Below are 56426 nucleotides of genomic sequence, written 5' to 3'. Positions count from 1 at the left end.
TCTCTGTCGACCGTCAATCAGCATCTGACCCGCGCCCTGTGCGAAGCACTTGAGATCAAAACGCCGCTTCTGGTGGACGTCGACCTCATCGCGCGCGCAAGCCTCGATACTGCCGATTCGACCCAGCGACTGATCGACCTGGCGAAGGCGGCGGGGGGGACATCCTACCTCTCCGGGCCGTCCGCACACAGCTATCTCGACGAAAGGCGATTTCAGGATGCCGGTCTTAAGGTCGAATGGATGGACTATGCCAACAGTCTGATCCCGTACCGGCAACTCTGGGGGGATTTCGTGCCGGCTGTGTCCATCATCGATCCACTGCTGAATCTGGGCTTTGAAGCGACGCGGGCCACATTGCGGGATCGAAGCTATGCCGCATGATCCGGTAAGGCCCAATGGAACGTCAGGCGCGGATGCGACTGAATCCATCCACCGTGTCGTGGCTGCTTATTACGATGCGGCGCTCGCCCAGCACGGCACGACCGCGCGCGGAGTCGACTGGAAGGACGATGCCTCCCACCGGACCCGCCACGTCCAGTTTCTGAGGTTGATCGAGCATGATCCCGATGCTTCGATCCTTGATCTGGGCTGCGGCTATGGCGATTTCCTCACCGTCCTGCGACAAGCTGGCCATCGTGGGCGCTATGTTGGGTGTGATATCGCGCCCGGTATGATCGAAGCCGCCCGTCAGATGCATGGCGAAGGGGACGATCGATGCTGGCACCTCGGTGCCGCCCCGCCGGAGGCATGCGATTACGCCATCGCCAGCGGCATCCTGAATGTGCGGCGCGGCACTGACCCGGCCGGCTGGGCCGGCTACGTCGACGAGACGATCGATCAACTTGCGATCAACAGCACGAAGGGATTCGGTTTCAACATGCTGACGCTGTCATCCGATCCCGACAAACGTCAGCCGCATCTGTTCTATGCCGATCCCGTGACCATGCTGGCCAATTGCCTGAGCCGCTATGGGCGGCACGTCGCATTGCTCCAGGATTACGGGTTGTGGGAGTTTACTGTGCTGGTACGGCTCGCGTCGAAGAGTTAGAGCATTGTCTTCACGCGAGCCGGTGCCACTTCGCTCGAAAATGCTCTAATTGCCTTTTTGGGCAAAGATGACGTGCCCATGCGTTTCGATTTTATAGCCAATGTTCGATAGAAAAGAAACGACATCAGGGCCAGTTAATTCCGTTGTGCCGGGTTTATTGTGAATATCTGTGGAAATGAATACATTGGGATTCTCCGTAAGAAGCTTGATTGCTCCTTTTAGGACCTCAACTTCGTAGCCTTCGACGTCGATCTTGATGACGATTCTGGAGTGGGTGGCGAAATTGAGCTTTTCGGCTAGTCCGTCGAGTGTAATAACGTCGACCGAATACGCTTCGGCTCCGCTTAGGAATGCATCGTCGCGCTGTCCAAGTCGTGATGATTCCGGCAGGAATGGCACTTCCCCCGTCGGATCTTCAGGTTGTTCAAAAAACTCCGCCTCGCCTTGCACATCCGAGACCGCAGCAGCGACTAGATTCACGCGCGAAGAGCCGCCATTTCGTGCGAGGGTTGCTTGCAGGTGCCGCATAGCTCGTCGGGAGGGCTCGAAGGCGACTATAGTTGCGCCTTCGGGAACAGTCATCGAATAGGGAACGGTCATAGCGCCTGTTGCCGCTCCGACGTCCAGGAACAGGGTACCTGGTTCGATCAGTGCACGCATGCGTTGCCAGTGATCGGTCTCTACGAAGAGGCGTAGATGACCGGCGTGATCGACATGCAGGCAGTGCCTCATCGTCATGAGCGTATAGCGCGGCAGCACTACGGGCACGCCGTTCAATTCGACACGGAACCACGCCTCATCGGACGCCTCGATTGCCGACACCGCGCCGAAGGCTATCGCACGCCACCCCAATTCCTGAGCGACTGCCGTCCGCTGCTCACGGGTTGCGGTGTCGCCAGGTTGAAGCGCCGGTTTCAAGAAGCGGAAAACTGAAATGAACGCACTGCCACTCTCGTCAGGAAGCCGATTCTCCAAATCAGGGCGCTCGGCCAGCAATTCACGCTGTTCCCTCAGCAGCTGATCGCGCTGCAGTTTGATCCGGCGCAGCGGCGGGATGGCCATGGCGACCACGTGCTTCAGTTTTCCGAGCATTTCTTGACGCGGGCCCCTAATCCACCACGACGAGTCTTCCGAGGACACTCACCATGAACACTTGCGACGTGCAAGCGGCACTGCTTTCGCTTGGTCACCCGCTAGCGCAATTCGGCGCCGATGGCGAGACGCGCGCCGCCATGCTGACGTTCAAGCGCAAGCGCAGTCCGGCGGTCACCGACAAAGCTCGCGGCCACGACGACAGCCGCGCCCCGTCGGGCCAGGATCCAGCCACCGCCAATGTCCGCTTCTTGAGCGCGCCGCGGTAGAGCGATGTGGCGCTACCTGCTGCGCGATGCCGACCGCTCGTCCCGAGAATTTCCTCCAATCCGACGGCTGGGAAACGGCCTAGCTCAGCAGCATCATGCTGGATGGAACGTTCATGCCGACCTTTCCGATTGTTTTCGCCGCTCACGCCTCCGCCTCCGGCGCCGGGCCACTGTCCAAAGACGATCCGTTCGGCGCCGGCCGAGAGATCGTTTGGAGCGGGCCGCAGGACCTGGCGGTGGGGCTCGTCACGTTTTCCGGCATCCTCGACAGCGCGGCCTTCCCGCACACGGAGGTGATCGTCGTCCGGTCGGGGCGTCTCGATCTGACGCTCGCGGACGGCGGCAGGCGCACGCTCCAGGCCGGCGAGAGCATCGTGATCGCGCGCGGCACGGCCCTGCGCGTCGAGGCGGCGCCCGGCACGAGCTGGGTCTTCTGTGCCGGCACCGGAGCAGCTTCCGCAGCGCCCGGCGTGACGGAGCTGCCGGCCGATGCGCCGCTTTCGCCGTCGTCGCCGCCTCCAGCCAATCTTCTCGAAGGGCCGGTGCCGCAGTGCCGGAGCTTCAACGCCTTCACCGACGAGGTGTCGGGCCTGCGGGCCGGTATCTGGGATTCGACGCCGTATCGGCGCGTCCTGCGTCCGCAGCCGGTCAATGAGCTGATGCACATCCTCGTCGGCAGCGTCACCCTCACCGGGACGGATGGGCGTCCGGTCCGGATCGCGGCGGGCGAGAGCGTGTTCGTGGCCCAGGGCACGCCATGCGCCTGGGACAGCGATGAGCATGTCGCCAAGGTCTACGTCGTCCAGGAGGTCGGCGCGTGAGCGCCATGGCGTCCGTTGCCGGGACGGGCATGACCGGGATCGCGGCTCCGGAAGCGCTGACACTGCGGGCAATCCGTACGGACGACGCGGCGTCCTGCGCAGAGCTGTCGCGCCGCGTCAGCTGGCCGCACCGTCGCGAGGACTGGGAGTTCGTGATCGGCCTCGGCCACGGTGTCGTCGGGGAGCGGAACGGCAAGCTCGTGGCCACCGGCCTGTGGTGGCCCTATGGCGAGAGCCATGCGACGGTCGGGATGATCATCGTCGCGCCCGAGGAGCAGGGGGCGGGGATCGGCAAGCGCCTGATGCAGACCCTGCTCGCTGAGGCCGGGGAGCGCTCGCTGATGCTCAACGCCACCGTTGCCGGTGCGCCGCTCTATGTCCGCCTCGGCTTCCGGAACTGGGGCGGTGGCGTGAGACAGTATCACGGTCATGTAGGCGCCGTCGCAGCGCCTGAGGTGGGTGCGGGCAAGCGGCTGCGTCCGGGCAGCCCGGCGGATCTCACCAGGCTCGAACGGCTCGATCGAGAGGCGACCGGCCTGGAACGAGGGTCGGTTCTGGCGGCGCTCCTGCAATGCGGCGAATGCCTGGTGCTGGAACGAGCGGGGCAGCCCGTCGGCTTCAGCATCCTGCGCGCCTTTGGCCGCGGCCAGGTGATCGGCCCGGTCGTGGCTGCCGACGAGACGGATGCACGTACTTTGATCGCCTGCTGGCTGCACGGCCGGGCCGGTCAGTTCATCCGGGTCGATCTGCCGCTCGGCTCCGGGCTGGGCGAATGGCTGGTACAGCACGGTCTTGCGCCGGCCGGCGATGTCACCGCAATGGTGCGCGGCGATCTGCCGGCCGCATCCGGACCGGCGCGCCTCCACGCTCTGGTGACCCAGGCGCTTGGCTGATATCCGCGAGGTCGACACGATGACGCTGCTGCTCAAGTCGGATGCCGCCCGCGCCGAGGAATGGACGCGGCTGCTTGCGGATAAGGCGCCCGAGCTGCCGTTCCGGATCTGGCCGGATATCGGCGATCCCGCCGATATTCGCTATCTCGCCGCCTGGCTCCCGCCGGACGACCTGCTCGGCCAGTTCCCCAATCTCGAACTGCTGGTCTCGGTCGGCGCTGGCGTCGACCAGTTGAACCTGGCCGACATCCCGCCGCATTTGCCGATCGTGCGGATGATCGAGCCCGGCCTCGTCGACAGCATGGTCGAATACGTCACCATGTCGGTGCTGGCCCTACACCGCGACCTCATCCCCTACATCGCCGCCCAGCGGCAACAGGCCTGGACGGCGCTACGGATCAGGCCCTCGAGCGAGCGCCGCGTCGGTGTCCTCGGTCTCGGCATGCTCGGCAAGGCCTGCGCGCTGAAGCTCGCCGAATTCGGCTTCGGCGTTGCCGGCTGGAGCCGCTCGCGGCACGAGGCCCCGGGCGTCGAAACCTTCGCCGGGACCATCGAATTGCCGGCCTTTCTCGCCCGCACCGACATCCTGGTCTGTCTGCTGCCATTGACCGATGCGACGCGCGGCCTGCTCGGCGCCGAGTTGTTCGCTCGATTGCCGCAGGGCGCGATGATCGTCAACGCCGGCCGGGGCGGCCATCTCGATCAGGATGCCCTGCTGGCGGCGCTGGACAGCGACCACCTTGCGGGCGCGGTGCTGGATGTCTGCGAGCCGGAGCCGCTGCCGGAAGGGCACCCGCTCTGGAACCACCCCAAGGTCCTGCTTACGCCGCATATCGCCAGCCGCTCGCGCTCGGAAGCCTCGCTCGACATCGTTCTCGAGAACCTGCGGCGCCACCAGGCGGGCGAACCCCTGATCGGCCTGATCGACCGCGATCGCGGCTATTGAATGAGGCTTGCCATGTCGATTGTCGCTCTCGAAGACCGCAGTCTTCTCGTCGGCCGCGCCCTGATCGGCGGCGAATGGGTCGGCGCCGCCTCCGGCGAGGAACTGCCGGTGCGCGATCCGGCGACCGGCATCGAGATCGGCACGATTCCGGCTTGCGGCCAGGCGGAAACCAATGCTGCGATCGCGGCGGCGCAGGCCGCGTTTCCGGCCTGGAAGGCGCGGCCGGCGGCCGAGCGGGCCGCCCTGCTCGAGCGCTGGCACGATCTCCTGCTGGAACACCGCAAGGATCTCGCCCGCATCATGACGGCCGAGCAGGGCAAGCCGCTGGCAGAGGCCGAAGGCGAGGTGCTCTACGGCGCCGGCTTCATCAAATGGTTCGCCGAGGAGGCGCGCCGCGTCTATGGCAGCACGGTGCCGGCCCCGACTGCCGACCGGCGCATCCTCGTGCTGAAGGAGCCGGTCGGCGTCTCCGCCGCGATCACGCCCTGGAACTTCCCCAATGCGATGATCACCCGCAAATGCGCGCCGGCGCTCGCGGCTGGCTGCCCGATCGTGGTGAAGCCCTCGGAGCTGACGCCCTTTTCGGCGCTGGCGCTCGGCGTGCTGGCTGAGCGCGCCGGCTTCCCGCCCGGCGTGATCAACATCGTCACCGGCCTGCCGCAGGGTGTCGGTGCGGCCCTGACGCAGAACCCTGTCGTCCGCAAGCTCTCCTTCACCGGCTCGACCCGGGTCGGCGCGCTGCTGATGCGGCAATGCTCGGATACGCTGAAGCGATTGAGCCTCGAGCTCGGCGGCAATGCGCCCTTCATCGTCTTCGATGACGCCGACCTCGACGCAGCCGTCGCCGGGGCCATCGCCAGCAAGTTCCGCAATGCCGGCCAGACCTGCGTCTGTGCCAACCGCATCCTGGTGCAGGACGGCATCCACGATGCCTTCGCCGATCGCCTTGCCAAGGCCGTGGCGGCGATGCGGGTCGGCGACGGGCGGCAGGACGGTGTCACCATCGGCCCGCTGATCAATGCGGCGGCGGTCGAGAAGGTCCATGCGCATCTCGACGATGCGCTCTCGCTCGGTGCGACGCGCTTCGCCGCGGCTCAGGGCGAGGTCGACGGCTCCCGCTTCGTCGTGCCGACCGTGCTGACCGGTGCGACCACGCGGATGCGCCTCGCCAATGAGGAGACCTTCGGCCCGGTCGCGCCGCTGTTCCGTTTCAGGCACGAGGACGAGGCGATCGAAATCGCCAACGGCACGCCCTTCGGGCTCGCGGCCTATTTCTATACCGAGAACCTCAACCGCTCCTGGCGCATCGGCGAGCGGCTTGAATTCGGCATGGTCGGCCTCAACACCGGCTCGGTCTCGATGGAGGTGGCGCCCTTCGGCGGCATCAAGCAGTCCGGCATCGGCCGCGAGGGTGGTGCGACCGGCATCGAGGAATATCTGGAGCTGAAGAGCTTCCATATCGGCGGGCTCAAGTCCGCCTGATCGGCAAGGCCGAAGCACGATCTGCCGATCCTGCCACCGAATAGGGCAGGGGATACCAAAGCGGCGCGCCAAAGCCGCCGCACAGTCCAGCCGACCGATCCTAGCCTTCCTGATAGCGCCAGAGCCCGTTCCGATCAGCTTGCGTCGCAAGCCGATCGGCAAAACGGCCTCTGACTCAAAGCGCGAGACGGATTCACCGATCAGGTCGAGTCGACCTGATCGGATCCGGCTCGAACGCGTTCAGCGGAGGACGATGCGGTCCATGCTCCAGTCTGTTTCAAGCCCTGTTGCCCGCGCGGTGGAGTCGGCGAGCCCCGGTATCCGGCGGGCGCTGAGCCATATCGAGCGGCATTTCACCGAGGCTCTCTATCTCGACGACCTCGCATCGCTGGCCGGCCTCAGCGTCTGCCGCTTCGTGACCGTTTTCCGGCGCCAGGTCGGGCTGACGCCGCACCGCTTCGTTTGCCGTGAGCGCGTGCGCTATGCGCGGGCGCTGCTCGCTGACGGTGTCCCGGCCGCGCAGGCGGCGCTGGATGCCGGCTTCTTCGACCAGAGCCATCTCTCGCGCCATTTCAAGAGCGTCTACGGCGTGACGCCCGGCCGCTATCTGCGCGATGAGGTGCAGTCTCCGCCGCCGCGGGCCGGCCGGCTCGGCTATGCGGCGCGCGCCGCCTTTTCTCCCGTTTCGTCTTCCCGTCCTGCCTGAGGTTCCGCCATGAGCGTCAACTCCCTCGAAGCCCTTGACCGCCGCCACTGGGTCCATCCGGTCGCCAACTGGGCCGGCCATGAGAAGCGCGGCGTCACCGTGATGAAATCGGCGAAGGGCGCCTTCATCACCGATAGCGACGGCCATGAGCTGATCGACGGCTTCGCCGGGCTGTGGTGCGTCAATGTCGGCTATGGCCATGAAAGCATCGTCGAGGCGGCCGCCCGCCAGATGCGCGAACTGCCCTATGCAACCGGCTATTTCAGCTTCGGCAGCGAACCGACCATCCGCCTTGCCGCCAAGCTCGCCGAGCTGACCCCCGGCGATCTCGACCACATCTATTTCTCGCTGGGCGGCTCGGATGCGGTCGACAGCGCGCTCCGGCTGATCCAGTTCTACTACAACGTCACCGGCCAGCCGACGAAGAAGGCGATCCTCTCGCTTGAGCGCGGTTACCACGGCTCAAGCTCGACCGGCGCTGGCGTCACGGCGCTGCCGGCCTTCCACGCCAATTTCGACTTTCCGGCGCATGTGCATCACTACGTCGCTCCGCCCTATGCCTATCGCAACCCGACCGGCTCGAGCGACGCGACGGTGATCGCGGCCAGCGTCGCCTCGCTGCGCGCCAAGGTCGCGGAGCTCGGCGCCGAGAACGTCGCGGCCTTCTTCTGCGAGCCTGTGATCGGTTCGGGCGGCGTCATCGTGCCGCCGAAGGGCTGGCTCAAGGCGATGCGTCAGACGGCGGCTGAGCTCGACATCCTCTTCGTTGCCGACGAGGTCATCACCGGCTTCGGCCGCACCGGCCCGATGTTCGCCTGCGAGGCCGAAGGCGTCGTGCCGGATATGATGACCATGGCCAAGGGGCTGACCTCGGGCTACGCGCCGCTCGGTGCGCTCGCCATCGGCGAGAAAGTCTATCGCGCCATCGCCGACAATGCCCCGGCCAGCGGCCCGATCGGCCATGGCTACACCTATTCCGGCCATCCGGTCAGCGCAGCGGTCGCGCTCGAAGTGCTGCGCCTCTATGAGGAGGGCGGGATCCTCGCCAACGGCCAGCGCGTCGGCACCTATTTCGAGGAGCGCCTGGCGACGCTCGCCGACCACCCGCTCGTCGGCGAGGTCAGGGCGCGCGGCTTGCTGGCCGGCGTCGAGCTGGTCGCCGACAAGGCGACGAAAGAGAAGCTGCCGCGCGAAGCGAAGCTGCCCGACCATCTCTTCGCCCGCGGCTACGCCAATGGTGTCATCTTCCGCGCCTTCGCCGACGACATCATCGGCCTGGCGCCGCCGCTCTGCTGCAGCGAGGCGGAGATCGACCTGATCGTCACCAGGCTGCGCAAGACACTCGACGAGGTCCTGGCATTGCCGGAGGTGGCGGCGGCGTTGAAAACCGCGAAAGCGGCGTGATCCTTGCTTGGCCCGGACCGCATCAAACGACCAGATCACGATGATTTTGGATCAAATCGATCCAAGATCATAAAACGTGATCGATTCTAAAAGCTTAGAGCAGGATTTCAGCGAAAAACCGGTTCCCACTTTTTCGCATCCTGCTCTAGTCTGATACCGGTTCGGGCTCGCTCTGCAGGTCCGGTTCCGCAAGAGGCATCCAGGACAAGAGGCCTTCGTCGTGACACCGGGCGTGCGGCTCGACCGCATCGACATGAAGATCCTGATCGAGCTGCAGAACAACGGCAGGATCACGAACGTCAATCTGGCCGATGCGGTGGGCCTGTCGCCCAGCCCCTGCCTGCTGCGGGTCAAGCGGCTGGAGCAGGCCGGCTTCATCTCCGGCTACGGCGCGACCATCAACCTGCAGAAGCTCGGCGAGACGATCACCGTCTTCACCGAGATCACCCTGACCGACCACACCAAGGAATACTTCATCCGCTTCGAGACGGCGCTTCGGCGCGTCGACGAAGTCGTCGAATGCCACCTCGTCAGCGGGGGGTACGACTACCTCGTCAAGTTCGTCACGCGCGGTCTCACGCACTACCAATCGCTGATCGAGACGCTGCTCGACCGCAATATCGGTATCTCCAAATACTTCAGCTACATCGTGATCAAGTCGCCGATCCAGAAGCCCGGCTATCCGCTGCCGACGCTGTTCGATATCTGACCGGCGTCAGCCAAGCGCCTGGGTGACGAGCCCGAAGGTCCGGGCTTCGCCGCGCGGCCCGTGATTGTGCCCCCTGACCATCGTGGTCACGGTGTCGTAGACGGTCATGCCGCATTCTTCGAGGAAGCCGCCGAACCTGCCCTGTTCCTGGGCGGTGTCGACGCGCAGGAACTGGCCGTCATGGGCGATCACATGCGGCCGCAGCAGCGCGATCGCCGCCTCGTCGCTCTCGGCCACGATCGGGCCGACGACATGGCCACGGCCGAAGCGGCGGCAGAGCGCAAAGCCGACGACGGTGCCGTCGCGCTCGATCACCGTCCCGGTCGCCAGCTTCATCAGCGCGGCGATGACGCGCGAGCGATCGGCTCCATAGGCGTCGGCGTCGAGCTGGGCGATCGCGTCGCCATCGGCTGCTGTCGCGGGCCGGACGGTGAATTCGTCGGGCGCTGCGCCGGCCGGCGCCTGGGCGCGGCCCTGATGCTGGAAGATGCGGCCGATCGGCTGGAAATCGAGCGACCGGTAGAGCCGGTAGCCGGCCCGCGTCGCGTTGAGCCTGAGGTCGCGCGGGCCCGCCTCTTCGAAGATCGTGTCCATCAGCCGCCGCCCGGCGCCCTGCATCTGCAGGCGCGGCGAGGTGATGACCATGCCGATCGTGGCGAAGTGCGGCCCGTAGGGCCACCACATCGCCGAGGCTAGGGCCCTGTCGATCGCATCGCAGGCGACGAAGCCGTGCCCGACCTCCAGCACGAAGCGCCAGTCCTCCGGCCGATGCGGCCAGCTGACACCGACGGAGAGTTGGTGCGCCTGGGAGATATCCGCTTCTGTCATCGGCCTGATGGCGAGCTCGTAGTCGAGCCGGCGCCGAGCCGTTCCGTGAGCCACAGTTGCAGGCCTCGTTCGTCGAAATACGGGGCGACTATAGGCAGGCGCCGGGCTAGGGAGAACTGCAAAATTGTCCAAGAACCTGCGCAGCAAGGCGGTATTCTCGACGGTCGGAGCCGGCCTGCCCGGCGAGGGGCGGCCCGTGTCGCCCTGTCCGGAACGCTGAGACGATAACCCCATGAAGCTCGAACCCTACTGGCTCGCGACGGCGCCGGGATTCGCCGCCGGCTCCTCGGCTCCGATCGCCGGCAAGGTCGATGTCGCCATCGTCGGTGGTGGTTTCACCGGCCTGTCGGCCGCGCTTGCTCTGGCAAAGTCGGGGGCGAGCGTTGCCGTGCTGGAGGCCGGGCGCGTGATCGGCGAGGCCTCCGGACGCAATGGCGGGCATTGCAATAACGGCCTCGCGCATGATCTCGGCAGCCTTGCCGCCAGCCTCGGCGAGGAGAAGGCGGTCGCGCTCTATCGCGCCTTCGACAGTGCGGTCGACACCGTCGAGGCGCTGGTCGCGCGCGAGGCGATCGACTGCGATTTCATCCGCACCGGCAAGATCAAGCTTGCGGCCAAGCCGGAGCATTTCGCCAAGCTGGAGAAGAGCGCCGCGCTGCTGCGGCGCACGGTCGAGCCGGACCTGACCGTGGTGCCGCCGTCCGAGATTCGCCGCGAGATCGGCACGGACGGCTTCTTCGGCGGGCTGGTCTATCCGCGCAGCGCCCATATGCATATGGGCCGCTTCGGCGTCGGGCTTGCCGAGGCGGCGGCGCGAAATGGCGCGGCGATCCACGAGAACGCGGCAGTGACCGGGCTGCAGCGGCTGAATGGCCAGGCTCACCGCGTCGTCACCAGCCGTGGCACGCTGGAGGCGGGGCAGGTGCTGCTCGCGACCGGCGCCTCGCGCCGGGGACCCTTCGCCTGGCTCCGGCGGCGCATCGTGCCGGTCGGCAGCTTCATCATCGCGACCGAACCGCTCACGCCCGAGTGCGCCGCGGCAATCATGCCGACACGGCGGACGGCGACGACAACCAGGAACATCGGCAACTATTTCCGGCTCACGCCCGACAACCGGCTGATCTTCGGGGGGCGGGCGCGCTTTGCGCTGTCGAGCCCGGCCTCTGACGCCAAGAGCGGCGCGATCCTGAGGGCTCGCATGCTGGAGCTCTTCCCGGAGCTCGCGAGCACGCGCATCGACTATTGCTGGGGTGGGCTCGTCGACATGACCGCCGACCGGCTGCCGCGCGCCGGCGAACGCGACGGCGTCTTCCACGCGCTCGGCTATAGCGGCCACGGCACCCAGATGTCGGTGCATATGGGGCAGGCGATGGCCAGGGTGATGGGCGGGGACGCCAAGGCGAACCCCTTCGCCGGGCTCGACTGGCCGGCAGTGCCCGGCCATTTCGGCCCGCCATGGTTCCTGCCTTTCGTCGGGATGTATTACCGCTACCAGGACTGGCGCCACTGAGAGCGCTCCGGAACGCTACTCCAGCGGCCGCCTGACGCGGCCGTCTGCGCTTCCGGTGCTCACGGACGAAAAGTCCGCTCCGCTCCGGTTCTCGACGGCCACGCCAGTCGACTCACCGGAGCGCGTTCCACAGCGCCCTCAGACGCGGCCTGCGCTACGCCTCCTTCTTCTGTCCGCTCATGGCGAGCAGGACGAGCAGGAAGGAGGCCGCCGTCAGCAGGGTCGAGATCGAGGCGATGGTCGGGTCGATCTCGTCGCGCAGCGCCGTGAACATGCGCTTGGTCAGGGTCTGGTACTGACCGCCCGAGACGAACAGTGCGATGATCGTTTCGTCGATCGCCGAGATGAAGGCGAAGACGGCGCCGGCGAAGACGCTGGCCTTGATCTGCGGCAGGGTCACGGTGAGGAAGGCGCGCAGGCGGTTCATGCCGAGGCTGCGCGCCACCATCTCCTGCGTCTTGTCGAAGCTCTGCAGGCCGGCGACGACCGAGGTGATGACATAGGGCAGGCCGAGCATGACATTGGCCAGTACCAGCCCGGTCAGCGTCTGGATCAGGCCGAGCTTGGCGTAGACGAAGAAGATGCCGATCGCGACGATGATGATCGGCACGATCAATGGCAGCATCAGCACCATGTGCAGCGAGCGCATCAGCCGGTTCTGGGCGTTGCTGATCGCATAGGCCGCCGCGGTGCCGAGCGGCGTCGCGATCAGCACGGTCAGCACGCCGAGCATCAGGCTCATGCGCGTGCCCTGCATCCAGTTCGGATTGCCGAAATACTCGGCGTACCAGCGTAGCGAGAGCGCCGGCGGCGGGAAGGTCAGGAAGCGCGTGCTCGAGAACGACATCGGCACGATGATCAGCACCGGCAGCATCAGGTAGATCAGGACGAGCCCGACGACGAGGCCGAAGGCGAGGCGCGGCAGCAGCGAGGTTTTCATTTCTGCCCCAGCATCTTGTCGAGCGGGATGATGCGGCCCACCGCGGCGAAGATCATGAGCACGCAGGCGAGCAGCACGACGCCGACCGCGCTGGCCGCGCCCCATTGCGCGTAGAGCTCGACATTGCGGCTCACCACCATCGAGATCATCACGGTGCGCCCGCCGCCGAGCAGCTCGGGCGTGATGTAGAAGCCGAGCGTCAGCACGAAGACGAGGGTGAGCCCGGCGATGACGCCCGGCAGCGACAGCGGCAGGAAGATGCGCAGGAAGCTGTAGAACGGGCCGCCGCCGAGGCTGGCGCCGGCGAGCATCAGCTCGCGCGGGATCTTCTGCATGGTTGAATAGAGCGGCAGCACCATGAAAGGCAGGAGGATGTGCACGGTCGCGATCACCGTGCCGAGCTCGTTGTGGACCATCGCGAGCGGCTCGGTGATCAGGCCGAAGCGTTCGAGCAATTGGTTGGCGACGCCGGTGCGCTGCAGCAGCACGAGCCAGGCATAGGCGCGCACCAGCACGCTGGTCCAGAACGGCAGCATCACGCAGGCCAGGATCAGCACGTTCCAGGGCCGCTTGGCGTGAGCCGCCGCATAGGCAACCGGATAGCCGAGCAGCAAGGTGAGGAGCGTCACCATCAGGGCAATGCGGAAGGTCAGCGCGAAGCTGCGCCAGTAGACCTCCTCGGTGAAGATGCGGCGGTAATGCTCCAGCGTGAAGCCGTTGTCGTAGATCGACTGGGCCGCCAGCCAGCCGACCGGGATCACCACCAGCGCGACGATCACCAGCACGGCCGGCGCCGCGAGCAGGGTCATCAGCGCCTGCTCGCGGCGCTGATGACGGAGGGATGGATCGATCGCGCTGGTGCTCATCTCGTCACCTTGGTCATGCCCGGGCTCACAGGCCCGTCATGCTCGGGCTTGACCCGAGCATCTCCTGCAAGAGATTCTCGGGTCTGCGCTGCGCTTCGCCCGAGAATGACGACGGATCTCACTTCTGCATGAACTGCAGCCAGCGCTTCTCAGCCGCTTCGCCGGCCGGCGAGGTCCACCAGGCATAGGACATCAGCGCCTGCACCTTGGCGTTCTCCGGCGCGCTCGGCAGTTCCTTGACCCGCGCCTCGGATATCACCTTGGTGTCGTAGGCCTTCGGGTTGGCCGGGCCGTAGTCGATATGCAGCGGCAGGTTGGCCTGGTGCACCGGATCGACCGCCTCGTTCAGGAACTTGATCGCGGTCGGCAGGTTCGGCGCGCCCTTCAGCACGCAGAGAGAAGTGCTCTGCAAGATGCCCTGATTGTAGGTGTAGGCGACCTTGGCGCCTTCTTTCGTCAGCGCGCTGATGCGGCCGTTCCAGGCCATCACCATGTCGACCTCGCCATCGTTGAGGAGCTGGGCCGACTGGGCGCCTGAGGTCCACCACACCGTGATGTTCGGCTTGATCTCCTCGAGCTTCTTGAAGGCGCGCTCGACATCGAGCGGATAGAGCTTGTCGGGGGCGACGCCGTCGGCCATCAGCGCCGCTTCCAGCGTCGCGAGCGGGTGGTTGCGCAACGAGCGGCGGCCCGGGAACTTCTTCACGTCCCAGAAATCGGCCCAGCTCTTGGGCGCCGAGGCCGCGTCCGGGAATTTCTTCTGATTGTAGCCGAGCACGCTCGAATAGAACTCATAGGCGACGGACCAGTCGCTGCGGTACTCGGCCGGCATCGCCGCCGCGTTCGGGATCTTGCTGAAGTCGAGCTTCTCGACGATGCCCTGCTCGCCGCCGCGCAGGCAGAAATTGGTGGCGACGTCGACGACGTCCCAGGTCGGCTTACCGGTGGCGACCTGGGAGCGCATGATCGGCCAGGCGTCGGGCACGCTGTCCTGGTTGATGGTGATGCCGAGCTTCTTGGCACTCGGGTCGAGGATCGCGATGGTCTGCGCCTTCTGATAGGCGCCGCCCTGCGAGACGAACATGATCTGCTCGGCCGCATTGGCAGAGCCGAGTGCTGCGAGGGAAAGCCCCGCGACGGCGCAGGCAGTCCGGAAGTTCAAGCTCTTGGCCATGTCCTGTTCCCCTGTTGTTTTGGATCGGAGCTTCGAGGCCTACCGTCCGATCGCATCCAGAAACTGGTACCAGCCGGCGACCAGACGGACCGCCGGTTCTCGAAGCGCGTAAAAGGGCACGGGCCGCATGCGGCCGACGTCGAGCAGCCCGACATCGGGGCGCTCGCCGCGCGCAAAGGCGGCAAGGTAGCGCCCCATCAGGCTCGACATGGCGACACCGGCGCCATTGTAGCCCATGGCGACCATGACCCGGTCGTCGATGCGGCCGACATGCGGCACGGAATCGAGCGTCATCGCGACGAGGCCGGACCAGGAAAAGGCCAGCGGCACGTCGGCGACCTGCGGGAAGATGCCGACCATCGCCTTGTGCAGGGCGGCGGAATCCGCCTTGCCGAAGGCGCCACGGCCGCCGAAGACGATCCGGTCATCGACCATGCGGAACCAGCGCATCATCCGCTTGGTCTCGGTATAAGTCCGGCCGGTAGGCATCACGCTGGCGGCGAGGTTCGGCGAGAGCTTCTCGGTCGCGATGATCGCGCTGCGGAACGGGATCAGCGTGCGCTGGTAGTCGCTGGTCGCAGGCGTCAGGTCGGAATAGCTGTTGGTGGCGATGATCGCCTGCTTCGCGCGCACTGTCCCACGCGGCGTCTCGACCAGCACGCCGTCTGCCTCGCGCCGGAGGTTGAGCGCTGGCGTCTGGCTGTAGACGGGAATGCCTTGCGCGGTCACGCCGCGGGCGAGGCCGCGCAGATAGTTGAGCGGGTGGATGCCGCCCGAGCCGGCATTGAGCACGCCGCCGACGAAGCCGGCGGAGCCCGTCTCCTCATGCACCTGTCCGACATCAAGCACGGTCATCGTGGTGTCGCCGAGTTCCGCGCGCAGCCACTGCGCTTCCTTCACCGCATAGGCCAGCGTCTCGTGGTTGTGCGCGGCCTTGACCTGGCCGGCGCGGGTCAATCCGGCATCCCGGATGCCGCAGGCGTCGACCAGCTCGGCGACGATATCGGTCGCCTCATGGGCGATATCGTACATGCGTTTCGCCATGCCCCGGCCATGGCCGGCGGCGATGGCCGGGAAGGACAGGCGGAACTTGGCGGTGATGACGCCGCCATTGCGCCCGCTCGCGCCCCAGCCGGGCTCGTTCGCTTCGAGCACGACAGGCGCAAGGCCGCTGGCGGCAAGATGATGGGCAGCCGAGAGCCCGGTATAGCCGGCGCCGATGATCACGACGTCGGCCTGCGCATCGCCGGCGAGCGGCGGCAGCGCCTGCAGCGGCGATGCTGTCGCCCGCCAGAGCGAGGGCGCGGCGTCGAGGGCCTGCCAGGATGTAGGCGCGGCCGTCACGGGGTCAGGCCCGTTCCGCCTCGACCGCATCGGCAAGCGCCTTCAGCGTCGTGAAGTGATAATCGGGCTTGGTGATCTCGGGCACCGCCGGCGTGCCGCCGAAGCCCTTCTGGCCCTGACGCCGCTCGATCCAGCAGGTGGCATAGCCGAGCGATTTGGCGACGCGGATGTCGTGGTACTGGCTCTGCGCGACGTGGAGGATCTCCTCCTGCTTGTAGCCGAAGGCCGATTGCCGGCCGCGATTATAGGCGAAGAACAGCGGATCGGGCTTGGGGTGGATCGCCTCGTCGGCTGTGACGCTGTCGTGGAAGGGGTTGCCGAGGGTGTGGGCGTAGCAGGCGAAGCTCGGCCGGTCGGCGTTGGTCATGGCGACCAGCCGGTAATGCTTGCGCAGCCGCGCCAGCGCAGCAGCCGAATCCGGGAAGGCGGGATGGCGCAGGATCGCGAGCTGGAAGGCGTCGGCCGTGGCATCGTCATGCGGCAGGCCGAGCTCCTTGGCGAGGTGGATGTAGACCAGCTTCATCACCTCGCTGGAGCGCTCGTAATGCAGCTCGCGGCCCTTGAGATAGGGCGCGAAGATCTCGTCGTCGCTGAGCTTGGCGGCCGCCGGGCCGCCGAGGCGCCGGACTGCGCCGAGGACGCCGGCCTCGAAGTCGATCAGCGTGCCGACGACGTCGAATGTGAGAACCTTGAAATCGCTGAGGGCCATGGTCTTGCGTCTCTGCTTCGGGAAGGGGGATCAGGCGCCGATTTTCGGCACGATGATCGTGTCCTGCGGGTGGAGGCTGACGGCGAGGCGTTCGCCGACCGGCGGGATCCGGCGGGCGGCCTCGTAATGACTGGGCTGGCGCAGGCTGAGCGCGGTGCCGTCGTCGAGCGCGAGGAAGACGCGCAGGCTCTCGCCCTGGAAGACGATATCGGTGACGCGGGCTTCGAGACGGTTGCGGTCCGGGCTGCCGGAGCCGTCCTCGACCAGCAGCTTCTCGGTCTGGATCGCCAATACGAGCTCGCCGTTGGGCGCGATCGGCCGAGCGCTCTTCAGCACGGTCCCGGCCAGCGAGACGCTGTCAGAGCTGGCGCGCTGGACCGGCAGCAGCGTCGCCTCGCCGATGAAGCTGGCAACGAAGGCGTTGGCGGGATGGTCGTGCAGGCGCTCGGGCCTGTCGATCTGGACCAGCTTGCCGTCCTTCAGGATGGCAACGCGGTCGCTCATCGTCAGCGCCTCGCGCTGGTCGTGCGTGACGTAGATGATCGTCGCGCCCAGCCGCTTGTGAAGCTGGCGCAGCTCGATCTGCATGTTCTCGCGTAGCTGCTTGTCGAGCGCCGAGAGCGGCTCGTCCATCAGGATCAGGCGCGGCTCGAAGATCATGGCGCGGGCGAGTGCGACGCGCTGGCGTTGGCCGCCGGAGAGCTGGCCGATGCCGCGCTCCTCGTAGCCGGCAAGGTCGACCATGGCGAGCGCGCCACGGACCTTCTCGGCATAGGTCGATTTGGGCAGGCGCCGCGCTCTTAAGGGGAAGGCGACGTTCTCGCCGACGCTCATATGCGGAAACAGCGCGTAGTTCTGGAAGACGATGCCGATGTCGCGCTTATGCGGCGGGGTATAGGTGACGTCGCGCCCACCGAGATGGACCGAGCCGCCGGAAGGCTGGATGAAGCCGCCGAGGATGCCGAGCAAGGTGGTTTTGCCAGAGCCGGACGGGCCGAGCAGCGAGACGAATTCCTGCGGGGCAATGTCGAGCGAGACGTCGTCGAGCGCGCGCACCGAGCCGTAATGCTTGCTCGCGGATCGGATCTCGACGCGTTCGCCGCCTATGTTGGCCATGGCACTCTCCCGTTCGGATACAGCGACATCGCGGCACTGCGCAGGCAAAGACCGTTTTCGGGACGGGCCATAAGGTGATCTTATGGCGATCCGTGCCGGCGCTGGTGCTGTTCGACGGTGCGAGCCTCTGCCGGGCCGTCACCGCAAGCTGCATTCGATCAGCTCATGAAACGGGATTTCAGCCCCTTGTCGCAATTGCCAAATAATCAGGGAGAACATAACCTCATGTAATGTCAGAGCTGCGTCGCATGGTCTCGTCGAGCAATGCGCTCTTCGTCTTCGAGGCGGCGGCGCGCAGCGGCAGCTTCACCCGCGCGGCGGAGGAATTGAACGTCACCCAGCCGGCGGTCAGCCGCATGCTGTCGCGCTTCGAGAACCATCTCGGCCTGCGCCTGTTCGAGCGCGGCGGGAGGGGCGCGATCCTGACGCCGGAGGGCGAAGTGCTCTATCGCCGCGTCGCCGACGGCTTCCGCAGCATCGAAGCGGGCCTGCGCGAGGTCGAGCAGCTGCGCGGCGGCAAGGAGACGGTGACGATCTCGGTCTCCTCCGCCTTCACCACGCATTGGCTGATGCCGCGCATGGATCATTTCCAGCGCCGTTTTCCCGCGGTCGACCTGCGCTTCCAGATGATCGCCGGCTCGCTGCGCGGTCCGGTCGACAATGTCGATCTCGGCATGCGCTTCCTCGATGGCGACGAAGCGGTGCCGGCCGAGGCGATGGTGGTGCGCGAGGTGATGCTGCCGATCTGCAGCCCCGGCTATCGGCAAGACGAGCGGGAGGCCGAGGCGACGGGCGAGGGCAACACGATCATCAACCTGACCGATTCGGCGCTCGACTGGGCCGAGCGCTATCCGCCCTTCGCCACCGGCCGGCCGGGGCCGGCCAAGACGCTGAGCTTCTCGGACTATGCCGTGGTGGTGCAGGCGGCGCTGCTCGGCCAGGGCGTCGCCTTCGGCTGGATCACAGTCGTCTCGCATGCGCTGAGGTCGGGCGCGCTGGTGCCGGCCAGCGACCGGCTGACGCGCGGCGAGCGCAACTGCGTGCTGCTGACACCGCGCAACCGCCCGCCGAGCCCGGTCGTCGGCGAGATCCGGGACTGGATCGGGGCGGAGCTGAAGGCCGAGATCGAGGCGATCGACGCGCTTCATCCCGGCCTCGGTCTGAGGCAGGCCTGCTATGGCTGACGGCTCTGCGCGGCGCATTCAGCCCGCGATGTCGATCAGCACCGTCTTGTGCCGCAGGTTCTGCTCGACCGCTTGCCGGCCGAGATCCTTGCCGATGCCGGAGCTCTTGTAGCCGCCGGTCGGCAGGATGAAGTCGAGCGTGCGGCTGTAGCGGTTGACCCAGACGGTGCCGGCCTGCAGTCGGCGCACGGCACGCAGGCCGCGGCCGAGATCGCGGGTGTAGACGCCGGCGGCGAGGCCGTATTCGGGATGATCGGCGAGGGCGAAGCCTTCGTCCTCATCGGAGAAGCTCTGGATGGTGAGGACCGGGCCGAAAATCTCCTCGCGCACCGCCGCATTGTCGGCGGTCACGTTGGCGATGATCGTCGGCTGGTAGTAGGCGCCGCCATAGCCGGCGATCAAGCTTCCGCCAAGCAGCACCTCGCCGCCTTGCTCCCGGCTGGCGGTAACGATGCGGTCGATGCGGCGGGCCTGCGCCTCGGACACGATCGGGCCGAAATCGGTCGCAACCTTCCAGGTATGCCCGGGCGTGATCCCGGGGAGCTTGACCTTCAACAGGTCGATCAGGGCCTCGGCGATCGGGCGCTGCACGATCACGCGCGAGCCGGCGACGCAGCCCTGTCCGGAATTGGCCAGGATCGAGCTGGCGATGCAGGTCGCCGCTTTCTCCAGATCGGCATCGGCGAAGACGAGCTGCGGGCTCTTGCCGCCGAGCTCGAGCGTCACCGGCTTGATGCCGCTCTCGGCCGCGGCCTTCATGATCGCGGCGCCGGTCCGGGTCGATCCGGTGAACGAGATCTTGCCGATACCCGGATGGCGCGCCAGCGCATCGCCTGTGACGCCGGTGCCCTGGACGATATTGAAGATGCCGGCCGGCATGCCCGCCTCGATCGCGAGCTGCGCCAGCCTGACGGCAGAAAAGGGCGTCAGCTCCGACGGCTTCAGCACGATGGCATTGCCTGCCGCCAGCGCCGGGCCAAGCTTCCAGGAGGCGGTGCTGAGCGGCACGTTCCAGGGCGCGATCGCGCCGACGACGCCATAGGGCTCCGAGACGATCAGGCCGAGATTGTCGCTGCGCGTCGCCGCGACCTCGCCCCCGAGCTTGTCGGCCCATTCGGCGAAGAAGCGGATGCCGTCGGCGGTAGCTGCGACGTCGCCGGTCACGGCCTGGGAGATCGGCCGTGTCGATCCGACGGCTTCGATCCGGCCGAGTTCCTCGGTATTTGCTTCGATGAGCTCGGCCCAGCGTCTCAGGATGCGGGCCCGCTCGCGAGGCGGCCGCGTCGCCCAGCCGCTGGCCGCGACCGCTGCATGGGCGCTGCCGACGGCCCGGTCGACCATGGCCGCGTCGGCGATCGGGATCTCGGCATAGTCGACGAGATCGGATGGACGAGCGACCGGGATCGCCTCGCCACCGCTGATCGCCTCGCCAGCGATGAAGTGCCCGGTCGTGACCCGGATCGTGGCCGGGTCGAAATCACCCGGCATGATCAGAGCCCGACCAGTGCCGGCAGGCCGCCGATGTCCTTGATCTCGTGGGTGCTGTAATAGGGGTTCGCCGGCTCATGGCCGCGATTGACGAAGACGCGGCGGGCGATCTTCATGTCGTAGGCGGTCATCTGGTCGTAGCGGAAGCTCGACGAGCAGTGCATCACATCCTGCGGGCCGCAGCCGAGCATGTCGAACATGTACTCGAAGGCGCGCATGCGGGGCTTGTAGGCCTGCGCCTCCTGCGCGGTATAGGCGGCGTGGAAGGGCGCCCCCAGCTTGGCGACCGAATGCGGGATCAGGTCGGTCATCGAGTTCGAGAGGATGACGAGCGGGATCTCCCTGGCGACTTTGGCGAGGCCTGCCGGCACGTCGGGATGCGGACCCCAGCTCGGGATCTCGTCGATGATGGCCTGGGCATCGGCCGGATCGTAGGGGATGCCGAGGAGCTTGCAGCTGCGCTCCACCGCATTGCGGACGACGTCCTGATAGGGCTTCCACGGGCCGAGGACCTCGTCGAGGCGATAGTTCGAGAACGCGTCGCAGAACGCGTCCATCTGCTCGGGCGACAGGCGGTCGGCATAGGCGCGCCGGGCGGCCGGAGCCATCTCGAAATAGATCAGCGTGCCATAGCAGTCGAAGGTGATGAATTTCGGCCGGAAGCTGCTCATCGTCTCGCTCTTGCTCGTTGCGACGGCTCTCTGCCGTTGGGAAGAGGCTAGAGCGCGAGCGCGGGGAGGGAGGCGGAATTCGAACGCCATGACCGAATATTCTGCCGATGAATCGGGTTGCTTCGGCATGGATTGCTGCGGCTGTCGGGGCAGGATGGACAGGCCAGAGCAGGATGCGAAAAAGTGGGAACCGGTTTTTCGCAGGAATCCTGCTCTAAACTTTTAGAATCGATCACGTTTTATGATTTTGGACCGATTCGGTCCAAAATCATCGTGATCTAAGCCGCCTCGCCGAAGTTCGGCTGAACCAACTCTCAAGCGAATCCCCATGACCGTCGAAACTGTTCTCGCCGATCTCGTCGGCTTTCCCTCCGTCTGTCGCACCCCGAACGGGGCGATCATCGAGCACGTCCGCGCCTATCTCGCCGGCCACGGCGTCGACAGCGTGATCGTGCCGGGGCCGGAGGGCGACCGCGCCAACCTGTTCGCGACGATCGGGCCGAAAGTCGAAGGCGGCGTCATCCTCTCGGCCCATCTCGATGTGGTTCCGGCGGCGCCGGAAGGCTGGGTCGGCGATCCCTTCAAGCTGCGGCGCGACGGCGAGCGCCTGATCGGGCGCGGCGCGGTCGACATGAAAGGCTTTGCGGCCTGCGTGCTGGCGAGCGTTCCCGCCCTCGTCGGCAAGAAGCTGGCGCGGCCGGTGCACATCGCGCTGTCCTATGACGAGGAGGTCGGCTGCGTCGGCGTGCGCCATCTGATCGCGCGACTGCCGGAGCTATGTCCGCCTGTGCTCGGCTGCATCGTCGGTGAACCCAGTGGCTTGCGGCCGGTACTGGCCCATAAGGGCAAGATCGCCCAGCGCGTCACGGTCGACGGCAAGGCCGGGCATTCCTCGCGCACCGATCTCGGCGACAACGCGATTCACTACGCCGCCGGCCTCATCGCGGCGATCCATGAGGAGGCGCTCCGCCATGCCGCGCAGGGGCCTTTCGCCGAAGCTTTTGCTCCGCCCTATTCGACGATCCAGGTCGGCGTGATCAGGGGCGGCACCGGGATCAACATCGTGCCGGCGCAATGCGTGTTCGAGGTCGAGGCCCGCGCCATCGCCGGGCAGGAGCCCGCCGCGCTGCTCGGCTTCCTGCCCGGTGTCGCCGAGCGGATTGCGCGCGAGGCTGCCGCGACCGGGCACAAGGTCGCGTTCAGCTTCGAGACCATGAGCGACTATCCGCCGCTCGCCCTCGACGAGAACGATCCGCTGGTCGCCTTCACCGAGGCGGCTTCGGGCCAGAGGCGCCAGGCTGCCGTCAGCTATGGCACCGAGGCCGGGTTGTTCCAGCGCGCCGGCATCGCCGCGATCGTCTGCGGGCCAGGCGATGTCGACCGCGCCCACAAGCCGGAAGAGTACATAACCGATGCCGAGCTCGCCGGAGCGATGGCGATGATCGCTGGTGTCGCCGAGCGGCTCTCCTGAACCTCAGAACTCGCCGATCGCGCCGCGGGAGCCATCGACGAGGCGCGAATGCCTGAATGGGCCGGGGTCGACGATCGGCGTGTCGCCTGTCGCAAGGTCTGCGGCGAGATGGCCGGCGGCGGGGCCGAGGCCGAAGCCGTGGCCGCTGAAGCCGGCCGCCAGCACGAAGCCCGAGAGGCCGGCGACCGGCGAGATCACCGGCACGGCGTCTGGCGTTGAATCGATATAGGCGCCCCAGCTTTCGCGCACGGCGACGGTCTTCAGGGCCGGGAACATGGCGTGAACGCGCTCCAGCAGGGTTGCCATCGCACGCCGGCTGGGTGCCGGATCGAGCACGCGGATCGTCTCGAAGGGCGTGACCTCGTCGAGCTTCCAACTGCCGAAGGCCTCCGGCCCGTTGAAGAAGGAGGAGCCGATGCCGAGCTCGACCGCCTTCAGCCGCTTGATGAACATCGGCAGGAACTCGCGGGCATAGCGCAGGCCTTGTGGCGTGATTTCGAGCGTGCCTTTGCCGCTGATCGCGACCGTGTAGCTGCCGTCGAGCCGGCGGGTCAGCGCGATCTCCGGGGTATAGAACGCATCGAGGAAGTGAGGCGCAACCTCTGTCCGCAGGCTGGTGGCGCGGATGCTCGCCTGCGGGAAGGCGATGCCATGATAGCGGCAGAAGGCCGAGGCCCAGGCGCCGCCGGCGAGGATTACCGCATTGGTGCGGATCGTACCCTTCTCGGTGATGACGCCAGTGACCGCGCCATTGGTGATGTCGAGCCCGCGCGCCGCGCAGCCCTGATGGACACTGGCGCCAAGGCGGCGAGCTCCATCGGCCATCTCCGGCGCTGCGAGCGCCGGCTCGGCCTTGCCGTCGGTGACGGAGTGCAGGCCGCCGAGCCAGTTGCGGCCACTGGCGGCGGTCATCGCCGCGGTCTCTGCTCCGGTCAGCATCGTCGTCTCGACGCCGAACGCCTTGGCGGTCTCGCGCCAGCGCTCCCATTGCGCCAGTTGCGCGGCGTCGTTGGTGGCGTAGACGAGGCCGCAGCGGCGAAAACCGCTGTCGCGGCCGAGCTCCTCGCTCAGTCTCTCCCAGAGCTCCATGGCGCGGATCGCCAGCGGCAATTCGCGGGCGTCGCGGTTCTGCTTGCGGCACCAGCCCCAGTTGCGGCTCGACTGCTCGCCGCCGACGATGCCCTTCTCGACCAGGGCCACCGAGCGGCCGCGCCGCGCCAGATAATAGGCAGCCGCCGCGCCGACGATGCCGCCGCCGATGACGACGACATCCGCGGCGGCGGGCAGCGCCTCGCTGCTGGCGATGCGTTCGATGGTCAGTGGCATGAATAGCTCCGGAGGCGGCCATGCCACGAAGCGGCACGGCCCGGGATGTCCCTGTGCGGCGGGACTATGTGGCTAGAGCCGGATCCGATCAGATTGGATCAATCTGATCGGCAAAAATGGTCTCTAGGGCAGGGCGTCCGTCACATCAGCCCGGGTTCGCCGAGGTCGGTCCCGTCGACGAGGCGGCTGTAGCGATAGGGGGCGGGATCGACGATAGGGGCATCGCCGGCGACGATATCGGCTGCGAGCCGCCCCGCCGCCGGGCCGATGCCGAAGCCATGGCCGCTGAAGCCGGCCGAGACATGCAGGCCCGGCAGCTTGTCGACCGCGGAGATGACCGGCACCCAGTCGGGCGTGAAGTCGATCAGCCCGCCATATTTGTGCTTGATCTCGACAGTGGCGAGCTGGGGAAAGATCTCGCCGAGCCGCTTCTTGGCGAAGGTGATCAGCTCTTCCTGCGCCGGCGGGTCATAGGTCCGCATTTTCTCGAACGGCGAGATCGTATCGTTGCTCCAGCGCATCAGCGCTTCCGGCCCGAAGAAGAAGGACTTGCCGGCCCGGATCGTCAGCAGCTTGTGGCGCTTCTTGAAGGTGCGCCAGAACGGCTGGGCGTTGAGCATGCCGTGCGGCGAGAGTTCGAGCAGGCCGCGCCCGCTGATACCGACGGTGAAGCCGCCATCGACCCGGCGGCGAATGGTGAGATCGGGGGTCGATATGCCACCCGTGGTGATCTCCGGCGCAGGCCCGGTGAAAAACGAGGTCGACTTGATGCCGGCGAGCGGCATGCGGATGCCGTGGTGCCGGGCGAACATCGCCGTCCAGACGCCGCCGGAGAGCAGCACCGTCGACGTCTTGATCGTGCCCTTCTCGGTGACAACGCCGGAGACGCGGCCCGCTGCGGTTTCGAGGCCGCGCGCCGCGCAATCCTGATGGATGGTGACGCCGAGCCGGCGCGCGGCCTCGGCGATCGCGGGAACAGCCATGGCCGGCTCGGCCCGGCCGTCGGTCGGCGAATGCACCCCGCCGACCCACTCGCCCTTGGCATGTGGCGCCATGGCCTTGGCTTCATCGGCGCTCAGCATGCGCGTCTGCATCTGGTATTGCCGGGCCTTCTCGCCCCAGCCCTCCCAGGCGTCGAGATCGGATTGGCGCGTCGTCAGATAGGTCAGGCCGCTGCGGCGGAAGCCGACATCGGCACCGACCTCCTCTGATAGTCCGTTCCACATCTCGACGGCCCGCATCGCCAGCGGCAATTCGCGCAGGTCGCGATTCTGCTGGCGGCACCAGCCCCAGTTCCGGCTCGATTGCTCGCCGGCGAGATAGCCCTTCTCGACGAGGGCGACCGAATGGCCCTTCTTCGCCAGGTGATAGGCGGCGGTGACGCCGGCGATGCCGCCGCCTATGACCACGATGTCGGCCGCGGCGGGCAGGGCTTCGTCGCTGTGGACGCGATTGACCGGTGGCGACATGAGGCATGGTCCTTGGCGGAGGGCGGTCGTGCCGGCGGCGCGGACCGGAAGCGGGAGGCCGATATTCAAGCCCGAACCGCCTGGAACCCTATGCCAAAGGAAGGGTGCGATTCGGCAGATTGTTTTGGTTGCCCCGGCAAAGGACGGTGACCATCGCGCGTCGCCTGCTGCCTATCATGAGGCGGGCCGACAACGGGCGGCTCACGTGGCCGACCGCCAGCAAAGGGCGGCACCGCGCAACGGCCACGCAAGGCCGCCGACAACGAGGGGATCAACGATGAACAAGCCGTCCACGAAGGCGTCCGGCCTTGCTCTGCCTGCCCTGCATCGCCGCGAGGTCCTGGCGCTCGGCGCCGGCGGCATTCTCGCCGCGTCCGGTCTTGGCGCCCGCGCCCAGGGCAAGGCGCCTCCGCCGCCGCCCGCCAAGCCGAGCGGCCAGGTCGTGGTTGGCCTGTCGCAGGAGCCGACCGCCTTCAACCCGCTGATGCCCGGCATCGAGGTCGACGAGACCGTCTGGATGCAGGTCTTCAACACGATGTGGCTGGCCCAGCCCGACGGCTCGCTGGTTCCCGATCTCGCGGCCGAAGTGCCGAGCGAGGCCAATGGCGGCATCTCTGAGGGCGGCCTCGCCTGGAAGGTCAAGCTGCGCGAGGGCATCACCTGGCATGACGGAGCGCCATTCACAGCCGAGGACGTCAAGTACACGCTCGAGCTGATCAACGCGCCGGGCTTCAAGGCGCGCACCCGTGTCGGCCATTCGCTGGTCAAGGACATCAAGGTCGCCGGTCCGCTGGAGATCTCCTGGCGCATGGAGAAGGCCTATGCGCCTTATCTCGCGCTGCTCTCCAACACCTTCATCGTGCCCAAGCACCTGCTGGAGAAGGCAGCCGATCCGAACACGGCGCCCTTCAACGGCGCGCCGGTCGGCACTGGCCCGTTCAAATGGGGCACGCGCACGCCGGGCGACAACATCCAGCTGGTCGCCAATGAGAAGTATCACGGCAAGGGGCCGTATCTGGAAAAGGCGGTGCTGAAATACGTGCCGGACCAGACCGCGCTCTATGCCCAGTTCCGCACCGGCCAGGTCGACCTGATCATCGGCACGGGCATCCCGGCCAATTTCTACGCCGAGGCGGTCAAGCTGCCTGGCCGCAAGGTGGTGAAGATCCCGAGCGCCTCGCTCGAGGTGCTGATGCCGAACCTTGAGCATCCCGCTTTGGCCGACAAGGCGGTGCGCAAGGCGCTCTATGCCTCGATCAACAAGCAGGCGATCATCGACATCGTCTTCTACGGCCTGCACATCCCGACCGAATCCTTCATGCCGCAGGAATCCTGGGCCTATGACCCGAACCTGCCGAAGCAGGTCTACGATCCCGCGCTCGCCGGCAAGATCCTCGACGATGCCGGCTGGAAGCGTTCCGGCTCCGGCGTGCGCATGAAGAACGGCGTGCCGCTGGAGTTCGCGGTCTCGACCACGACGGGCGCGGCGCTACGCGAGCAGTGCCAGCAATTGATGCAGCAGGACTGGCAGCAGATCGGCATCAAGATGGCGATCAACAACATGCCCGCCGCCGTGATCTGGGGCGACTTCTACACCCGCTCGAAGTTCCAGTCGCTGCTGGTCGGCACCGCCTTCCGCACGGTGATCGACCCCGATCCGGCGCATCGCTTCGGCTCGGACGCGATCCCGGCCAAGAGCGGCAACGGCGCCAACCAGATGCAGTGGCAGAACGCCGAGGCCGACGCGCTGATGAAGCAGGGCCAGGAGACCTTCGACGCGGCCAAGCGCAAGGAGATCTACCAGAAGCTGCAGGTGCTGGTGCGCGAGGAACTGCCGATCCTGCCGATCTACCAGTACGCGCCGGTCGAGGGCTACAAGGAGGGGTTGATCGGCTACCAGCCCAACATCAACGCCAGGCAGAACACCTGGAACATGGGCCAGTGGTACTGGGCCAAGTGACGTGGTGCGCGCTGTGAACTGCGCCGGCGTCACGCCGGCGCTAGCCGGGGGGAGGGCGCCATGATCGCCTTTCTCCTGCGCCGGCTCGGGCAGTCGCTGCTCTTGCTGCTGATCGTCTCGGTGATCGGCTTCGCCATCCTGCATCTGGCGCCGGGCGGGCCGATGTCGCAGTTCGCCGCTGGTGGCGACATGACCCAGGCCGACCTCGACCGCATCGCCGAGCAGCTCGGCCTCAACCGGCCGCTGCCGGTGCAATATGTCGAATGGCTCTGGCGCATGCTCTCGGGCGACTGGGGTGTGTCCTATCGCGATCAGCAGCCGGTGCTGCACATCATCGCCTCGCATCTCGGGGCGACGCTGGAGCTGATGCTGACCTCGACGCTGCTCGCCATGGTGATCGGCGCCTGGGTCGGCATCCTCGGCGCGATCCGGCGCTATTCGCTGTTCGACTCGCTGGCCACGATCGGCGCGATGATTGCGCTCTCGATCCCGACCTTCTGGTTCGGCCTCGTCATCATCTACGTCTTCTCGGTCGGGCTCGGCTGGCTGCCCGCCGGCAACCGCTACACCATGGGCGACGGCTCGTTCCTCAACCAGGTGCATCACCTGATCGGGCCCTGCATCGTGCTGGCGCTGGTCTCGACCGCGGTCTGGAGCCGCTACATGCGCTCGTCGATGCTTGAGGTGGTCAACCAGGACTATATCCGCACCGCTCGCGCCAAGGGTGTGCCGGAGCGGCAGATCCTGATGCGCCATGCCCTGCGCAACGCGCTGCTGCCGATGATCACCATCACCGGCCTGCATGTGCCGACGCTGCTCTCGGGCGCGCTGGTGACCGAGACGGTCTTCACCTGGCCGGGCATGGGCCGGCTCTTCCTCGATTCGATCAGCTATCGCGATTACCCCGTGGTGATGGGCATCCTGATGTTCACCGCCGTGCTCGTGCTGCTGGGATCCCTGCTCGCCGATCTGCTCTACGGCGTCGCCGATCCGCGCATCTCGAGGAGCGGGCGATGAGCGGCGTGCCCTTCACCAGCACCGCCGAGCCGGCGCTGCCGCCGGCGCCCGGCTTCTGGAACAGCCCGGGCCTGCGCCGCTTCCGGCGCCACAAGCTCGCGGTTTTCGGAGCGGCGACGATCGTCTTCCTGACGCTCGCCTGTATCGTCGGCCCCTGGCTGCTGCCCTATACCGACACCTTCATCGACATCCGCAACCGCTTCGCGCCGCCGTTCTCGGGCCCGCATGTGCTCGGCACCGACCCGCTCGGGCGCGACATCCTCGCGCGCCTCTTGATGGCCGGGCGGATCTCGCTGGCGGTCGGCTTCTCGGCCATGGCGATCGCGATGGCGATCGGCATCGTCGTCGGCATGGTCGCGGGCTTCTATGAGGGCGCGCTGGGCGCTGCGCTGATGCGCTTCGTCGATGCGATGCTGTGCTTCCCTTCGATCTTCCTGTTGCTGGCGATCTCGGCGCTGATCTCGCCTTCGGTGCCGTCGATCATCCTCTTGATCGCGATGACCTCCTGGATGGAGGTCGCCCGCGTGGTCGAGGCGCAGATCCGCTCGCTGAAGACGCGCGAATTCGCGCAGGCTGCCGTCTCCTTCGGCGCGAGCAACCGGCGCATCATGATCCGCGAGCTCCTGCCGAACGCGATCGCGCCGATCGTCGTCGCGGCGACGCTCAACGTCGCCCATGCGATTCTGGCGGAGAGCTACATCTCCTTCCTCGGCTTCGGCATCCAGCCGCCGACGCCGAGCTGGGGCAACATGCTCGAAAGCGCGCAGAGCTATCTCACCAGCGCACCCTGGCTCGCCATCATTCCGGGCGCCGCGATCACGCTCGCGGTGACCAGCTTCAACTTCATCGGCGACGGGCTGCGCGACGCGCTCGACCCGCGCATGGAGGGCCAGTGACGGGAAAGGTTGCCGAACTCTGGCGCTATCCCGTCAGCTCGATGGCCGGCGAGCGGTTGGACCAGCTCCACGTCCACGCCGCCGGCGTCGCGGGTGACCGGATCTGGGGGCTGCTCGACGCCGCCACCGGCCGCATCGCCTCGCCCGGCCGCGAGAAGCACTTCGTCGGCGTGCCGCGCGCTCATGCCAAAGCCGTGCAGGAGGGCGTCGCCCTGTCGCTCGATGGCGAGCGCTGGGCGGGGCCGCAGGATGCGGAGCTGCTGGAAGGCCTGTCGCAGGCCTTCGGCTTCATGCCGGTGCTGAAGCCGTTCGACGCTGTCGGTTCGGGTGGCTTCCGGCCGCGTTACGAGCATGCGCCGATCCATCTCGTCACCAGCGCTGCGATCCGCAGCCTCGAACGGGAGCTGCCCGGCAGCGTGATCGATGCGCGCCGTTTCCGGCCCAACATCCTCGTCGATTGGCCCGATGGAACGGAGGCCATACCCGAGCATGGCTGGATCGGTTGCGAGATCAGGATCGGGGAGGTGGTGCTGCGCGGACGCGAGCCCTGCGGCCGCTGCGGCTTCATCACGATCGCGCAGGAGGGCCTGCCTCAGGACGTCGAAATCCTGCGGACGGTGGTCAAGCGCCATGAGCGCAATTTCGGGATCTACTGCGACGTGGTGACGCCGGGCGAGATCGCGGCGGGCGCGACCGTCGCTGTCGGCTGAAGCCGGCGGCTATTCGGCCGCCTGGGCGATCTCGGGCGCGTCCTCTCCGACCTCCGGAATTTGCGGATAGTCCTGCCGAACAACTGCGAAGGCCGCGGCCAGGTCGAGCTTGCCGGGCGCATTGCGCATCGCGGCGAAGAGTTTGGTCTTGGTGAAGAAGCGCCAATGGACCGGCAAACCGGCCAGCAGCTGCGTCAGTGCCGCATAATTCTCCGCCGTCCAGATTCGCTCGAACGTGTCCCGCTCCGGGCCGAAATGGAAATGCGTCCTGTGAGCGCGCGTCTCGAGCTCCGCCCGCAGCACGGCCGTCGCTTCCAGATCGACGGCGCCCCCTTCGATCACCACGCCGTAGAGCTCGCGTGCCGCGTCCAGGCTGACATAGCCGCGCTCGACATCGAGCAGCACACGCTCCGGCTCGCGCTCCAGCGGCGAGCCGCGCCCGCCGCCGCCCGGCGAGTGGATGTGGATCACATCGCCCGGCTCGGCGATGGCGATGTCGGTATTGCCGAGGATGCGCTCATTGGGACGGCCGGGGTTGATGATGAAGTTCGAGGTCTCGGCGGAGAGGCCGCCGAGCGTGCCCCAGGGCCGGAAATGCGAGCGGTCGCGGTTGCGCACGGTGATGCGCGAGTTCGGCGAGAACACCTTGAACTCCATCACCGTGGCGAGCCCGCCGCGCCAGCGCCCGGCGCCGCCTGAATCCGGCTGCAGCCCGTAGCGCATGAAGCGGATCGGCACCTCGGTCTCGGTGATCTCGATCGGCGTGTTCTTGAGATAGGCGGCGTCGGCGCCCGAGCCGTTCGGCCCGTCGCGATGTGGCATGCCGCCGCCGCCGCCGACCACCGGGTTGATCGCCGCGATGACGCTGCGATGCGTCTTCTCGTCGGTGGTCATCACGTTGACGATCGAGCTCGAGCCTGCCGGTGCCGCCGGCAGGCGCTCGGGTGCCGCGAGGCTGAAGGCGCCGAAGATCAGGCTGCGCAGGCGTGCGCAGGTCAGGCTGCGCATGCCGACCGCCGCCGGGAAGGACGGGTTCAACACCGTCCCTTCCGGCGCGATGCAGGTGAAGGGCCGGGTCAGGCCGGAATTGAGCAGGAGCTGCGGGTTCAACGTGTAGAGCACATAGTAGACGCCAACGAGCAGCAGCGTATGGCGCGGGTCGGAACCGGTCGGCACGTTGAGCGAGGAGCCGAGCTGCGGGTCCGATCCCGTGAAGTCGAGGATCGCCTCGTCGCCCTTGATGGTGAGCGTCAGCGCCAGCCGGCAAGGATTGCCGTCGACACCGTCCTCGTCGGCATAGTCCGAGAAGAAGTATTCGCCATCGGGGATCGAGCGCAGGATCTCGCGAGCCTGATGCTCGGCATAGTCCATCAGCCCGTCGAGGCCGTCCATGAAGCCCTTGGCGCCGAACTTGGCGACCATCGCCTGGATCTTGCGCTCGCCGGTGTTGAGCGCGCCGGCCAGCGCCTTGAGGTCGCCCATGTTGAGCGCCGGCTTGCGCACATTCATCATCATGATGCGCAGCACGGTCTGGTCGAAGGCGCCGTCGCGCATCAGCGTCATCGGCGGAAAGCGGATGCCCTCCTGATGGATCTCGGTGAGTGAGCGCGACAGGCTGGCCGGCACCGCCCCGCCCATGTCGGTGTTGTGGACATGGCCGCCGACGAAGCAGACGATCTCGCCCTCGTGGAAGATCGGCTTCCACAGATGCGTGTCGGGCGCGTGGGTGGCGAGGTAGCCGCTATAGGGGTCGTTGGTGAAGGCGATGTCGCCGGGGCGGTACTCCGGTAGCATCTCGATGGCGCGGTTGTAGTTCATGCCCGGATACCAGGTCGCGCCGAGATCCATCGGCACGGCGACGACGCGCCCGGTGCGGTCCATCACCATCACCGTGAAGTCCTCCGTCTCCTTGACGAAGGTGGAATGCGCCGTGCGGTAGAGCGTGTAGGCCATGTTCTCGGCCGCGGCCCGGCAATGATTGGCCAGGACCTGCAAGGTGACCTTGTCGACCATGATCAGGCTCCCTCGCGCAGGATGAGATGCAGGTTGAGGAAGGCGTCGACCTTCGCCTCGAAACCGGCGGGTATGCAGATGGTGGTGTCTTCCTGCGCGACCACGGCCGGGCCGGAGAAGTATTGGCCGCAGCGCAGCGCCTCGCGATGGAAGAGCGCGACCTCGCGCTCGGCGCCATCGAGCCAGACCGTGATGGAGCGCGCCGGGATTGCCGCCTCGTCGACCGCTTCGCTCGCCGGGGCGAGCTCGGGCCTCGGCGTCGCGCCGGTGACGACAAGGCGGAGGTTGACGATCTGGACCTCGGCCGCCTCGTCGTTGAAGTCGTAGATGGCAAGATGCTGGCGGTGGAAGGCGGCGCGGATCGCGGCGAGATCGCCCTCGACCAGCCAGCTCTCGGAGAGCGGCACCTCGATCTCGAAGGACTGGCCGTGATAGCGCATATCGGCGCTCAGGCTTTCGACGACCGGCCCGGTGAAGCGCTGGTCGTCGCGGATCCAGGCGAGGCCGTCGCGCTTGAGCTGCGCCAGCGCCTCACGCAGCTGCGGCAATGAGGCCGGCTCTGCCGCTGCGAAGACGCTCTGGATGAAGTCGCCCTTCAGATCGGCGATCAGCCCGCCCAGTGCGCTGACGACGCCGGGGCGGCGCGGCACCAGCACGCGAGGTATGCCGAGCTCGCGCGCCAGGAAGCAGCCGAGCATCGGTCCGGCGCCGCCGAAGGGCATCAGGGCGAAGTCGCGCAGGTCGACACCATAGCGCGCGACGAGCTTGTTGACCTCGACGAACATCTCGGAGACGGCGATGGCGATGATCGCCTCGGCTGTCGCCTCGGCGCTGCGGCCGAGCATTGCGGCGACCTCGCCAACCACTTTCTGCGCCAGGTCGCGGCGCATGCCGATCTGGTCATAGGCGAGGGCGGTGTGGCCGAGGAAGCCGCAGGTCGCCATCGCATCGGTGACGGTGGCGCGGGCGCCGCCGCGGCCATAGCAGGCGGGGCCGGGCGTCGAGCCGGCGCTTTCGGGGCCGACCTTGAGTACGCCGAAGGCGTCGGCCCAGGCGATCGAGCCGCCGCCGGCGCCGATCGAGGTGACCGAGACGCTTGGCACATAGAGGGGGAAGTCGCCGACGACCTCGCCGGTACCGAATTGCGGCTGGCCCTCGATGATCAAGGCGAGGTCGGCGCTGGTGCCGCCGATGTCGAGGGTGAGGATGTTCTTCACGCCGGCCTGCTCGGCGAGATAGGCCGCGCCGATCACGCCGGAGGCCGTGCCCGAAAGCAGCATGTTGACGCAGGCGCGCTTGCCGGTCGCGGCGTTCATTACCCCGCCATTCGACTTGGTCAGCATCGGGCCGGCGGGCACGCCGCGGGAGGAAAGCGCCTCCTCGAGGGCTTCGAGATAGCCGCAGACGCGTGGATGGACATAGCCGTTCAGGATCGCGGTCGTGGTGCGCTCATATTCGCGGATGACCGGCCAGACCTCGCTGGTGCTGAAGACGAAGAGCTCCGGCGCGAGCTCGACGATCAGCGCCCGCGCCTCTGCCTCATGAGCCGGATTGCGGTAGGCGTGCAGGAAGGAGACGATCACGCCGTCGACGCTGCGCGCCTTGAGCTTCGCAACTGCATCCGCGAGCGCCTCGCGGTCGAGCGGTTCGGCGATGTTGCCATCGGAAAGGATACGCCCGCCGACGCCGAAGACGCGATCGCGCGGGATGAGCTGCTCCGGGCGGGCGCAGAACAGCGAGTACATGTCGGGCATGCGCAGGCGCGCCAGCTCGATCACGTCCTCGAAGCCGGCGGTGGTGATCAGGCCGAGACGGCTGCCCTTGCGCTGGATGATGGTGTTGATGCCGACCGTGGTGCCGTGGACGAAGGAGACGATCTCCTCCGGTGGGACCGCATGGCGCTCGTTCAGCAGGTCGAGCCCGGCGAGGAGTTCGCGGCCCGGGGCGTCAGGTGTCGTCAAAACCTTGATGGTCTCGACGCGGCCGCTGCCGGTTTCCAGCGCGCAGAAGTCGATGAAGGTGCCGCCGATGTCGACGCCGATACGCCAGCTCATGATGGGCCCGTTCCACAAAAGACGGACCAGTCTTGGAGAGGGTGCCGCGCAGGGTCCAACACCAAAACGGCAGTGCCGGATAAGTCGCCCTTATGCCTCGGGCGCAGGCTGGTCGAGATCGAGCTGCTGGCAGGCCGTGCGGATGTGATTGCGCAGGAGTTCATGGCTGCGCGAGAGCGGCCGGCGCGTGCTGGTCAGCAGGCAGAGCGGCAGCGCGACATGCGGCCGGAACGGGCGCGTCACCAGGCCGGGGAAATTGTGCCAGGGCAGGAGGCCATCGACGACGGCGATGCCGAGGCCCTGCTGTACGAAGGCGAGCGCGATGATCGAGACGTCGATCTCCATCTCCGGCCGGAAGGGCAGGCCTTGCTTGGCCAGTGCGTCGCGCAGCAATTGCCCGGGCAGCGATTCGGCGCGGTAGGAGATCAGCGTCTCACCATCGAGATCCTCGGCACCGACGGAGTCGCGCTCGGCCAGCGGATGGCCGGCGGGCAGCACGCAGACCACACGGGTGTAGCCGACCACCTCGGTCTCGATGAAGGGCGTCGGCTGGTCCATCATGGCGATGCCGAGCCCGGCCTGGTCGCGGTCGAGCATGGTCAGGATGACCTCGGCCGGCACGACATAGGAGCGCACGCGCGTGTTCGGATGCGCCGCACGAAAGTGCCGCAGCGCCTCCGGGACGAAGGAGAGGGATGGCGGGGCCGAGGCGGCGAGGCGCACGAGGCCCGCCTTGCCATGGCGCAGGTCGCGCGTGCGCCGCCTGAGCATTTCGAGATCGCCGAACAGGCGCTCCACCTCGGGGTAGATCTCCTCCGCCTCGGGCGTCGGGATCAGCCGGCCCTTGACGCGCAGAAACAGCTTGAAGCCGAGTTCGTCCTCGGTGTGCAGCAGGATCTGGCTGAGCGCCGGCTGCGAGACGGCGAGCGCCTCGGCGGCGCCGGTCAGCGTGCCGCAGCGCATGACCATGCGAAAGACTTCGATCTGGCGGGCACGCATCGCCTGATCCTAGAAGCTGCCGCGGCGACTGTCAGCCATGGCAGGGGCAGCGTGGAACGGAGCGCCGGGTGATATGCCACGGCGCTCCCCTGGTGCGATCCCGGTCGAGAACAATCCCTCAGCGGATCGGCGGGGCGTATTGCAGGCCGCCCTTGCTCCAGAGGTCGTTCTTGCCGCGGGCGATCTTGAGGATGGAGCCTGCTCCGACGCTGCGCTCGAAGGCCTCGCCGTAATTGCCGACCTGCTTGACGATCCGGTAGGCCCAGTCGGGCGTGAGGCCGATCGCCTCGCCGAACTTGCCGTCCTTGCCGAGGAGCCGCCGGATCTCGGGATTGGTCGAGTTCAGCTGCTGGTCGACAGTGGCCTGGGTCACGCCGAGCTCTTCGGCGTTCAGCATGGCGAAATGCACCCATTTCACCAGGTTGAACCAGTCGTGGTCGGCGCTGCGCACCACCGGCCCGAGCGGCTCCTTCGAGATCAGCTCGGGCAGGACGATCGCATCGTCCGGCTTCACCAGCTTGAGCTTGAGCGCGTAGAGCGCCGAGGAATCGTCGGTGAGGGCGTCGCAGCGTCCGGATTCGAAGGCCTTGATCGCCTCGTCGCCCTTGTCGAAGGTGACGGGCTCGTACTTGATGTTGTTCTGGCGGAAATAGTCGGCGACGTTGAGCTCGGTCGTCGTGCCCTGCTGCAGGCAGATCGAGGCGCCGTTGAGCTTGAGCGCGGAGTCGACGCCGAGCTTCTTCTGAACCAGGAAGGCTTGGCCGTCATAGTAATTGACGCCGGCGAAGGCCAGGCCGAGCGAGGTGTCGCGCGCCATCGTCCAGGTGCTGGTGCGCGACAAGAGATCGACCTCGCCCGACTGGAGCGCCGTGAAGCGGTCCTTGGACGAGAGCGGCGTGAACTTGACCTTCTTGGGGTCGTTGAAGACGGCGGCCGAGATGGCGCGGCAGAGGTCGACGTCGAGGCCGTGCCATTCGCCCTTCTCGTCCGGCAGGCCGAAGCCGGCGAGTCCTGGACTGACGCCGCAGATCAGTTCGCCGCGGCTCTTGACGATGGACAGGGTGGATTTCTGGGCCTGGGCCTGCGCGAGTGTCGCTGAGGCGCAGAGGAGGGCAGCGGCGAGTAGGCGCTTCATGGCGTTCCCCTTGTTTGCGGCGACGATGTCTGCCGCCGCCAATTTGCCGCCTCTCTGCAAGAACGATCTGCCGTTCTATGTGTTCGCACCCGCACAAACCGCCATGATGCAGTGCCCGCTCGGCAGGCTATCGGGCGTGCGCGGGTGCTGCACTCGTCGCCTGCGTTGTGCGAGTGCGGGCCGGAGCTGGCGCACAGCGAAGCCCCGGCCGCACCGACGCTTCACATCAATCCGTGAAGACGACGGCCTTCTTGCCGTTGAGCAGCACGCGATCCTCCAGATGATAGCGCACCGCGCGGGCCAGCACGCGCCGCTCGATGTCGCGGCCCTTGCGGACGAGATCGTCGGGCGTGTCGCGATGGCTGATGCGCTCGACGTCCTGCTCGATGATCGGCCCTTCGTCGAGATCGGAGGTGACGTAGTGCGCGGTCGCGCCGATCAGCTTCACGCCGCGCTCATGCGCCTGATGATAGGGCTTGGCGCCTTTGAAGCCGGGCAAGAAGGAGTGGTGGATGTTGATACAGCGACCCACCAGCTTGGCCGACAGCCCGTCGGACAAGACCTGCATATAGCGGGCGAGCACGACGAGATCGCTCCCGGTATCCTGGATCAGGCGCCAGAGTTCGGCCTCCTGCTCCATCTTGCTCTGCCGGTTGACCGGCATGTGATGGAAGGGCAGGTCGCCGAGATCGGTCGAGGCGATGTGCTCGCGGGCATGGTTCGAGACGATCGCGGTGATCGCCATCGGCAATTCGCCGATGCGCCAGCGATAGATCAGGTCGGCCAGGCAATGGTCGAATTTCGAGACCAGCAGCAGCACGCGCTTGCGGGCGGCGGCATCGCGCAGCGACACGCTCATCTTGAAGCGCGCCGCCAGCTCGTCGACGAGGGCTCGGATGTCGGCGGCGCTGCGGGCGCCCTCCAGCCGGTCGAATACGACCCGCATGAAGAAGCGGCCGGTTTCGAGGTCGTCGAACTGCTGGGCGTCGCGGATGTTGCAGCCGGCCTCGGCCAGCAGCGTCGAGACGGCGGCGACGATGCCCGGCCGGTCGGGGCAGGACAGAGCGAGGATCATTGGAGAATCGGACATGTGACGGATCGGCCCGCTCGCGCGGGTCCCTGAACAATGAGGATCGGGAAAGGTCGAAGGAAGGGACGGCGCGCGGCGCGCTGCCGTCAACCTCGGCCGGTGGCGACCCGGCAGCCGAATTCGGCCGCGGAGGCGGCGAACCAGGACCAGAAGCTTCCCACCATGCTGCGTGCGACCATGATCTCGAACACGGATCCATCCGGCCCATCGGCGAGCCGCCAGAGATGGACACCGATATGGGCGATGCTTGTCAAGGCGGTCTCGCCGACCGCGAAGGCGGCGGGATGCAGATCGAGCATCACGCCCTTGGCCAGAACGTCACGCACATGCGGGCCGGAAAGCCGCAGGGCAGCGCGCGCATCGCTCTGATCGCTGACGGAACCTCGAGCCGACAGCGCACCCAGAAGATCGCCGAAACCGTCGCGCGTGCCGGCGCGCAGCAGCCACTGATCGGGGCCGGACCAGATCGCGTCATGCGAGGCATTCGAGACGATCCTCGGTGTCGCCGGCAGGGCGATGCCCAGCCGCCCTTCGATGGCCTGCGACAACGCCGTTGCTCCGCCAGGCGCAGCGATCAGCGTCGCCAACCCGAAGCCGTCGAGCAAGTTCGCGGTGACGCCGGCCGGCCCGATTGTGCCGATCTGCCCGGTCTGCGCGATGCCGGCCCAGGCGCCGCGCGGCGCCCAGGAGCTTGCTGTCTCAGCCATGGAGGTGGGCTCCTTCGGGATCGACGAAGACCGGCGAGCAGATCTCGACGACGACGTCGCCATTGCGCACCGGGTCATAGGCGCGCACGCGCTCGCCGATACGGAGGCTGCCGCCCCTGATCAGGCCGAGCCCCATCCAGTGGTTGAGGTGAGGGGAGTAGGCGACAGAGGTCATGTAGCCCTCGTCATTCTCCATCGCCGCCGTCTTACCGATGCCGATGAAATGCGCGCCGGCGCGCAGGCGCTGGCCGGGATCTACCGGCTTGAAGCCGACGAAGGACGGCCGGTCCTGCTCGACCAAGGCCTGCCGGCCCGCCATCAGGCGCCCGACGAAATCCTTCTTCGACGACATCATCTTGCCGAGGCCGAGATCGCGCGCCGTGGTCTGGCCGTTGAGCTCGTTGCCGGCGACATGGCCCTTCTCGATGCGCATCACGCCGAGCGCCTCGGTGCCATAGGGCGTGATGCCAAAGGGCGCGCCCGCCTGCATCAGCGCCCGCACCATCGCATCGCCATAGTCGGCGGGAACGCTGAGCTCATAGGCAAGCTCGCCCGAGAATGAGATGCGGAAGAGCCGCGCCGGGATGCCACCGCCGACCGTGACGGCGCGCGCCGCGAGATAAGGAAAAGCCTCGTTCGAGATGTCATGCGAGGAGTCGACGACGCCGCGCAAGGTCTCACGCGCCTTCGGCCCGGCGATCGCAACCTGCGCCCACTGCTCGGAGACCGAGACCATGCGGACATCGAGTTCCGGCCACAGCACCTGATGGCAGAATTCGAGATGCTGCATCACCTTGCCGGCATTGGCGGTGGTGGTCGTCATCAGGAAATGCGTCTCGCCGAGACGCGAGGTGGTGCCGTCGTCCATGACGAAGCCGTCCTCGCGCAGCATCAGCCCATAGCGTGCCTTGCCGACCGGGAGCGCCTTCCAGCCATTGATGTAGACCCGCTCCAGGAACTCGGCGGCGTCGGTTCCCTGAATGTCGATCTTGCCAAGCGTCGAGACATCGCAGAGGCCGACGCCAGCGCGCACCGCCTTGACCTCGCGGTTGACCGTTGTCAGCCAGTCGGCTTCGCCGGGACGCGGATAGTACTGCGCCCGCAGCCAAGATCCGCTCTCGACGAAGACGGCGCCCTGTTCCTTCGACCAGTCATGTGTCGGCGCGAGCCGGACCGGCCTGAAGTCCTTGCCGCGGTGATGGCCGGCGAGCGCGCCGATCGCGACCGGCGTATAGGGCGGCCGGAAGGTGGTGGTGCCGGTCTGCGGGATCGTCCGGCCGATCTGCTCGGCCATGATGGCGAGGCCGGAGAGATTCGAGGTCTTGCCCTGATCGGTCGCCATGCCGAGCGTGGTGTAGCGCTTGAGATGCTCCACCGGCCGGAAGCCCTCGCGCGCGGCGAGCTCCACATCCTTGTCGGTGACGTCGTTCTGGTAGTCGACGAAGGCTTTTCCCTTGCCGCTCGCAACTCGCCAGATCGGAGTAAGCCCGTTCGTTTCGGGATCGGTCGTCGGGGTGGGCTCAGCCGGCCTGGCGGTGAGGCCTATTTCGACGGCCGCCTCGCGTCCGAGCCTCGCGCCGTCTTCCAGCGCCTGCGCCAGCGTGAAGCGCCCGGCGGCGCTGCCGGCGACCGCAAGACCGGCCGGCTCGGTGCCCGGCACGAAGCATTGCAGGCCATCGTCCCAGACCGGCTTGCCGTTCTGGTGCGAGGTCAGGTGCAGCGTCGGGTTCCAGCCGTTGGAGACGGCGAGCAGGTCGCAGGAAAGTTCGCTCACCGCACCCGAGGCGTCGCGGATGGTGACGCCGCTGAGCTGCCGCCCGCCGCGCGCGCCCATGACGGCGCCGCCGGCGAAGAGCCGGGCACCGAGCTTGTCTGCCAGCGCCTTGCGCGCCGGATCGGTGGGGCGGGAATCGACGATCGCGGCGACCTTGCCGCCGGCCGCGGCGATGTCGCGGGCCGTCGCCCAACCGTCGTCGCCGGCGGTGAACAGCACGGTTTCGCGGCCGGGCAGCACGCCATGGCGATTGACGTAAGCACGCACCGCGCCAGCCAGCATCACCCCCGGCCGGTCATTGCCCGCAAACACGATCGGCCGCTCCAGCGCGCCGGCGGCGAGGATCGCCCGCTTGGCATGGATGCGCCAGCCGCGCTGGCGCGGCTGATGCGCCGGCGGTTCCGGCAGATGATCGGCGACCTTCTCGACGGCGCCATAGATGCCGTGGTCGTAGAGGCCGAAGACGGTGGTGCGCGGCATGATCCGCACCTCCGGCAGGCTTTCGAGCTCGGCCAGCGTTGCGGCGAGCCATTCGGAAGCCGGCTTGCCGCCGATCTCGCGCTTCTCGGCCAGAAGCCGCCCGCCAAGCCGAAAATCCTCGTCGCACAGGATGACGCGGGCGCCGCTGCGCCCGGCTGCCAAAGCTGCGGCGAGGCCGGCCGGCCCGCCGCCGATCACCAGGAGGTCGCAGAAGGCGAAGGCCTTCTCATAGTGATCCGGGTCTTCGGCTCCAGCGGCACGGCCGAGGCCGGCGGCGCGGCGGATCAGCGGCTCGTAGAGCTTCTCCCAGAAGGAGGCTGGCCACATGAAGGTCTTGTAGTAGAAGCCGGCGACCAGGGCCGGCGAGACCAGCCCGTTGATCGAGAGCAGGTCGAAGGCGAGCGAGGGCCAGCGGTTCTGGCTCGCTGCGTCCAGCCCGGCGAACAATTCGACCACCGTCGCGCGGGTGTTGGGCTCGCGACGCGCGCCGGAGCGCAGTTCGACCAGCGCATTCGGCTCCTCCGGCCCGGCCGAGAGGATGCCGCGCGGGCGGTGATACTTGAAGGAGCGGCCGACCAGGCGCACGCCATTGGCGAGCAGCGCAGAAGCCAGCGTGTCGCCGGCATAGCCGCGATAGGACGTGCCGTCGAAGCTGAAATCCAGCTGGTGGCCGCGATCGATCAGGCCGCCGGAAGCGAGGCGGAAAGGCTGGGTGCTCATGCCGCGGCTCCCGCCTTGCGCGCCTTCGCGGGTTCGACCGCAGTGATCGCATGGGTGCGGGTGTCGCGGGTCACCACCAGCCAGGCATGGCAGCCTGCGCCGTGATACCAGAGCTCGCGATGGACGCCGGCCGGGTTGTCGCGCTGGTAGACATAATCAGCCATCGCGGCCTCGCTCGCCGCCATGCCTTCGGGCCGCTTCAGATCAGCGGCGCCGAGATAGCTGAATTCCTGGGCGTCGCGCGCGCCGCAATGGGGACAGGTGATGCGCATGGGGTCCTCGGCGACGCGCGGTCAGTGCAGGTTCGGCTGGGCGCCGGCGCCCTTTTCGTCGATCACGCGCCCGGTGGCGAAGCGGTCGAGCCGGTAGGCGGTGGCGACCGGATGCGGCTGGCCGGTCGCGATCAGATGGGCGAAGCAGAAGCCCGAGGCCGGCGTCGCCTTGAAGCCGCCATAGCACCAGCCGGCATTGAGATAGAGCCCGTCGACCGGCGTCGTATCGATGATCGGCGAGCCGTCCATCGACATGTCCATCACCCCGCCCCAATGGCGCAGCATCCGCACGCGGCCGAGCCCCGGCCAGAGCGCCATGGCGGATTCCATCACGTCCTCGATCACCGGCAGGTTGCCGCGCTGGGCGTAGGAATTGTAGCCGTCGATGTCGCCGCCGAAGACGAGGCCGCCCTTGTCGGACTGGCTGATGTAGAAATGCCCGGCGCCGTAGGTGACGACGCCGTCGATCAGTGGCTTCAAGCCTTCCGAGACGAAGGCCTGCAGGACATGGGTCTCGATCGGCAGGCGCATCCCCGCCATCGCCGCGACGCGCGAGGAGTTGCCGGCGACGGCCATGGCGATCTTTTTCGCCCGGATCGGCCCGCGCGAGGTCTCGACGCCGATCGCGCGCCCGCCTGACATGGTGATGCCGGTGACCTCGCAGTTCTGGAGCATGTCGACGCCGCGGCTGTCGGCGGCGCGCGCGAAGCCCCAGGCGACGGCGTCGTGCCGGGCCGAGCCGCCGCGCCGCTGCAGCAGACCGCCCTGGATCGGGAACCGCGCATTGTCGAAATCGAGATAGGGCAGCATCGCCCGGACCTGCTCGGTGCCAAGCAGTTCGGCATCGACCCCGGCGAGCCGCATCGCGTTGCCGCGCCTCGCGAAGGCGTCGCGCTGCGCGTCGGAATGGTAGAGGTTCAGCACGCCGCGCTGGCTGACCATGGCATTGTAGTTCAGATCCTGCTCCAGCCCCTCCCAGAGCTTCATCGAGAGCTCGTAGAACGGGGTGTTGCCCGGCAGCAGGTAGTTCGAGCGGATGATCGTGGTGTTGCGGCCGACATTGCCGGAGCCGAGATAGCCCTTCTCCAGCACCGCGACATTGCTGATGCCGTGCCGGCTGGCGAGGTAATGCGCCGTCGCCAGGCCATGGCCACCGCCGCCGATGATGATGACGTCGTATTCGGGCTTCGGCGCGGGATCGCGCCAGGCCGGAGTCCAGCCCTTGTGGCCCTGAAGGGTCTGCGACAGCAGCGAGAAGATGGAATAGCGCATCGACGGGTCCGGGCGGTCTTGTCATCAGGAGATTGACCGACATAGGCTCGCCGACATGCTCGATAGCGACATCAGATTGCCTGATAGCGACGACAGCACGCCGACCCATGTCGGCTTCCTGCTGATCCCCGACTTCGCGTTGCTGCCTTACGCTTCGGCGATCGAGCCGCTGCGTGCTGCCAACCGGCTCTCGGGCCGGCGCCTCTATCGCTGGAGCCATGTCTCGATCGACGGCGCGGCGGCGCCGGCCTCGAACGGCGTCGCCATCGCCGCTGATGCCAGCGTCGGCGCCGAGCTGCGGCTCGACTATCTCTTCGTCTGCGCCGGCGGCAATCCGGCGCTCTTTCATCACCAGCCGACTTTCGCCTGGCTTCGCCAGCTGGCGCGGCGCGGGGTGAAGATCGGCGGTGTCTCGGGCGGGCCCTATCTGCTGGCGCGCGCCAACCTGCTCTCCGGCTATCGTTTCACCATTCACTGGGAGCACGCGCCAGCCTTCCTGGAGGAGTATCCCGATCTCGATCTGAGGCGCTCGCTTTACGAGATCGATCGCGACCGGCTGACCTGCAGCGGCGGCACGGCGCCGCTCGACATGCTGCACGGCGTGATCGCGCGCGAGCACGGCAGCGAGCTCGCGCTCGCGGTCAGCGAATGGTTCCTGCAGACCCATGTCCGGGAGGGCGCGGGCCCGCAGCGCATGCCGCTCCGCGAACGGCTCGGCATCGCCCACGCGCCGCTCCTGCGCGTCATCGCCCGCATGGAACAGACCATCGAGACCCCCGAGCCGCGGGAGGAACTCGCCCGGCTCGCGAATGTCTCGTTGCGCCAGCTCGAACGCCTGTTCCGCCAGCATCTCGGCCGTTCGCTCGGCGAGCATTATCTCGCCTTACGCCTCGACCGTGCCCGCGACCTGTTGCGCCAGACCAGCCTCTCGATCCTGGAGACGGCGCTCGCCTGCGGCTTTGCCAGCGCCAGCCATTTCTCGCGCAGCTATCGCGAGCGCTTCGGCCACCCGCCGCGGGCCGAGCGGCTGCAGGAGGTCCGCCCGGCTCGCCGCTGAGAGTCAAGAAAACGTCGCACTGCGTCAAATCTGTGCGCCGATCCGCCGGAAGCTAGAGCCTCATAATAAAACAAGGGGATCGCGACCGATGAAACGATTGACCGCCCTGGCATTCGCACTCGCCGCCACGCTTGCCGCCGTGCCGGCCTTCGCGCAGGACACGCTCGCCAAGATCAAGGAAAAGGGCGTCCTCACCGTCGGCGTCAAGAACGACTACAAGCCCTGGGGCTTCCTCGATCCGTCGGGCAAGATCGTCGGCCTCGAGATCGATCTCGCCCAGGAGGTCGCGACCAAGATCGGCGTGAAGCTCGAGATGGTGCCGGTGATCGCCGCCAACCGCATCGAGTTCCTGCGCCAGGGCCGCATCGACATGATCCTGGCGACGCTCGGCGACACGCAGGACCGGCGCAAGCAGATCGGCATGATCGAGCCGAACTACTATGCGGGGGCCACCAATGTGCTCGCGCCCAAGAGCGCCGGCCTGAAGAAGTGGGAAGACCTCAAGGGCCGCAAGGTCTGCGCCGTGCAGGGCGCCTATTACAACCGCCGCGTCTCGCAGATGTATTCGCCGGAGATGGTGGTGTTCCCCTCGGTCCCGGACGGGCTGAACGCGCTGCTGGGCAACAACTGCGTCGCCTTCCTGTTCGACGATACGCTGATCGTCTCGACGCTCTCGGGCGGCGACCCGAAATGGGCGAATTACGAGATGCCGCTGGTCTCGGAGGATCCGCAGCTCTGGGCGATCGGCGTGCGCCTCGAGGATCTCGACGGCGCCTTCGGCAAGCTGGTCAAGGAGATGTCGGTCGACTGGCACAAGAGCGGCAAGCTGCTTGCGCTCGAGACCAAATGGGGCATCAAGCAGAGCCCGTACCTGATCGAGACCAACAAGAAGCTGAAGGGCGGCTCATAGGCGAGAGGCGTCATTCTCGGGCTCGCCCCGAGAATCTCGTGACCAGAGAGTTCTGGTTTCCGGGACGGTCGGGCCTGGCCCGACCATGACGCACCAAGTCATCCCGAGATGTCGGACATGATCGCCGCTTTCTTCGAGCGCCTGAACGAGGCTCACGGCCTCAACTTCTCGATCTTCTACGACGCCTTCGACCGCTCGCGCTTCCTGACCGGGCTGTGGACGACGACCTATATCTGCGTCGTCTCGATCCTGGCCTCGCTCGCGATCGGTTTGCTCGGCGTCTGGGTCGCTGGCAGCCAGTCGCGGCTCGGCCGGCTCCTGGTGCGGGGTTACGTCCAGTTCTTCCGGAATACGCCGCCGCTGGTGCAGCTCTCCTTCTTCTATTTCGCCGTCGGCGGGATGCTGCCGACCGTCTCCGACGGCTTCGGCGGACAGTCGCCGCTCGTCAGCGGCACAGGCTGGGCGATCATCGCCTTCTCGCTCTTCGCCGGTGCCTTCAACGTCGAGATCTTCCGCGCCGGCATCGAGGCGGTGCCGGAGACGATGGTCGAGGCGGCGGAATCGCTCGGCTACACCCGCTTCCAGCTCTGGCGCCAGATCGTGCTGCCGCTCGCCTTCCGCATCTGCCTGCCGGCACTCAACAACAACCTCGTCAACCTCGTGAAGACCACGACGCTGGCCTACGCCATCGGCGTGCCCGAGTTGCTCTACGCGGCGTCGCAGATCTGGTCCGAGGTCTTCAACGTCCGCGAGATGATGAACGTGCTGCTCGTCGTCTATGTGCTGCTCGTCGCGGTGCTGGTCTGGGTGATGCATCGTTGGGAGCGGGCCATGCGCATTCCCGGATACATGCCATGAAGACCGCCGCGACCGATCTCCCGGTCCTGAAGCCGTTCCGCGCGACGCCGATCGCGCCCAGCGGTCTCGCCGCACCGATGGTCCTGAGCGCTGGCCTCGTCGCCGGTGTCGCCATCGTCTTCGCTGCCTCGCTCGCGGTGGCGCAGGCGACGGGCCCCGTCGCGCGCGACGGCGCCGTTACCATCCTGCTGCGCTGGGCGCCGCTGATCTTCCAGGGCTTCCTGTTCAACCTGCTGATCAGCGTCCTCTCGATGGCGCTCGGCACCGCCGTCGGCGTGCTCTTCGGCATCGGCCAGGTCTCGCCCTCGGCCGCTTTGCGCCAGCCGTCCTGGGCGGCGACGCAGTTCTTCCGCAACGCGCCCTGGCTCGTGCTGCTGTTCTACGCGATGTTCCTTTTGCCCTTCGAGATCAGGCTCGGGCCGGTCACCATCGCCTTCCCGGCCTGGGTCAAGGCGATCATCGGCCTCGCGCTGCCGGTTGCGGCCAACGTCTCGGAGATCGTGCGCGGCGGCATCCGCTCGATCCCCTCCGGCCAGTGGGAATCGGCCGAGGCGCTCGCCTTCACCCGCCGCCAGACGATGTGGATGATCATCCTGCCGCAGGCGGTCAAACGCATGCTGCCGCCCTGGATGAACCTCTACGCCATCCTGACCATGGCGACGACGCTGATCTCGGTCGTCGGCATCCAGGACGGCCTCACCATCACGCGCGCCGCCCTCGTCGCCGAGAGCCGGCCCGAGCTGATGCTGCCGATGTACCTGCTGCTGCTGTTGATGTTCTTCGCCTATTGCTACCCGATCGCGCGCCTGACCATGGCGCTCGAGCGCCGCTTCAACGTGAAGGGATGACCATGGCTGCCAAGCATGAACTCGGCGAGCCGGTCGTCGTCGTCGAGGGCGTCGAGAAGGCGTTCGGCGCCTTCGTCGTGCTCAAGAATGTCGGCCTCACCATCCGCCGCGGCGAGACCGTCTGCATCATCGGCCCATCCGGCTCCGGCAAGTCGACGCTGCTGCGCTGCATCAACGCGCTGGTGCCGATCAGCAAGGGCTCGATCACCGTCGCCGGAAGGCAGGTCAACGATCCCGCGCTCAACAAGCTGGCGCTGCGCCGCGACGTCGGCATCGTCTTCCAGCAATACAATCTCTTCCCGCACAAGACGGCGCTGCAGAACGTGATGATGGCGCCGATCCACGTGCTGAAGCAGGATCGCACCGAGGTCGAGGAGCGCGCCAAGCGCCTGCTCGCCAAGGTCGGCCTGTCGCACAAGCACGACGCCTATCCGGGCGAGCTCTCCGGCGGCCAGCAGCAGCGCGTCGCCATCGCCCGCTCGTTGGCGATGAACCCGAAGGTCATGCTCTTCGACGAGGTCACCGCCGCACTCGACCCCGAGACCAAGAAGGAAGTGCTCGTCACTATCCGCGACCTCGCGGCCGAGGGCATGACCTGCATCCTCGTCACCCATGAGATGGGCTTCGCCCGCGAGGTTGCCGATCACGTCTACTTCACCGATGGCGGGGTGATCGTGGAGCACGCAGCCCCGGCCGAATTCTTCGGCTCGCCGCGTGAGACGCGCACCCGCGCCTTCCTCGAACAGGTGCTCTGAGTCGGCAGGTACTTTGGCCGACAAGTCCTGCGGCCCGGATGTCGCATCCCGGCCGGTCGATGTCGCAAACCGGCCGGCCCTGCCAGGCGCCGGCGCCAAGAATGAACGCAGTCATTCGAAAGCGCCGCCCATGACCATCCCGGCCTCCGACCCCAAATCCGTCACCGGCAAGCCGCTCGCGATCGCGCAGAGTGTCGATGTCCTCGTCGTCGGCGGCGGTCCCGCCGGTCTGGAGGCCGCTATCGGCGCCGCCGCGCGCGGCCTCGGCGTGCTGCTGGTCGACGAGAATCCGGTCGCGTTCAAGACAATGGGCGACGACGTCCCGCTGCATTTCGGCCAGGGCATGGCGGCCAGCGCCCGCAACCGCAACGCCATGATGGAGGCTTTCGTCGCCTCCGAGCCACGGATCGCGGAAGCCTTCGAGGCCGGCGTCGATCTCCGTCTCGGCACGGCCTGCTGGGGGCTCTACGCCAACGGCCCGGCGCTGGGCTGGATGCCGGGCCTCGTCGCCGGTCTCGCCGACGAGGAGAGCAGCATTCTCGTCCAGGCCAGGCACGTCATCCTCGCCTGCGGCCGCCGCGACATGGGCCTCGGCTTCCCCGGCTGGGAGAAGCCCGGCGTGATGGGCGCCACCGCCGCGCTCAATCTCGCGACCCGCTATGATGCCTTCGGACCCCGTAAGGTCGTGATCCTCGGCTCGAATACGGAGGCGCTGACCACGGCGCTCGCCCTGCGCGAGGCGGGCGTCATGATCGCTGCCATCGTTGAGCAGGCGGCCGAGCCGATCGGCGATGCGGAATTGCTGGCGAACCTCGGCGCCGGTGGCACCGAAATCCTGGCCGGCCATGTCGTGCGCGAGGCGACCGGCCGCGACGGCGTCGAAGCGGCTGTTGTCGCGAGGCTGGATGGGGAGGGCCGCCCGGTTGGTGAGGAGCGCGTCATCGCCTGCGAGGGCATCGTGCTGGCGGTCGGCGCGACGCCGGTCATCGACCTGATTGACGCGGCCGGCTGCAAGGTCGCGTTCCAGGCCGAGCGCGGGGGGTATGCGCCCGAACTCGACGCGAGCCAGCGCACCAGCCTCACCAATATCTACGCCGTCGGCGATTGCGCTGGCCTCTGGGCGAGCAAGACGCGCGATCGCTCGGTCGCCGAGGCGGAGGCCGCCCGCGCGGTCGCGGCGCTCGGGGCGGACAGCGTCAATACGGAAGCCGCAGCGCCGCCCGCGCCGGATTACGACATCTCCGCCTATCGCCTCGCCTGGGTCCGGGCGAGCGTGATCGAGGCGCGCGCCGAGTTCCATGTCTGCCAATGCGAGGAGGTGACGGCGCGCGAGATCCTGGAAGTCCGCCCGCCGCGCTATCTCGACTGGCAGAACGAGCGCCGCAACGACCGCTCGCTCTCGGCCCTGCTCGGCGAGGGGCCACCCAATCCCGACCAGGTCAAGCGCCTGACGCGCGCCGGCATGGGGCCCTGCCAGGGCCGACGCTGCCGCGAGCAGGTTGCAGCCCTGCTGGCGCTCGGCGCGGCGCAGCCGCTGTCGGCCATCCCGCTCGCGGGCTATCGCGCGCCTGTCAGGCCGATGCCGCTGTCGATGACCGCCCTTGTCCCTGAAGCGCCTGAGCAGGCCGAGCATTGGGACACCTGGTTCGGCATGCATGCGCAATGGGTGCCGTTCTGGGAGGTGCCGGCGCGCTACACCGTCGCTGGCAATGACGCGACCGGCCCCGTCGCGAGCGAGTGAGGCTGAAAGCTATGAGTGAGATCAAGGGAGCTTCCGTCGTCATCGTCGGTGGCGGCGTCACCGGCCTCTCCGCCGGCTGGTGGCTGGCGCAGGGCGGCGTCGACGTGCTGGTGCTGGAGAAGGGGCTGATCGGCTGGGAGGCGTCCGGCCGCAATGGCGGCGGCTGCTCGCACCATCACTCGCCGCTCTTCGCCGAGGAGCAGCGGCTCTGGCCGATCATGGACGAATTGCTCGGCTATCCCACCGAGTTCAGAGGCGAGCGTGTTCGCCTTGCCGCGAGCGAGCACCAGATGGCGCTCTATGGCCGCGCCTTGCGCAATGCCGAGCGACAGGGTTTCCAGTCGCAGGTGCTCGACGTCAAGCAGGCCAAGGAGCTGGTCCCGCTGGCGGGCGATACCGTCGTCGGCGGCTATCACTACAGGTTCGGCGGCCATGCCAATCCGCACCGCACGCTGCAGGGCTATGCCTGGGCGATGCAGGATCATGGCGGCCGCATCCTGCAGCACACCACCGTCACCGGCTTCCGGACCGAAGGCGGCCGCGTCGTTGCGGTCGCGACCGATCGCGGCGAGGTCGGCTGCGACACTCTCGTGCTCGCCGCCGGCCCGCAGACCGGGCGTCTCTCCGCCATGCTCGGACAGGAAGTACCGGTGCAGTCGGCCCGCTGCGAGATGATCGTGACCGAGCCACTGCCGCTGATGCCGCTCGGCGGCGTCGATGGCTGCGGGCTCTATGGCCGCCAGACGCTGCGCGGCAACCTCGCTTATGGCGGCGGCCCACATGAATGGCTGGTCATGGCGGAGGAAGGCACGCCGGCCAAGCCGACCACGCCGCTGATGCTGCCTATGGGCAAGCGCCTCGCGCAATTGCTGCCCAGGGCGGCGCATGCCCGCATCATCCGCTCCTGGGCTGGCGTGATCGAGAACACGCCGGACGGGCGGCCGGTGATCGACCGGCTTGCCTCCCAGGCCAATGTCGTGGTGGCGACGCTGTCGAGCGTCGGTTTCGGCCTTTCGCCGGCGAGCGGGCGGGCGATCCGCGATCTCGTCGTCGACGGCGCCTGCGGCTTCGCCGACATCTCCAGCTTCGCACTGGCGCGCTTTGCCGAGCTGGAGCCGAACTGGCGCGACCTGCAGGGCTGGCAGGTGACCGCCGCGACCGAGGCGGTGGCGGCGTAGAAGGGCGAGGAACCGTCACGCTCGGGCTTGCTCCGGGGCTATCCGGTTACATGGCTGGAGGCATGGGGACCCTCTGCGATAGGAGGGCTGCGGAAGCACGACAGGCCTCTCTCCCGTTCCGGGAGAGGGCTCGCGCGCATATCCCATGCGGCCGCTGGCGGTCTTGCCGGGCAAAGCTCATTCAATCCGCAAATGCTTATTCAATCCGCAAATAATGGGCATTTCGGAACCGGTCTCACCGCGGAAGGCCATTCGGATTATTCGGCATGATCGAAGCCAGTGGTCGGGTCGAACCTGAAGACCGCGGCACATAGGGGAGATCATCATGTCGACAGCCGTCACTCACGGAGCAGACATCTCCGAGGGCACGTCATCGCAGCAATTGGATGCGGCTTTCAGTAAAGTTACCTGGCGCCTCATCCCGTTCCTGATGATCCTCTGGATCCTCGCCTGGATTGACCGGGTCAACATCGGTTTCGCCAAGCTGCAGATGCTGAACGATCTCAAGTTCAGCGAGGCGATCTACGGCCTGGGCGCCGGCATCTTCTTCATCGGCTACTTCCTGTTCGAGGTCCCGAGCAACCTGCTCCTCGAACGGATCGGCGCGCGCAAGACCGTCGCCCGCATCACCATGCTCTGGGGCATCACCTGCGTCGCGATGATGTTCGTGACCACGCCGATGCAGTTCTATGTCCTGCGCTTCCTGCTGGGCGTCTTCGAGGCCGGATTCTATCCCGGCATCATCCTCTATCTGACCTATTGGTATCCGACCGAGCGGCGCGCCAAGGCCTTCGGCCTGTTCATGTCCGCCTCGGCCCTGGCCGGCGTGCTCGGCGGGCCGCTGGCCGGCACGATCATGACCCAGCTCAACGGCGCCAATGGCTGGGCCGGCTGGCAGTGGGTCTTCCTGATCGAGGGCATTCCCTCGGTGATCGCCGGTATCGTCACCCTGTTCTACATGACCGACAAGCCGGAGAAGGCGAATTGGCTCACCGACAAGGAGAAGAGCCTGATCCTCGCCGATCTGGAACGCGACCGCGCCGCCCTCGGCCCGCGTGAGCACAAGATCATGAAGTCGCTGCGCGATCCCCGGGTATGGCAGTTCATCGCGATCTACTTCTGCATCATCCTTGCGAACTCGACCCTGACCTTCTGGGGCCCGACCGCGGTGCGCGAACTCGGCTTCACCAGCCCGGCCGCGGTCGGCTGGATCATGGCCGCGTGCTATCTGTGCGGCGCCGCCGGCATGATCCTGATCGGCCGGAGTTCGGATCGTCACCGGGAAGCGCGGCTGCACGCAGGCTTCGCCGCCCTGGTGGGAGCGGTGTCGATGGCGGCGCTCGGTTTCCTGATCCCGAACGGCTCCTATCTCGCTTTGGTCGCGCTGGCCTTCGCCATCATCGGCACGATGAGCGCCATCCCGGTGTTCTGGCAGATGCCCAACCTGTTCCTGTCGGGTTCGGCTGCGGCGGCCGGCGTCGCCCTGATCAACTCGGTGGCGAATCTGGCCGGGTTCGGAGCCCCCTTCGCCATGGGCGTGATCAAGGATGCGACGGGGCTGATGTCGCCCGGGCTCTGGATGGTCGCCCTGTTCGAAGCGGCCACCGTGCTCCTGATCATCAAGTTCATCCCCGCCTCCAGCAAGGCCGGGAAATAGGGAGGCTGGGGGGCCGCGGCCGCATAAGCCGCGAGCGTCGCGAGGCGCTACCTTAGCGGAAGCGGTTCTCCGTCGCAGACGGCGGAAAGCAGCTCCCGCCAGCTAGGCCGCTCGCTCGGTGCCAATCACCGGCGGGCGGCCGTTCTCGTTTGCGGGGGTGGAGCCGAAACAATCGCTTGCAAGGCTGGCGCGTTCCCTTCCCCCCGCTTGCGGTGGGGAWGGGTTAGGGATGGGGGGCCGTAAAGCAGGACGCTTCATTCGTTCATCGAAGCACCAAGCGGCACTGCCCCCCACCCAACCCTCCCCACCGCAAGCGGGGGGAGGGCTTGAGCGTGGCACGAACCGCGAGGCCCCCTTCCAAACAGTCCCGATGCCCGATTCCTACGAACCCGCAGCAGGCTCGCCCGGCAGGCGGTTACGGGTCAGGACCTGGCGCAGCCAGTGATGGATTGGCGAGTGCTGGGTGCGGTCGTGCCAGAGCTGGTAGAAGCGCATGCGCGGGAATTCCAGCGGCGGCTCGACGATGGCCAGCGGCAGGATGGTGGTGAAATAGCGCGCGAAATGCCGGCTGGTGGTGAAAACCAGGTCGGTCCCGACGAGCATATAGGGCGCCATCGCGAAATAGGAGATCACCAGGCGCCGCTCGCGGCTGATCCGCATCTTCGTGAGATGGGTCTCGACCACGCCGCGATGGGCGATCGAATAGGGCGTCGGTGCGATGTGATTGGCCGCGAGGAAGTCCGCGCGCGAGGGGGCCTCCTGCGTGAAGGGATGCTCGCGGTCGACGAGGGAGACGACATCGTCCTCGAACAGCGTCGACGTTCGCAGATAGGGCGGCGGCGAGGGCCAGTTCCCGATGACGATGTCGACGGTTCCGGCGGCGAGGGCGCCTTCGAAATCGAAATCGGCCCCGAGCGAACGCAAGGCGAGCCGGGCATGGGGCGCGCGCTGGCGGAATTCCCGCACGGCTCCTGCGAGATAGGCCGGCGCGACATAGTCGGGCAGGGCGATGGTGAAGCTCTGATGGCTCGAGGCCGGGTCGACCCGGTTCGGATCGACCAGCAGGTTGTCGAGCTCCTCCAGCGCCTTGATCGCGGTCTGCTGCAGCGCAATCGCCCGCTCGGTCGGCACCATGCCGTCGCGACCGCGCACCAGCAGCTGGTCGCCGAAGATCTCGCGCAGGCGCTTCAGGGCGAGACTCGTGGCCGGCTGCGACAGGTTCAGCCGCGTGGCCGTCCTGGTGACGCTGCGTTCCGCCAGGAGGATGCAGAAGACCCGCAGGAGCTGTGCGTCGAGGGGATTCTCCTGAGGCTGCATGGTCGACGATCCTCGCGAGGGGGCGGCCTTAGCAGGCTGATCCCCTCAAGCTCTATTCGGCTTTGCAAATAATGGGAATTGGCGCCGCCCGATCTCAATGCGGCGCGGCATGCGGTACACCCGGGAAGTCGATGCGAGCCGCTCGCGCCGGCCATGTTCCGAAGGACAGGACACCGAGATGACGCCCTCTTCCAAAGCAACGCAGCCGCCCTTCACCCTGGCGGCGATCAACGCCATGGATCGGTCCGGCTTCGTCTCCGCTTTCGGCGCGATCTTCGAGCACTCGTCCTGGGTCGCCGAGGCGGCCTTTGCGGCGAGCCCCTTCGCCAGCGTCGACGTGATGCATGCGGCCATGATCGCTGCCGTCCGCGCCAGCGACGAGGCGAAGCTGACCGCATTGCTCTGCGCCCATCCGGAGCTCGCCGGGCGCGAGGCGAAGCGGGGAGAGCTGACCCAGTCCTCGGATGTCGAGCAGGCCAGCGCCGGTCTCACCAGCCTGACGCAAGCGGAGGTCCGGCTGATCGACACGCTCAACCGCGCCTATCGCGAGCGCCACGGCTTCCCGTTCATCGCCTGCGTAAGGCACTACACCAAGGCCGGCATCTATGCCGAGCTGGCCCGCCGTGCGGCGCGCGACACCGCCCCGGAGCGCGAGGAAGCGCTCGCCCAGATCGGCTTCATCACCCGCAGCCGCCTCTCGCAGGTGACCGATGAAACGCAGGCCTCCCGCGCGGCCTGAGACCAGCAAGCGCGCAACTTCGAGGGAGCACTCATGGAGCGCCTGATCACCGACCGGCGACGGGTCCTGGCGGCTGGGGCGGCGGTCGTCGCCGCACCGGCACTCGCTCGGGCGCAGAACGCGCAGCCCGGCCAGCAGCCCGGCGCGCTGACGGTCGCGCCGGTCTCGCAGACCGGCTTGAGCCCGCGCCTGACCATGCACGCGATCGACACCTATCACGGCCTGCCGGGCGCCGGCATGACCTGCGATCTCGCTGTGCTGGACGGCGATCGCTACCGCCCGCTCAAGACGGTGGTGACGGCGCAGAACGGGCGCACTGACGAGCCGCTGCTCGTCGACGAAGCCCTGAAGGCCGGCCGCTACGAGCTCCTGCTGCATGTCGAGGACTATTTCCGGGCACGGGGCGCGCAATTGCCGACGCCGAACTTCCTGAAGACCGTCCCGATCCGCTTCGTCATCGCCGATCTCGGGCAGCGCTACCATCTGCCCGTGCTGTTCTCGCCCTGGGGCTATTCCTACTACCGCGGCAGCTGAGGAGTACGGCCATGGCTGGCATCACCACACATATCCTCGATTCCAACCGCGGCCGGCCGGTGGCGGGCGTCCGGATCGACCTCTCGATCAAGCAGGGCGAGAGCTGGACGCTGGTCAAGTCGGCGACGACCAACCAGGACGGCCGCACCGACGCGCCCCTCGTCCGCCCGGAGGATGCCAGGCTCGGCGAATACGAGCTCGTCTTCCACGTCGACGAGTATTTGCGCAGCCAGACCGGCGCGGGCGACCCGGCGCCGTTCATCGACCGCCCGGCGGTTCGCTTCTCCGTCTTCGACGTGAAGCAGCACTATCACGTGCCGCTGCTGTGCACGCCGGGAAGCTGCTCGACCTATCGCGGCAGCTGAGAGCGTGCCGCCGGCCGAAACGGCAGGGCACAGGCATTTTACGTCCGAGTGCGATGTGAAGCGGGACGCGTCGTCCCGGCATCGCGAGTTCATCGTTATCTTGCAGGAGGAACCATCGTGCCGAGCATCAACCGCAGGGTCTTTTCCGCCGGCCTCGCCGCCAGCGCGGCCGTTATCCCGATGAGCGCCTCGGCCCAGGCGCAGCGCTACAAGCTGCTGCTCAACACCTCGCTATCGGGCCCGGTCTCATTCTTCCTGCTGGCCGAGGACCGCGGCTATCTGCGCGAGGAAGGCCTCGACATCGCCTTCTCGCCCGGCGACGGCGCAGCCGCGATCATCCCGCAGGTGAAGGCCGGCAATTTCGACGTCGGCTATGGCGACATCTCGGCCTTGATCGAGCGCATCGCCCGCAGTGCTCCGAACCAGGGGCCGGTGGCGATCTGGACTACCTTCAACAGCGTGCCTTTCACCATCGCCGTTCCGGCCGACAGCCCGATCCGCTCGCCCAAGGATTTCGAAGGCAAGACGATCTCGGGCCATCCGGTGGATGCCGCGCTGATCACCTTCGACATGTTCGCGCGCGCCAACGGCGTCGACACCAGCAAGGTCAAGGTCGTCGAGTCGCCGGCGGCGATGGGCAACCAGGTCGCCGACATGCTGAAGGGCAAGGGCGCGCAGGGCGTGTTCGGCTTCGTCAACACGATCATCGCCTCGGTGGCGCCGCTCGGCATCGACGGGCGCAAGGAGCTGCGTTTCCTGAACTATGCCGATCACCTGCCGGACATGTACGGCAACACCCTGTTCGTGACGCGCGAACTCTACAGCGCCAATCCGCGGGCGCTCTCGGGCATGGTGCGCGCCTTCAACCGGGCCTTGAGCGACACGACGAAGGACCCCAACCTCGCGATCGAGGCACTGGCCAAGCGCGAGCCGTCGATCCGGCGCGACGTCAACCTGACCCGTCTCGTCGGCACGCTGAAGAGCGAGATGGCGCATCCGGAAGGCAAGCGGATCGGCGTCGGTGACATGGACGATGCCCGCCTCGGCCGCCTGATCGCCCTGATCGTCGAGACCAAGAAGCTGCCGCGCACACCGTCCCTGCGCGAGGTGTTCGACCGCTCCTTCCTGCCGCCGGATCAGGAGCGCATCCGCTCGCTTGCAGGGTAGGGCACTGGAGCAACTACTGCTGCCGTTCCGGGCAAAGCCTTCACCGTCATTCCGGGGCAGGCCGACAGGCCTGAGCCCGGAATCCAGAACAGATGCCATCTTCGAAAAAGGAGTGGTCGCTCCAAGGCCTTTGATCAAGCGCATCGGTTCTGGCTTCCGGGCTCACCGCTGCGCGGTGCCCCGGAATGACGGCGCGGGTCCTGATCATATGGCAGCCCGCTTGCAAAAATGCGCCTCCTGCCAAAGCTCTAAGTCACGTCCCTGACTCACCCTCGCATGGACTTGAATCGGCCTATGAACAGCACTTCTTACCCGCGCGACCTCGTCGGCTATGGCCGGAGCGCCCCGCACCCGCATTGGCCGGGGCAGGCGCGGATCGCGGTGCAGTTCGTGGTCAATTACGAGGAGGGCGGCGAGAACAATATCCTGCATGGCGACGCCGCCTCGGAGGCCTTCCTCTCCGAGATCGTCGGCGCCGCGCCCTGGCCCGGCCAGCGCCACATGAACATGGAGTCGATCTACGAATACGGCTCGCGCGCCGGCTATTGGCGGCTCTGGCGCATGTTCACGCAGCGCAACCTGCCGGTCACAGTCTTCGCGGTGGCCTCGGCCCTGCAGCGCTATCCCGAGATCGTTTCGTCGATGCAGGAGGCCGGCTGGGAGATCGCCACCCACGGCCTGAAATGGATCGACTATCGCGACGCCCCGGCCGAGCTCGAGCGCGAGCACATCGCC

The 56426-nt window shown here is 67.2% G+C and carries 52 protein-coding genes (1 of these 52 running past the window's edge); 30 read left to right on the top strand and 22 right to left on the bottom strand.

Annotated features, from left to right (window positions below):
* Both AC1DS0_RS15655 and AC1DS0_RS15650 read left to right on the top strand, forming a co-directional pair.
* Nucleotides 1–381, top strand: partial view of a WbqC family protein gene (locus tag AC1DS0_RS15655; RefSeq protein WP_476815223.1) — the 3' portion only. It extends 378 nt beyond the left edge of the window; the window shows 381 of its 759 coding nt (coding positions 379–759); its start codon lies off the left edge, out of view; its stop codon occupies nt 379–381.
* Nucleotides 371–1048 carry a class I SAM-dependent methyltransferase gene (locus AC1DS0_RS15650; RefSeq protein ID WP_476815222.1) on the top strand — a complete coding sequence of 226 codons (678 nt, stop codon included), beginning with the start codon at nt 371–373 and terminating at the stop codon, nt 1046–1048. The genes AC1DS0_RS15655 and AC1DS0_RS15650 overlap by 11 nt, the downstream gene beginning before the upstream one ends.
* A 45-nt stretch (nt 1049–1093) precedes the next feature.
* Here AC1DS0_RS15650 and AC1DS0_RS15645 read toward each other — a convergent pair whose 3' ends face one another.
* Nucleotides 1094–2140: an FkbM family methyltransferase gene (locus AC1DS0_RS15645; protein ID WP_476815221.1), complete on the bottom strand. Its 1047-nt coding sequence runs from the start codon at nt 2138–2140 to the stop codon at nt 1094–1096.
* Between the two features lie 53 nt (nt 2141–2193).
* On the opposite strand from AC1DS0_RS15645, the gene AC1DS0_RS15640 reads away from it, so the two are divergent.
* From AC1DS0_RS15640 to AC1DS0_RS15605, 8 genes are all read left to right on the top strand, one after another.
* The gene (locus AC1DS0_RS15640) at nt 2194–2409 is read left to right on the top strand and encodes a hypothetical protein (protein WP_476815220.1); all 216 of its coding nucleotides are present in this window, start codon (nt 2194–2196) and stop codon (nt 2407–2409) included.
* Nucleotides 2410–2522: 113 nt separating this feature from the next.
* Complete coding sequence (locus tag AC1DS0_RS15635) at nt 2523–3230, top strand: cupin domain-containing protein (protein ID WP_476815219.1); 708 nt, start codon at nt 2523–2525, stop codon at nt 3228–3230.
* Between the two features lie 5 nt (nt 3231–3235).
* Complete coding sequence (locus AC1DS0_RS15630; RefSeq protein WP_476815507.1) at nt 3236–4123, top strand: GNAT family N-acetyltransferase; 888 nt, start codon at nt 3236–3238, stop codon at nt 4121–4123.
* A 19-nt stretch (nt 4124–4142) separates the two neighbouring features.
* Nucleotides 4143–5069: a 2-hydroxyacid dehydrogenase gene (locus tag AC1DS0_RS15625; RefSeq protein WP_476815506.1), complete on the top strand. Its 927-nt coding sequence runs from the start codon at nt 4143–4145 to the stop codon at nt 5067–5069.
* Between the two features lie 12 nt (nt 5070–5081).
* On the top strand, nt 5082–6551 hold the full coding sequence (locus AC1DS0_RS15620; RefSeq protein WP_476815218.1) for an NAD-dependent succinate-semialdehyde dehydrogenase: 1470 nt from the start codon (nt 5082–5084) through the stop codon (nt 6549–6551).
* A 262-nt stretch (nt 6552–6813) separates the two neighbouring features.
* Entirely contained in the window at nt 6814–7257 is a 444-nt protein-coding gene (locus AC1DS0_RS15615; protein ID WP_476815217.1) for a helix-turn-helix domain-containing protein, read from the top strand.
* Between the two features lie 9 nt (nt 7258–7266).
* Complete coding sequence (locus AC1DS0_RS15610) at nt 7267–8661, top strand: aminotransferase class III-fold pyridoxal phosphate-dependent enzyme (protein WP_476815216.1); 1395 nt, start codon at nt 7267–7269, stop codon at nt 8659–8661.
* A gap of 232 nt (nt 8662–8893) precedes the next feature.
* Entirely contained in the window at nt 8894–9370 is a 477-nt protein-coding gene (locus AC1DS0_RS15605) for an Lrp/AsnC family transcriptional regulator (RefSeq protein ID WP_427362552.1), read from the top strand.
* A 6-nt stretch (nt 9371–9376) separates the two neighbouring features.
* On the opposite strand, the gene AC1DS0_RS15600 is transcribed toward AC1DS0_RS15605, so the two are convergent.
* Entirely contained in the window at nt 9377–10252 is an 876-nt protein-coding gene (locus AC1DS0_RS15600; protein ID WP_476815215.1) for a GNAT family N-acetyltransferase, read from the bottom strand.
* A 178-nt stretch (nt 10253–10430) separates the two neighbouring features.
* On the opposite strand from AC1DS0_RS15600, the gene AC1DS0_RS15595 reads away from it, so the two are divergent.
* Nucleotides 10431–11708, top strand: a complete 1278-nt coding sequence (locus AC1DS0_RS15595; protein WP_476815214.1) for an NAD(P)/FAD-dependent oxidoreductase — start codon at nt 10431–10433, stop codon at nt 11706–11708.
* A 154-nt stretch (nt 11709–11862) separates the two neighbouring features.
* Here the strand turns inward: AC1DS0_RS15595 and AC1DS0_RS15590 are convergent, their stop codons facing one another.
* The 6 genes from AC1DS0_RS15590 to AC1DS0_RS15565 form a co-directional block, all read right to left on the bottom strand.
* Nucleotides 11863–12648, bottom strand: coding sequence for an ABC transporter permease (locus AC1DS0_RS15590; protein ID WP_427362457.1), 786 nt, complete (start codon nt 12646–12648; stop codon nt 11863–11865).
* On the bottom strand, nt 12645–13514 hold the full coding sequence (locus tag AC1DS0_RS15585; protein WP_476815213.1) for an ABC transporter permease: 870 nt from the start codon (nt 13512–13514) through the stop codon (nt 12645–12647). The genes AC1DS0_RS15590 and AC1DS0_RS15585 overlap by 4 nt, the downstream gene beginning before the upstream one ends.
* Before the next feature lie 118 nt (nt 13515–13632).
* A complete protein-coding gene (locus tag AC1DS0_RS15580; RefSeq protein WP_476815212.1) occupies nt 13633–14688 on the bottom strand; it encodes an ABC transporter substrate-binding protein in 1056 nt (351 codons plus the stop codon).
* 39 nt (nt 14689–14727) lie between these two features.
* On the bottom strand, nt 14728–16032 hold the full coding sequence (locus AC1DS0_RS15575) for an NAD(P)/FAD-dependent oxidoreductase (RefSeq protein WP_476815211.1): 1305 nt from the start codon (nt 16030–16032) through the stop codon (nt 14728–14730).
* A gap of 4 nt (nt 16033–16036) precedes the next feature.
* Complete coding sequence (locus AC1DS0_RS15570) at nt 16037–16741, bottom strand: HAD-IA family hydrolase (RefSeq protein ID WP_476815210.1); 705 nt, start codon at nt 16739–16741, stop codon at nt 16037–16039.
* A gap of 30 nt (nt 16742–16771) precedes the next feature.
* Nucleotides 16772–17857 carry an ABC transporter ATP-binding protein gene (locus tag AC1DS0_RS15565; RefSeq protein ID WP_476815209.1) on the bottom strand — a complete coding sequence of 362 codons (1086 nt, stop codon included), beginning with the start codon at nt 17855–17857 and terminating at the stop codon, nt 16772–16774.
* 230 nt (nt 17858–18087) lie between these two features.
* On the opposite strand from AC1DS0_RS15565, the gene AC1DS0_RS15560 reads away from it, so the two are divergent.
* Entirely contained in the window at nt 18088–19041 is a 954-nt protein-coding gene (locus AC1DS0_RS15560) for a LysR family transcriptional regulator (RefSeq protein ID WP_476815208.1), read from the top strand.
* An 18-nt stretch (nt 19042–19059) separates the two neighbouring features.
* On the opposite strand, the gene AC1DS0_RS15555 is transcribed toward AC1DS0_RS15560, so the two are convergent.
* Nucleotides 19060–20529 (bottom strand): aldehyde dehydrogenase family protein, encoded by a 1470-nt coding sequence (locus AC1DS0_RS15555; protein ID WP_476815207.1) that lies wholly within the window; start codon nt 20527–20529, stop codon nt 19060–19062.
* A 2-nt stretch (nt 20530–20531) separates the two neighbouring features.
* On the bottom strand, nt 20532–21200 hold the full coding sequence (locus AC1DS0_RS15550) for a haloacid dehalogenase type II (RefSeq protein WP_476815206.1): 669 nt from the start codon (nt 21198–21200) through the stop codon (nt 20532–20534).
* 328 nt (nt 21201–21528) lie between these two features.
* On the opposite strand from AC1DS0_RS15550, the gene argE reads away from it, so the two are divergent.
* Nucleotides 21529–22671 carry an acetylornithine deacetylase gene (gene argE, locus AC1DS0_RS15545; RefSeq protein ID WP_476815205.1) on the top strand — a complete coding sequence of 381 codons (1143 nt, stop codon included), beginning with the start codon at nt 21529–21531 and terminating at the stop codon, nt 22669–22671.
* Nucleotides 22672–22674: 3 nt separating this feature from the next.
* On the opposite strand, the gene AC1DS0_RS15540 is transcribed toward argE, so the two are convergent.
* Together AC1DS0_RS15540 and AC1DS0_RS15535 are read right to left on the bottom strand one after the other, a co-directional pair.
* On the bottom strand, nt 22675–23997 hold the full coding sequence (locus AC1DS0_RS15540; RefSeq protein ID WP_476815204.1) for an NAD(P)/FAD-dependent oxidoreductase: 1323 nt from the start codon (nt 23995–23997) through the stop codon (nt 22675–22677).
* A 140-nt stretch (nt 23998–24137) separates the two neighbouring features.
* Nucleotides 24138–25466 carry an NAD(P)/FAD-dependent oxidoreductase gene (locus AC1DS0_RS15535; RefSeq protein ID WP_152012535.1) on the bottom strand — a complete coding sequence of 443 codons (1329 nt, stop codon included), beginning with the start codon at nt 25464–25466 and terminating at the stop codon, nt 24138–24140.
* Between the two features lie 277 nt (nt 25467–25743).
* Between AC1DS0_RS15535 and AC1DS0_RS15530 the strand changes: the two genes are divergently transcribed.
* Genes AC1DS0_RS15530 through AC1DS0_RS15515 form a run of 4 tightly spaced genes read left to right on the top strand, consistent with a single transcriptional unit; the run spans nt 25744 to nt 30049 of the window.
* Nucleotides 25744–27426, top strand: a complete 1683-nt coding sequence (locus AC1DS0_RS15530; RefSeq protein ID WP_476815203.1) for a peptide ABC transporter substrate-binding protein — start codon at nt 25744–25746, stop codon at nt 27424–27426.
* Nucleotides 27427–27486: 60 nt separating this feature from the next.
* Complete coding sequence (locus AC1DS0_RS15525) at nt 27487–28443, top strand: ABC transporter permease (RefSeq protein WP_427362469.1); 957 nt, start codon at nt 27487–27489, stop codon at nt 28441–28443.
* Complete coding sequence (locus AC1DS0_RS15520) at nt 28440–29339, top strand: ABC transporter permease (RefSeq protein ID WP_476815202.1); 900 nt, start codon at nt 28440–28442, stop codon at nt 29337–29339. Before AC1DS0_RS15525 ends, AC1DS0_RS15520 begins: the two co-directional genes overlap by 4 nt.
* Complete coding sequence (locus tag AC1DS0_RS15515; RefSeq protein ID WP_476815201.1) at nt 29336–30049, top strand: MOSC domain-containing protein; 714 nt, start codon at nt 29336–29338, stop codon at nt 30047–30049. The genes AC1DS0_RS15520 and AC1DS0_RS15515 overlap by 4 nt, the downstream gene beginning before the upstream one ends.
* A 9-nt stretch (nt 30050–30058) precedes the next feature.
* Here AC1DS0_RS15515 and AC1DS0_RS15510 read toward each other — a convergent pair whose 3' ends face one another.
* The 9 genes from AC1DS0_RS15510 to AC1DS0_RS15470 all read right to left on the bottom strand — a co-directional run bounded on the left by AC1DS0_RS15510 (nt 30059) and on the right by AC1DS0_RS15470 (nt 42565).
* Complete coding sequence (locus AC1DS0_RS15510) at nt 30059–32062, bottom strand: hydantoinase B/oxoprolinase family protein (RefSeq protein WP_476815200.1); 2004 nt, start codon at nt 32060–32062, stop codon at nt 30059–30061.
* A 2-nt stretch (nt 32063–32064) separates the two neighbouring features.
* Complete coding sequence (locus tag AC1DS0_RS15505) at nt 32065–34116, bottom strand: hydantoinase/oxoprolinase family protein (RefSeq protein ID WP_476815199.1); 2052 nt, start codon at nt 34114–34116, stop codon at nt 32065–32067.
* Between the two features lie 90 nt (nt 34117–34206).
* The gene (locus tag AC1DS0_RS15500; RefSeq protein WP_476815198.1) at nt 34207–35115 is read right to left on the bottom strand and encodes a LysR family transcriptional regulator; all 909 of its coding nucleotides are present in this window, start codon (nt 35113–35115) and stop codon (nt 34207–34209) included.
* Nucleotides 35116–35233: 118 nt separating this feature from the next.
* Nucleotides 35234–36250: an amino acid ABC transporter substrate-binding protein gene (locus AC1DS0_RS15495; RefSeq protein ID WP_476815197.1), complete on the bottom strand. Its 1017-nt coding sequence runs from the start codon at nt 36248–36250 to the stop codon at nt 35234–35236.
* Nucleotides 36251–36476: 226 nt separating this feature from the next.
* Nucleotides 36477–37340 (bottom strand): formyltetrahydrofolate deformylase, encoded by an 864-nt coding sequence (gene purU / locus AC1DS0_RS15490; protein ID WP_476815196.1) that lies wholly within the window; start codon nt 37338–37340, stop codon nt 36477–36479.
* 86 nt (nt 37341–37426) lie between these two features.
* Nucleotides 37427–38047: a sarcosine oxidase subunit gamma gene (locus AC1DS0_RS15485; protein WP_476815195.1), complete on the bottom strand. Its 621-nt coding sequence runs from the start codon at nt 38045–38047 to the stop codon at nt 37427–37429.
* Nucleotides 38040–41021: a sarcosine oxidase subunit alpha family protein gene (locus tag AC1DS0_RS15480; protein ID WP_476815194.1), complete on the bottom strand. Its 2982-nt coding sequence runs from the start codon at nt 41019–41021 to the stop codon at nt 38040–38042. Before AC1DS0_RS15480 ends, AC1DS0_RS15485 begins: the two co-directional genes overlap by 8 nt.
* Nucleotides 41018–41293, bottom strand: a complete 276-nt coding sequence (locus tag AC1DS0_RS15475; protein WP_476815193.1) for a sarcosine oxidase subunit delta — start codon at nt 41291–41293, stop codon at nt 41018–41020. Before AC1DS0_RS15475 ends, AC1DS0_RS15480 begins: the two co-directional genes overlap by 4 nt.
* 21 nt (nt 41294–41314) lie before the next feature.
* On the bottom strand, nt 41315–42565 hold the full coding sequence (locus AC1DS0_RS15470; RefSeq protein ID WP_476815192.1) for a sarcosine oxidase subunit beta family protein: 1251 nt from the start codon (nt 42563–42565) through the stop codon (nt 41315–41317).
* Between the two features lie 55 nt (nt 42566–42620).
* Between AC1DS0_RS15470 and AC1DS0_RS15465 the strand changes: the two genes are divergently transcribed.
* The 8 genes from AC1DS0_RS15465 to AC1DS0_RS15430 all read left to right on the top strand — a co-directional run bounded on the left by AC1DS0_RS15465 (nt 42621) and on the right by AC1DS0_RS15430 (nt 51569).
* The gene (locus AC1DS0_RS15465; protein WP_476815191.1) at nt 42621–43622 is read left to right on the top strand and encodes a GlxA family transcriptional regulator; all 1002 of its coding nucleotides are present in this window, start codon (nt 42621–42623) and stop codon (nt 43620–43622) included.
* 88 nt (nt 43623–43710) lie between these two features.
* Nucleotides 43711–44532: a transporter substrate-binding domain-containing protein gene (locus AC1DS0_RS15460; protein WP_476815190.1), complete on the top strand. Its 822-nt coding sequence runs from the start codon at nt 43711–43713 to the stop codon at nt 44530–44532.
* Between the two features lie 108 nt (nt 44533–44640).
* Nucleotides 44641–45390: an amino acid ABC transporter permease gene (locus tag AC1DS0_RS15455; protein ID WP_476815189.1), complete on the top strand. Its 750-nt coding sequence runs from the start codon at nt 44641–44643 to the stop codon at nt 45388–45390.
* Nucleotides 45387–46238: an amino acid ABC transporter permease gene (locus AC1DS0_RS15450; RefSeq protein ID WP_476815188.1), complete on the top strand. Its 852-nt coding sequence runs from the start codon at nt 45387–45389 to the stop codon at nt 46236–46238. Before AC1DS0_RS15455 ends, AC1DS0_RS15450 begins: the two co-directional genes overlap by 4 nt.
* Before the next feature lie 2 nt (nt 46239–46240).
* On the top strand, nt 46241–46993 hold the full coding sequence (locus AC1DS0_RS15445) for an amino acid ABC transporter ATP-binding protein (RefSeq protein ID WP_476815187.1): 753 nt from the start codon (nt 46241–46243) through the stop codon (nt 46991–46993).
* 130 nt (nt 46994–47123) lie between these two features.
* A complete protein-coding gene (locus AC1DS0_RS15440) occupies nt 47124–48734 on the top strand; it encodes an FAD-dependent oxidoreductase (protein WP_476815186.1) in 1611 nt (536 codons plus the stop codon).
* Nucleotides 48735–48745: 11 nt separating this feature from the next.
* Nucleotides 48746–49912 (top strand): NAD(P)/FAD-dependent oxidoreductase, encoded by a 1167-nt coding sequence (locus tag AC1DS0_RS15435; RefSeq protein ID WP_476815185.1) that lies wholly within the window; start codon nt 48746–48748, stop codon nt 49910–49912.
* Between the two features lie 325 nt (nt 49913–50237).
* Nucleotides 50238–51569 (top strand): MFS transporter, encoded by a 1332-nt coding sequence (locus AC1DS0_RS15430; RefSeq protein WP_476815184.1) that lies wholly within the window; start codon nt 50238–50240, stop codon nt 51567–51569.
* Between the two features lie 381 nt (nt 51570–51950).
* On the opposite strand, the gene AC1DS0_RS15425 is transcribed toward AC1DS0_RS15430, so the two are convergent.
* On the bottom strand, nt 51951–52886 hold the full coding sequence (locus AC1DS0_RS15425; RefSeq protein ID WP_476815183.1) for a LysR family transcriptional regulator: 936 nt from the start codon (nt 52884–52886) through the stop codon (nt 51951–51953).
* A gap of 178 nt (nt 52887–53064) precedes the next feature.
* Between AC1DS0_RS15425 and uraD the strand changes: the two genes are divergently transcribed.
* From uraD to AC1DS0_RS15400, 5 genes are all read left to right on the top strand, one after another.
* Complete coding sequence (gene uraD, locus AC1DS0_RS15420) at nt 53065–53625, top strand: 2-oxo-4-hydroxy-4-carboxy-5-ureidoimidazoline decarboxylase (protein WP_476815182.1); 561 nt, start codon at nt 53065–53067, stop codon at nt 53623–53625.
* Nucleotides 53626–53658: 33 nt separating this feature from the next.
* Nucleotides 53659–54159 (top strand): hydroxyisourate hydrolase, encoded by a 501-nt coding sequence (gene uraH, locus AC1DS0_RS15415; RefSeq protein ID WP_476815181.1) that lies wholly within the window; start codon nt 53659–53661, stop codon nt 54157–54159.
* Between the two features lie 11 nt (nt 54160–54170).
* Complete coding sequence (gene uraH, locus AC1DS0_RS15410) at nt 54171–54524, top strand: hydroxyisourate hydrolase (protein WP_476815180.1); 354 nt, start codon at nt 54171–54173, stop codon at nt 54522–54524.
* A 117-nt stretch (nt 54525–54641) separates the two neighbouring features.
* A complete protein-coding gene (locus AC1DS0_RS15405; protein WP_476815179.1) occupies nt 54642–55691 on the top strand; it encodes an ABC transporter substrate-binding protein in 1050 nt (349 codons plus the stop codon).
* A gap of 294 nt (nt 55692–55985) precedes the next feature.
* Nucleotides 55986–56426: polysaccharide deacetylase family protein (locus tag AC1DS0_RS15400; RefSeq protein WP_476815178.1), on the top strand; the 441-nt coding region annotated here is incomplete at its 3' end.

The organism is Allobosea sp. P4_H5 (assembly GCF_056400825.1).
Note: the sequence above shows the minus strand (reverse complement) of the source record. Positions and strands in the feature narration are given on the sequence as shown.

Bases quoted from the DNA above. Each gene is read 5' to 3' on its own strand.
- AC1DS0_RS15480 (WP_476815194.1), bottom strand. From the start codon at position 41,021: ATGAGCACCCAGCCTTTCCGCCTCGCTTCCGGCGGCCTGATCGATCGC.
- AC1DS0_RS15495 (WP_476815197.1), bottom strand. From the start codon at position 36,250: ATGAAGCGCCTACTCGCCGCTGCCCTCCTCTGCGCCTCAGCGACACTC.
- AC1DS0_RS15435 (WP_476815185.1), top strand. From the start codon at position 48,746: ATGAGTGAGATCAAGGGAGCTTCCGTCGTCATCGTCGGTGGCGGCGTC.
- AC1DS0_RS15505 (WP_476815199.1), bottom strand. From the start codon at position 34,116: ATGAGCTGGCGTATCGGCGTCGACATCGGCGGCACCTTCATCGACTTC.
- AC1DS0_RS15610 (WP_476815216.1), top strand. From the start codon at position 7,267: ATGAGCGTCAACTCCCTCGAAGCCCTTGACCGCCGCCACTGGGTCCAT.
- AC1DS0_RS15580 (WP_476815212.1), bottom strand. From the start codon at position 14,688: ATGGCCAAGAGCTTGAACTTCCGGACTGCCTGCGCCGTCGCGGGGCTT.
- AC1DS0_RS15635 (WP_476815219.1), top strand. From the start codon at position 2,523: ATGCCGACCTTTCCGATTGTTTTCGCCGCTCACGCCTCCGCCTCCGGC.
- AC1DS0_RS15650 (WP_476815222.1), top strand. From the start codon at position 371: ATGCCGCATGATCCGGTAAGGCCCAATGGAACGTCAGGCGCGGATGCG.
- AC1DS0_RS15460 (WP_476815190.1), top strand. From the start codon at position 43,711: ATGAAACGATTGACCGCCCTGGCATTCGCACTCGCCGCCACGCTTGCC.
- AC1DS0_RS15630 (WP_476815507.1), top strand. From the start codon at position 3,236: ATGGCGTCCGTTGCCGGGACGGGCATGACCGGGATCGCGGCTCCGGAA.
- AC1DS0_RS15565 (WP_476815209.1), bottom strand. From the start codon at position 17,857: ATGGCCAACATAGGCGGCGAACGCGTCGAGATCCGATCCGCGAGCAAG.
- AC1DS0_RS15595 (WP_476815214.1), top strand. From the start codon at position 10,431: ATGAAGCTCGAACCCTACTGGCTCGCGACGGCGCCGGGATTCGCCGCC.
- purU (WP_476815196.1), bottom strand. From the start codon at position 37,340: ATGTCCGATTCTCCAATGATCCTCGCTCTGTCCTGCCCCGACCGGCCG.
- AC1DS0_RS15525 (WP_427362469.1), top strand. From the start codon at position 27,487: ATGATCGCCTTTCTCCTGCGCCGGCTCGGGCAGTCGCTGCTCTTGCTG.
- AC1DS0_RS15455 (WP_476815189.1), top strand. From the start codon at position 44,641: ATGTCGGACATGATCGCCGCTTTCTTCGAGCGCCTGAACGAGGCTCAC.
- AC1DS0_RS15620 (WP_476815218.1), top strand. From the start codon at position 5,082: ATGTCGATTGTCGCTCTCGAAGACCGCAGTCTTCTCGTCGGCCGCGCC.
- AC1DS0_RS15645 (WP_476815221.1), bottom strand. From the start codon at position 2,140: ATGCTCGGAAAACTGAAGCACGTGGTCGCCATGGCCATCCCGCCGCTG.
- AC1DS0_RS15445 (WP_476815187.1), top strand. From the start codon at position 46,241: ATGGCTGCCAAGCATGAACTCGGCGAGCCGGTCGTCGTCGTCGAGGGC.
- AC1DS0_RS15470 (WP_476815192.1), bottom strand. From the start codon at position 42,565: ATGCGCTATTCCATCTTCTCGCTGCTGTCGCAGACCCTTCAGGGCCAC.
- AC1DS0_RS15560 (WP_476815208.1), top strand. From the start codon at position 18,088: ATGTCAGAGCTGCGTCGCATGGTCTCGTCGAGCAATGCGCTCTTCGTC.
- AC1DS0_RS15425 (WP_476815183.1), bottom strand. From the start codon at position 52,886: ATGCAGCCTCAGGAGAATCCCCTCGACGCACAGCTCCTGCGGGTCTTC.
- AC1DS0_RS15550 (WP_476815206.1), bottom strand. From the start codon at position 21,200: ATGAGCAGCTTCCGGCCGAAATTCATCACCTTCGACTGCTATGGCACG.
- AC1DS0_RS15530 (WP_476815203.1), top strand. From the start codon at position 25,744: ATGAACAAGCCGTCCACGAAGGCGTCCGGCCTTGCTCTGCCTGCCCTG.
- AC1DS0_RS15465 (WP_476815191.1), top strand. From the start codon at position 42,621: ATGCTCGATAGCGACATCAGATTGCCTGATAGCGACGACAGCACGCCG.
- AC1DS0_RS15440 (WP_476815186.1), top strand. From the start codon at position 47,124: ATGACCATCCCGGCCTCCGACCCCAAATCCGTCACCGGCAAGCCGCTC.
- AC1DS0_RS15485 (WP_476815195.1), bottom strand. From the start codon at position 38,047: ATGGCTGAGACAGCAAGCTCCTGGGCGCCGCGCGGCGCCTGGGCCGGC.
- AC1DS0_RS15475 (WP_476815193.1), bottom strand. From the start codon at position 41,293: ATGCGCATCACCTGTCCCCATTGCGGCGCGCGCGACGCCCAGGAATTC.
- AC1DS0_RS15510 (WP_476815200.1), bottom strand. From the start codon at position 32,062: ATGGTCGACAAGGTCACCTTGCAGGTCCTGGCCAATCATTGCCGGGCC.
- AC1DS0_RS15500 (WP_476815198.1), bottom strand. From the start codon at position 35,115: ATGCGTGCCCGCCAGATCGAAGTCTTTCGCATGGTCATGCGCTGCGGC.
- AC1DS0_RS15590 (WP_427362457.1), bottom strand. From the start codon at position 12,648: ATGAAAACCTCGCTGCTGCCGCGCCTCGCCTTCGGCCTCGTCGTCGGG.
- AC1DS0_RS15540 (WP_476815204.1), bottom strand. From the start codon at position 23,997: ATGCCACTGACCATCGAACGCATCGCCAGCAGCGAGGCGCTGCCCGCC.
- AC1DS0_RS15625 (WP_476815506.1), top strand. From the start codon at position 4,143: ATGACGCTGCTGCTCAAGTCGGATGCCGCCCGCGCCGAGGAATGGACG.
- AC1DS0_RS15615 (WP_476815217.1), top strand. From the start codon at position 6,814: ATGCTCCAGTCTGTTTCAAGCCCTGTTGCCCGCGCGGTGGAGTCGGCG.
- AC1DS0_RS15520 (WP_476815202.1), top strand. From the start codon at position 28,440: ATGAGCGGCGTGCCCTTCACCAGCACCGCCGAGCCGGCGCTGCCGCCG.
- uraD (WP_476815182.1), top strand. From the start codon at position 53,065: ATGACGCCCTCTTCCAAAGCAACGCAGCCGCCCTTCACCCTGGCGGCG.
- AC1DS0_RS15450 (WP_476815188.1), top strand. From the start codon at position 45,387: ATGAAGACCGCCGCGACCGATCTCCCGGTCCTGAAGCCGTTCCGCGCG.
- uraH (WP_476815180.1), top strand. From the start codon at position 54,171: ATGGCTGGCATCACCACACATATCCTCGATTCCAACCGCGGCCGGCCG.
- AC1DS0_RS15535 (WP_152012535.1), bottom strand. From the start codon at position 25,466: ATGTCGCCACCGGTCAATCGCGTCCACAGCGACGAAGCCCTGCCCGCC.
- AC1DS0_RS15430 (WP_476815184.1), top strand. From the start codon at position 50,238: ATGTCGACAGCCGTCACTCACGGAGCAGACATCTCCGAGGGCACGTCA.
- AC1DS0_RS15585 (WP_476815213.1), bottom strand. From the start codon at position 13,514: ATGAGCACCAGCGCGATCGATCCATCCCTCCGTCATCAGCGCCGCGAG.
- argE (WP_476815205.1), top strand. From the start codon at position 21,529: ATGACCGTCGAAACTGTTCTCGCCGATCTCGTCGGCTTTCCCTCCGTC.
- AC1DS0_RS15570 (WP_476815210.1), bottom strand. From the start codon at position 16,741: ATGGCCCTCAGCGATTTCAAGGTTCTCACATTCGACGTCGTCGGCACG.
- AC1DS0_RS15555 (WP_476815207.1), bottom strand. From the start codon at position 20,529: ATGCCGGGTGATTTCGACCCGGCCACGATCCGGGTCACGACCGGGCAC.
- AC1DS0_RS15640 (WP_476815220.1), top strand. From the start codon at position 2,194: ATGAACACTTGCGACGTGCAAGCGGCACTGCTTTCGCTTGGTCACCCG.
- uraH (WP_476815181.1), top strand. From the start codon at position 53,659: ATGGAGCGCCTGATCACCGACCGGCGACGGGTCCTGGCGGCTGGGGCG.